Origin of the sequence: Klebsiella sp. JN_Kp122 (assembly GCF_040062085.1) — a bacterium.
Lineage (GTDB): Bacteria > Pseudomonadota > Gammaproteobacteria > Enterobacterales > Enterobacteriaceae > Klebsiella > Klebsiella aerogenes.
The window spans coordinates 1-56,462 of sequence record NZ_JBEAHW010000040.1; the positions used below are offsets into that span (position 1 = coordinate 1).

55 protein-coding genes, 2 tRNA genes and 1 pseudogene (1 of these 58 running past the window's edge) are annotated in these 56,462 nt (G+C 55.2%); 34 read left to right on the forward strand and 24 right to left on the reverse strand.

Annotated elements, in window-relative coordinates:
- Positions 1-94: 94 nt before the first annotated feature.
- Together ABLU78_RS16020 and ABLU78_RS16025 are read left to right on the forward strand one after the other, a co-directional pair.
- Positions 95-170, forward strand: a tRNA-Ala gene (locus ABLU78_RS16020).
- Between the two features lie 210 nt (positions 171-380).
- Positions 381-2,564, forward strand: a complete 2,184-nt coding sequence (locus ABLU78_RS16025; protein ID WP_015365516.1) for an EAL domain-containing protein — start codon at positions 381-383, stop codon at positions 2,562-2,564.
- A 55-nt stretch (positions 2,565-2,619) separates the two neighbouring features.
- Here the strand turns inward: ABLU78_RS16025 and nupC are convergent, their stop codons facing one another.
- The gene (gene nupC / locus ABLU78_RS16030) at positions 2,620-3,822 is read right to left on the reverse strand and encodes a nucleoside permease NupC (RefSeq protein WP_013878156.1); all 1,203 of its coding nucleotides are present in this window, start codon (positions 3,820-3,822) and stop codon (positions 2,620-2,622) included.
- Between the two features lie 345 nt (positions 3,823-4,167).
- On the opposite strand from nupC, the gene ABLU78_RS16035 reads away from it, so the two are divergent.
- Positions 4,168-5,403 (forward strand): Nramp family divalent metal transporter, encoded by a 1,236-nt coding sequence (locus tag ABLU78_RS16035; RefSeq protein WP_348820607.1) that lies wholly within the window; start codon positions 4,168-4,170, stop codon positions 5,401-5,403.
- A 39-nt stretch (positions 5,404-5,442) separates the two neighbouring features.
- On the opposite strand, the gene ABLU78_RS16040 is transcribed toward ABLU78_RS16035, so the two are convergent.
- Positions 5,443-5,799: a DUF2502 domain-containing protein gene (locus tag ABLU78_RS16040; RefSeq protein WP_013878154.1), complete on the reverse strand. Its 357-nt coding sequence runs from the start codon at positions 5,797-5,799 to the stop codon at positions 5,443-5,445.
- Positions 5,800-5,926: 127 nt separating this feature from the next.
- On the reverse strand, positions 5,927-6,919 hold the full coding sequence (gene mgrA, locus ABLU78_RS16045) for an L-glyceraldehyde 3-phosphate reductase (RefSeq protein ID WP_045386230.1): 993 nt from the start codon (positions 6,917-6,919) through the stop codon (positions 5,927-5,929).
- 176 nt (positions 6,920-7,095) lie between these two features.
- Between mgrA and ABLU78_RS16050 the strand changes: the two genes are divergently transcribed.
- Positions 7,096-8,757 (forward strand): thiamine pyrophosphate-binding protein, encoded by a 1,662-nt coding sequence (locus ABLU78_RS16050; RefSeq protein ID WP_032708844.1) that lies wholly within the window; start codon positions 7,096-7,098, stop codon positions 8,755-8,757.
- Here the strand turns inward: ABLU78_RS16050 and ABLU78_RS16055 are convergent.
- Complete coding sequence (locus tag ABLU78_RS16055; protein WP_013878151.1) at positions 8,754-9,989, reverse strand: ion channel protein; 1,236 nt, start codon at positions 9,987-9,989, stop codon at positions 8,754-8,756. The two genes, ABLU78_RS16050 and ABLU78_RS16055, sit on opposite strands and share 4 nt — an antisense overlap.
- A gap of 264 nt (positions 9,990-10,253) precedes the next feature.
- Here ABLU78_RS16055 and glk point away from each other — a divergent pair, with 264 nt between their 5' ends.
- Positions 10,254-11,219, forward strand: coding sequence for a glucokinase (gene glk / locus ABLU78_RS16060; RefSeq protein WP_020078214.1), 966 nt, complete (start codon positions 10,254-10,256; stop codon positions 11,217-11,219).
- A 43-nt stretch (positions 11,220-11,262) separates the two neighbouring features.
- Here the strand turns inward: glk and ABLU78_RS16065 are convergent, their stop codons facing one another.
- Together ABLU78_RS16065 and ABLU78_RS16070 are read right to left on the reverse strand one after the other, a co-directional pair.
- A complete protein-coding gene (locus ABLU78_RS16065; RefSeq protein ID WP_048229167.1) occupies positions 11,263-12,000 on the reverse strand; it encodes a LytTR family DNA-binding domain-containing protein in 738 nt (245 codons plus the stop codon).
- Between the two features lie 11 nt (positions 12,001-12,011).
- Entirely contained in the window at positions 12,012-13,709 is a 1,698-nt protein-coding gene (locus ABLU78_RS16070) for a sensor histidine kinase (RefSeq protein ID WP_348820608.1), read from the reverse strand.
- 381 nt (positions 13,710-14,090) lie between these two features.
- Here ABLU78_RS16070 and alaC point away from each other — a divergent pair, with 381 nt between their 5' ends.
- Positions 14,091-15,329: an alanine transaminase gene (gene alaC / locus ABLU78_RS16075; RefSeq protein ID WP_013878147.1), complete on the forward strand. Its 1,239-nt coding sequence runs from the start codon at positions 14,091-14,093 to the stop codon at positions 15,327-15,329.
- Between the two features lie 44 nt (positions 15,330-15,373).
- Here the strand turns inward: alaC and ypdK are convergent, their stop codons facing one another.
- The 8 genes and pseudogenes from ypdK to ABLU78_RS16115 all read right to left on the reverse strand — a co-directional run bounded on the left by ypdK (position 15,374) and on the right by ABLU78_RS16115 (position 21,580).
- Complete coding sequence (gene ypdK / locus ABLU78_RS16080) at positions 15,374-15,445, reverse strand: membrane protein YpdK (RefSeq protein ID WP_077777854.1); 72 nt, start codon at positions 15,443-15,445, stop codon at positions 15,374-15,376.
- 366 nt (positions 15,446-15,811) lie between these two features.
- On the reverse strand, positions 15,812-17,008 hold the full coding sequence (locus tag ABLU78_RS16085; protein ID WP_048229165.1) for a cyanate transporter: 1,197 nt from the start codon (positions 17,006-17,008) through the stop codon (positions 15,812-15,814).
- Positions 17,008-17,463: a nucleoside deaminase gene (locus ABLU78_RS16090; protein WP_020078219.1), complete on the reverse strand. Its 456-nt coding sequence runs from the start codon at positions 17,461-17,463 to the stop codon at positions 17,008-17,010. Before ABLU78_RS16090 ends, ABLU78_RS16085 begins: the two co-directional genes overlap by 1 nt.
- Before the next feature lie 158 nt (positions 17,464-17,621).
- The gene (locus ABLU78_RS16095) at positions 17,622-18,425 is read right to left on the reverse strand and encodes a MipA/OmpV family protein (RefSeq protein ID WP_226925565.1); all 804 of its coding nucleotides are present in this window, start codon (positions 18,423-18,425) and stop codon (positions 17,622-17,624) included.
- Between the two features lie 222 nt (positions 18,426-18,647).
- A complete protein-coding gene (locus ABLU78_RS16100) occupies positions 18,648-19,511 on the reverse strand; it encodes a hypothetical protein (protein WP_045386217.1) in 864 nt (287 codons plus the stop codon).
- Positions 19,512-19,860: 349 nt separating this feature from the next.
- A pseudogene (locus ABLU78_RS16105) lies at positions 19,861-20,352 on the reverse strand (WbuC family cupin fold metalloprotein).
- Between the two features lie 167 nt (positions 20,353-20,519).
- A tRNA-Arg gene (locus ABLU78_RS16110) sits at positions 20,520-20,594 on the reverse strand.
- 74 nt (positions 20,595-20,668) lie between these two features.
- Positions 20,669-21,580 (reverse strand): formate/nitrite transporter family protein, encoded by a 912-nt coding sequence (locus ABLU78_RS16115; protein WP_045359556.1) that lies wholly within the window; start codon positions 21,578-21,580, stop codon positions 20,669-20,671.
- 247 nt (positions 21,581-21,827) lie between these two features.
- Here ABLU78_RS16115 and mlaA point away from each other — a divergent pair, with 247 nt between their 5' ends.
- A complete protein-coding gene (gene mlaA / locus ABLU78_RS16120) occupies positions 21,828-22,589 on the forward strand; it encodes a phospholipid-binding lipoprotein MlaA (protein ID WP_015365533.1) in 762 nt (253 codons plus the stop codon).
- Between the two features lie 66 nt (positions 22,590-22,655).
- On the opposite strand, the gene fadL is transcribed toward mlaA, so the two are convergent.
- A complete protein-coding gene (fadL, locus tag ABLU78_RS16125) occupies positions 22,656-23,978 on the reverse strand; it encodes a long-chain fatty acid transporter FadL (protein WP_047057592.1) in 1,323 nt (440 codons plus the stop codon).
- A gap of 371 nt (positions 23,979-24,349) precedes the next feature.
- Between fadL and ABLU78_RS16130 the strand changes: the two genes are divergently transcribed.
- From ABLU78_RS16130 to sixA, 4 genes are all read left to right on the forward strand, one after another.
- Positions 24,350-24,634 (forward strand): YfcZ/YiiS family protein, encoded by a 285-nt coding sequence (locus ABLU78_RS16130; RefSeq protein WP_015706185.1) that lies wholly within the window; start codon positions 24,350-24,352, stop codon positions 24,632-24,634.
- Between the two features lie 159 nt (positions 24,635-24,793).
- Positions 24,794-26,104, forward strand: coding sequence for an acetyl-CoA C-acyltransferase FadI (fadI, locus tag ABLU78_RS16135; protein WP_015706184.1), 1,311 nt, complete (start codon positions 24,794-24,796; stop codon positions 26,102-26,104).
- Complete coding sequence (gene fadJ, locus ABLU78_RS16140) at positions 26,104-28,248, forward strand: fatty acid oxidation complex subunit alpha FadJ (protein ID WP_047057594.1); 2,145 nt, start codon at positions 26,104-26,106, stop codon at positions 28,246-28,248. The genes fadI and fadJ overlap by 1 nt, the downstream gene beginning before the upstream one ends.
- A 210-nt stretch (positions 28,249-28,458) precedes the next feature.
- Positions 28,459-28,944, forward strand: a complete 486-nt coding sequence (sixA, locus tag ABLU78_RS16145) for a phosphohistidine phosphatase SixA (protein ID WP_015365538.1) — start codon at positions 28,459-28,461, stop codon at positions 28,942-28,944.
- Positions 28,945-28,969: 25 nt separating this feature from the next.
- On the opposite strand, the gene smrB is transcribed toward sixA, so the two are convergent.
- Entirely contained in the window at positions 28,970-29,521 is a 552-nt protein-coding gene (gene smrB, locus ABLU78_RS16150) for an endonuclease SmrB (protein ID WP_015365539.1), read from the reverse strand.
- 166 nt (positions 29,522-29,687) lie between these two features.
- Between smrB and prmB the strand changes: the two genes are divergently transcribed.
- From prmB to ABLU78_RS16180, 6 genes are read left to right on the forward strand one after another with little or no spacing between them, the layout of a single operon-like run.
- Positions 29,688-30,620, forward strand: a complete 933-nt coding sequence (gene prmB, locus ABLU78_RS16155) for a 50S ribosomal protein L3 N(5)-glutamine methyltransferase (protein WP_026612250.1) — start codon at positions 29,688-29,690, stop codon at positions 30,618-30,620.
- A gap of 41 nt (positions 30,621-30,661) precedes the next feature.
- Positions 30,662-31,747, forward strand: a complete 1,086-nt coding sequence (aroC, locus tag ABLU78_RS16160; protein ID WP_015365541.1) for a chorismate synthase — start codon at positions 30,662-30,664, stop codon at positions 31,745-31,747.
- 3 nt (positions 31,748-31,750) lie between these two features.
- Positions 31,751-32,575, forward strand: coding sequence for a penicillin-insensitive murein endopeptidase (gene mepA / locus ABLU78_RS16165; protein WP_015706180.1), 825 nt, complete (start codon positions 31,751-31,753; stop codon positions 32,573-32,575).
- On the forward strand, positions 32,575-33,384 hold the full coding sequence (locus ABLU78_RS16170) for a sulfite exporter TauE/SafE family protein (RefSeq protein ID WP_015365543.1): 810 nt from the start codon (positions 32,575-32,577) through the stop codon (positions 33,382-33,384). Before mepA ends, ABLU78_RS16170 begins: the two co-directional genes overlap by 1 nt.
- Positions 33,384-33,932, forward strand: coding sequence for an elongation factor P hydroxylase (locus tag ABLU78_RS16175; RefSeq protein ID WP_032708825.1), 549 nt, complete (start codon positions 33,384-33,386; stop codon positions 33,930-33,932). Before ABLU78_RS16170 ends, ABLU78_RS16175 begins: the two co-directional genes overlap by 1 nt.
- 32 nt (positions 33,933-33,964) lie before the next feature.
- The gene (locus ABLU78_RS16180; protein WP_015365545.1) at positions 33,965-34,246 is read left to right on the forward strand and encodes a YfcL family protein; all 282 of its coding nucleotides are present in this window, start codon (positions 33,965-33,967) and stop codon (positions 34,244-34,246) included.
- Between the two features lie 110 nt (positions 34,247-34,356).
- On the opposite strand, the gene mnmC is transcribed toward ABLU78_RS16180, so the two are convergent.
- A complete protein-coding gene (mnmC, locus tag ABLU78_RS16185) occupies positions 34,357-36,345 on the reverse strand; it encodes a bifunctional tRNA (5-methylaminomethyl-2-thiouridine)(34)-methyltransferase MnmD/FAD-dependent 5-carboxymethylaminomethyl-2-thiouridine(34) oxidoreductase MnmC (protein WP_048229329.1) in 1,989 nt (662 codons plus the stop codon).
- A gap of 158 nt (positions 36,346-36,503) precedes the next feature.
- Between mnmC and fabB the strand changes: the two genes are divergently transcribed.
- Positions 36,504-37,724, forward strand: a complete 1,221-nt coding sequence (gene fabB / locus ABLU78_RS16190) for a beta-ketoacyl-ACP synthase I (RefSeq protein ID WP_015706178.1) — start codon at positions 36,504-36,506, stop codon at positions 37,722-37,724.
- A 138-nt stretch (positions 37,725-37,862) separates the two neighbouring features.
- Positions 37,863-39,038, forward strand: coding sequence for an MFS transporter (locus ABLU78_RS16195; protein ID WP_015365548.1), 1,176 nt, complete (start codon positions 37,863-37,865; stop codon positions 39,036-39,038).
- A gap of 42 nt (positions 39,039-39,080) precedes the next feature.
- On the opposite strand, the gene flk is transcribed toward ABLU78_RS16195, so the two are convergent.
- A complete protein-coding gene (flk, locus tag ABLU78_RS16200) occupies positions 39,081-40,064 on the reverse strand; it encodes a flagella biosynthesis regulator Flk (protein ID WP_063422043.1) in 984 nt (327 codons plus the stop codon).
- Positions 40,065-40,173: 109 nt separating this feature from the next.
- Here flk and pdxB point away from each other — a divergent pair, with 109 nt between their 5' ends.
- From pdxB to ABLU78_RS16250, 10 genes are all read left to right on the forward strand, one after another.
- Positions 40,174-41,310: a 4-phosphoerythronate dehydrogenase PdxB gene (gene pdxB, locus ABLU78_RS16205; RefSeq protein WP_020078230.1), complete on the forward strand. Its 1,137-nt coding sequence runs from the start codon at positions 40,174-40,176 to the stop codon at positions 41,308-41,310.
- Positions 41,311-41,372: 62 nt separating this feature from the next.
- The gene (locus ABLU78_RS16210) at positions 41,373-42,386 is read left to right on the forward strand and encodes an aspartate-semialdehyde dehydrogenase (RefSeq protein WP_015365551.1); all 1,014 of its coding nucleotides are present in this window, start codon (positions 41,373-41,375) and stop codon (positions 42,384-42,386) included.
- On the forward strand, positions 42,386-43,198 hold the full coding sequence (gene truA / locus ABLU78_RS16215) for a tRNA pseudouridine(38-40) synthase TruA (RefSeq protein WP_032708800.1): 813 nt from the start codon (positions 42,386-42,388) through the stop codon (positions 43,196-43,198). Before ABLU78_RS16210 ends, truA begins: the two co-directional genes overlap by 1 nt.
- Before the next feature lie 51 nt (positions 43,199-43,249).
- Positions 43,250-43,909 (forward strand): DedA family protein, encoded by a 660-nt coding sequence (locus ABLU78_RS16220; protein WP_015365553.1) that lies wholly within the window; start codon positions 43,250-43,252, stop codon positions 43,907-43,909.
- A gap of 199 nt (positions 43,910-44,108) precedes the next feature.
- On the forward strand, positions 44,109-45,023 hold the full coding sequence (gene accD, locus ABLU78_RS16225) for an acetyl-CoA carboxylase, carboxyltransferase subunit beta (protein ID WP_015365554.1): 915 nt from the start codon (positions 44,109-44,111) through the stop codon (positions 45,021-45,023).
- 63 nt (positions 45,024-45,086) lie between these two features.
- Positions 45,087-46,355 carry a bifunctional tetrahydrofolate synthase/dihydrofolate synthase gene (gene folC / locus ABLU78_RS16230; RefSeq protein WP_048229162.1) on the forward strand — a complete coding sequence of 423 codons (1,269 nt, stop codon included), beginning with the start codon at positions 45,087-45,089 and terminating at the stop codon, positions 46,353-46,355.
- Complete coding sequence (dedD, locus tag ABLU78_RS16235) at positions 46,345-47,037, forward strand: cell division protein DedD (protein ID WP_015365556.1); 693 nt, start codon at positions 46,345-46,347, stop codon at positions 47,035-47,037. Before folC ends, dedD begins: the two co-directional genes overlap by 11 nt.
- 218 nt (positions 47,038-47,255) lie before the next feature.
- On the forward strand, positions 47,256-47,744 hold the full coding sequence (cvpA, locus tag ABLU78_RS16240; protein ID WP_015706172.1) for a colicin V production protein: 489 nt from the start codon (positions 47,256-47,258) through the stop codon (positions 47,742-47,744).
- 33 nt (positions 47,745-47,777) lie between these two features.
- Positions 47,778-49,295, forward strand: coding sequence for an amidophosphoribosyltransferase (purF, locus tag ABLU78_RS16245; protein WP_015365559.1), 1,518 nt, complete (start codon positions 47,778-47,780; stop codon positions 49,293-49,295).
- 126 nt (positions 49,296-49,421) lie between these two features.
- Positions 49,422-49,994 carry a UbiX family flavin prenyltransferase gene (locus ABLU78_RS16250; protein ID WP_015706171.1) on the forward strand — a complete coding sequence of 191 codons (573 nt, stop codon included), beginning with the start codon at positions 49,422-49,424 and terminating at the stop codon, positions 49,992-49,994.
- 110 nt (positions 49,995-50,104) lie between these two features.
- Here the strand turns inward: ABLU78_RS16250 and ABLU78_RS16255 are convergent, their stop codons facing one another.
- The gene (locus ABLU78_RS16255; protein ID WP_161798742.1) at positions 50,105-50,233 is read right to left on the reverse strand and encodes a hypothetical protein; all 129 of its coding nucleotides are present in this window, start codon (positions 50,231-50,233) and stop codon (positions 50,105-50,107) included.
- A gap of 49 nt (positions 50,234-50,282) precedes the next feature.
- On the opposite strand from ABLU78_RS16255, the gene argT reads away from it, so the two are divergent.
- The gene (gene argT, locus ABLU78_RS16260; RefSeq protein ID WP_015365561.1) at positions 50,283-51,065 is read left to right on the forward strand and encodes a lysine/arginine/ornithine ABC transporter substrate-binding protein ArgT; all 783 of its coding nucleotides are present in this window, start codon (positions 50,283-50,285) and stop codon (positions 51,063-51,065) included.
- 45 nt (positions 51,066-51,110) lie between these two features.
- Here argT and ABLU78_RS16265 read toward each other — a convergent pair whose 3' ends face one another.
- Positions 51,111-51,239, reverse strand: coding sequence for a hypothetical protein (locus tag ABLU78_RS16265; RefSeq protein ID WP_264300027.1), 129 nt, complete (start codon positions 51,237-51,239; stop codon positions 51,111-51,113).
- Between the two features lie 93 nt (positions 51,240-51,332).
- Here ABLU78_RS16265 and hisJ point away from each other — a divergent pair, with 93 nt between their 5' ends.
- From hisJ to hisP, 4 genes are all read left to right on the forward strand, one after another.
- A complete protein-coding gene (hisJ, locus tag ABLU78_RS16270; RefSeq protein ID WP_015365563.1) occupies positions 51,333-52,115 on the forward strand; it encodes a histidine ABC transporter substrate-binding protein HisJ in 783 nt (260 codons plus the stop codon).
- A 66-nt stretch (positions 52,116-52,181) separates the two neighbouring features.
- Positions 52,182-52,868 (forward strand): histidine ABC transporter permease HisQ, encoded by a 687-nt coding sequence (locus ABLU78_RS16275; RefSeq protein ID WP_015365564.1) that lies wholly within the window; start codon positions 52,182-52,184, stop codon positions 52,866-52,868.
- The gene (locus ABLU78_RS16280) at positions 52,865-53,581 is read left to right on the forward strand and encodes an ABC transporter permease (protein WP_015365565.1); all 717 of its coding nucleotides are present in this window, start codon (positions 52,865-52,867) and stop codon (positions 53,579-53,581) included. The genes ABLU78_RS16275 and ABLU78_RS16280 overlap by 4 nt, the downstream gene beginning before the upstream one ends.
- A gap of 7 nt (positions 53,582-53,588) precedes the next feature.
- Positions 53,589-54,362 (forward strand): histidine ABC transporter ATP-binding protein HisP, encoded by a 774-nt coding sequence (gene hisP / locus ABLU78_RS16285; protein WP_032708793.1) that lies wholly within the window; start codon positions 53,589-53,591, stop codon positions 54,360-54,362.
- A 37-nt stretch (positions 54,363-54,399) separates the two neighbouring features.
- Here the strand turns inward: hisP and ABLU78_RS16290 are convergent, their stop codons facing one another.
- The 4 genes from ABLU78_RS16290 to ABLU78_RS16305 all read right to left on the reverse strand — a co-directional run.
- A complete protein-coding gene (locus ABLU78_RS16290; protein ID WP_032715040.1) occupies positions 54,400-54,897 on the reverse strand; it encodes a GNAT family N-acetyltransferase in 498 nt (165 codons plus the stop codon).
- Positions 54,898-54,972: 75 nt separating this feature from the next.
- Positions 54,973-55,527, reverse strand: coding sequence for a hypothetical protein (locus ABLU78_RS16295; RefSeq protein WP_045359668.1), 555 nt, complete (start codon positions 55,525-55,527; stop codon positions 54,973-54,975).
- A 3-nt stretch (positions 55,528-55,530) separates the two neighbouring features.
- Positions 55,531-55,785, reverse strand: coding sequence for a hypothetical protein (locus tag ABLU78_RS16300; protein ID WP_048229158.1), 255 nt, complete (start codon positions 55,783-55,785; stop codon positions 55,531-55,533).
- 213 nt (positions 55,786-55,998) lie between these two features.
- Positions 55,999-56,462 carry the 3' portion of a TIGR01777 family oxidoreductase gene (locus ABLU78_RS16305; protein WP_048229157.1) on the reverse strand. The gene runs 430 nt beyond the window's last position, so the window shows 464 of its 894 coding nt (coding positions 431-894); its start codon lies beyond the right edge, outside the window; the stop codon is at positions 55,999-56,001.

Below are 56,462 nucleotides of genomic sequence, written 5' to 3' on the forward strand. Positions count from 1 at the left end.
GCGCTTGCATGGCATGCAAGAGGTCAGCGGTTCGATCCCGCTTAGCTCCACCAAATTCTGCACCCAGCGGATTTGGTTCGTAAAGAGGTCCTGTGGGGCTATAGCTCAGCTGGGAGAGCGCTTGCATGGCATGCAAGAGGTCAGCGGTTCGATCCCGCTTAGCTCCACCAAAATTCGAACCCCCGCTACGGCGGGGGTTTTTGCTTTTTGCGCCGTTAATGTAAATGACGTTAAGCTTACGTCAGCGTGTATCGAGCAAATAAAAACCAACGTAATTTAGGAATTTTTCTCGATTTATTTTCTTGCCTGCCATTATTAACCAACATACTATTTTCTGATTGCTTATAATTTTTTAGCCGCAGAGGTGTTGATTAACAATAATGACTGACATATTTAACATCAAAGTTAAAAAAACTCTGCTGGCGTTAATTGTTTGTTTGATTTTTATTCCGCTATCTCGATTAATTTCTCCGCAAACCCTTATCGACGGAAAACAAATTTATCTGGCATGGCTGCCATTAAGCGTAATGTACGCAACCATTTGTATTTTTGGCCGTTACGCCGTTGCCCCCTTGATTGTTGCGTTTGCAATTACTAATACATTTGTAATAGATCTAACTTATACACAGGCCGCTATCCTGTTATTTTGTCAGTTATTTTCCGTCTTTTTCACCTTCGCTATCATGCGCTCGTTGTCGGGGAAAAAATGGCGTAGCGGAAGGCCTGCCAAGCGCCATATCGGTCGCCGTATCTTCTGGGGCGGCTTCTTTGCCCCCATTCTGCTTAAGCTGACGATGTATCTGGCGGGGCGCTTCTTCGCCTTCCCGCTTGCCGTCTCCAGCTACTTCAGTACCGCGTCGATCATCTATTCCGTTATTGATATCCAGGCGTTGATCTGCGCCGCCTTAATCTTTACTACCGCTTTCTATTACCCGATGAGAATGATGGTTTGCCCACGTTACCGGCGGGTGTTTTGGTTGCGTCATTGTCAACCGTGGCTGGTGAAAAAAAGAAGAGCCTTTACCATATATTGGTTTATGGCATTAATCACAATCATGCTGGTGCTTTGCGCGCCTTTTGATTCAGATTTAATTGCTGGATATCTGGTGCCGATTATTTTTATTCTCTACTTCATCGGTATCGGCCGGCTGGGGCATGAATTAATTCGCATTACCTGGGCTATTTCGGCATTCTTTTTAGTGGCCTATAACAAAAATTTTCTCCAGGGCGTTCAATCGGGGTACTCCTTGTCATTTGTCCTGTCGGTGTTAATTTCATTCACGATTTGTTTGTTTTACATGACGGATATTTATTCGCGTAGCGAGAGAATTAAACAGCGCTGGCGCGATCGGGCTGAAGAAGATCCGTTAACCGGGTTACCCAATCTGCGGGCGCTGGAAGGGCATTTGCGCCAATCGCCTCGGGTTGTTATTAGCAGCCTGCGTATCGAAAACCTGGACTTCCTTAGCCGTCACTACGGCATGATGATGCGTGTAGAGTGCAAACGGCAAATAGCCCGCCGTCTGCAGCCGCTCCTGGATCACCACGATAAAATTTATCAGCTCCCGGGTAGCGAGTTATTGCTGGTGATAGAGGGGCCGGAACCGGCGGCACGGTTAAACCACATCGTCTCGATGCTTAACCACGCTAAATTTAACTGGCATAACCAGGATCTGGATTTAGAGTTTGGCGCGGCGTGGGGTAGTTACAGCGGCATTGAGACCGAATTACACCCCATGCTTGGCCAGCTTAGCTGGTTATCGGAGCAGGCTGGCGCCGTGCAGCGGGTGCTGGCGTTAGATATCGCGCAGGAAGAGGTTTCCGATCAAACGACCGAACAGGTACGGATGCTGACGAAAATAAAACAAGCGCTGAACGAGCGTAGCCTCCTGCTGTATGCGCAGCCGATTCAGAACGCAGAAGGGGAGGGCTATTACGAAATCCTCACCCGTATGCGTTGCGGCGAGACGATTATCACGCCGGATCGTTTTATTCCGCTTATTGCGCAGTTCAACCTCAGCCAGCGTTTCGATATGCTGGTTCTGGAAACGCTGTTCAGCCAGATCGATCACCATCCTGGCCGACGCTTCTCCGTCAATTTGCTGCCGTATACGCTGATGCAAAAGGATAGCGCCGCTCAGATTATCGCACTGTTTAAGCGTTATCGTGTATCGCCTGCGTATATTACGATTGAGATAACCGAGGAGCAGGCGTTCTCGAATGCGGATACCAGTATGCATAATATTCAGCTGCTGAGTGAGTTCGGTTGCGCTATCGCCATTGATGACTTCGGTACCGGTTACGCGAACTATGAGCGTCTGAAGAGCCTGCAGGCGGATATCGTAAAAATTGACGGCTGCTTCGTGCACGAAATCGAGAGCGACCAGCTTGATGCGATTATCGTCAAATCCATAATCGAAATCGCGCGGGCGAAACAGCTTACGGTAGTCGCAGAGTACGTCGAGACAGAGGCGCAAAAGGCGATGCTGTTGGCGCTGGGCGTTGATTATTTACAGGGTTACCTGATTGGCAAACCGCAGCCGTTAAGCGAATTAAAGGCGTAAAAAAGCCGGGCGATAACGCTGCCCGGCTTATTATGCTATTAACGTCAGTTTGGGATTACAGCACCAGCGCAGCGATGGAAGCTGACAACACGCTGACCAGCGTGGAACCGTAAACCAGTTTCAGGCCAAAGCGGGAAACCACGTTACCCTGCTCTTCATTCAGGCCTTTAATTGCCCCGGCGATGATACCGATAGAAGAGAAGTTGGCGAAGGAGACCAGGAAGATAGAGATGATACCTTCAGCACGCGGGGAGAGCGTCGCTGCCACTTTCTGCAGATCCATCATCGCCACGAATTCGTTAGACACCAGTTTGGTCGCCATAATACTGCCCACCTGCAGCGCTTCGCTCGCCGGCACGCCCATCACCCACGCAACCGGATAGAAGATGTAGCCGAGGATCCCCTGGAAGGAGATGCTGTAGCCAAACCAGCCGGTGACGGTCGCGAACAGGGCGTTGAGTGCGGAAATCAGCGCGATAAAGCCGATCAGCATCGCCGCGACGATAATCGCTACTTTAAAGCCTGCCAGAATGTATTCGCCCAGCATTTCGAAGAAGCTTTGACCTTCGTGCAGATTGGACATCTGCAGGTTTTCTTCGCTCTGCTCAACGCGGTACGGGTTAATCAGCGACAGGACGATAAAGGTGCTGAACATATTAAGCACCAGCGCGGCAACCACATACTTCGGCTGCAGCATAGTCATATACGCGCCGACGATAGACATCGAAACGGTAGACATCGCGGTTGCCGCCATGGTGTACATACGGTTGCGCGACATTTTGCCGAGAATATCTTTATAGGCGATGAAGTTTTCCGACTGACCGAGGATCAGCGAGCTGACGGCGTTGAAAGATTCCAGTTTACCCATGCCGTTAACTTTCGACAGCACGGTACCGATAGCGCGGATGACAATCGGCAGAATGCGAATATGCTGTAAAATACCAATCAGCGCGGAAATAAAGACGATTGGGCACAAAACCTTCAGGAAGAAGAAGGCCAGACCTTTATCGTTCATGTTACCGAATACGAAGTTGGTGCCCTCGTTGGCGAAACCGAGAAGTTTCTCGAACATCTCGGAAAAGCCTTTCACAAAACCCAGACCGACATCGGAGTTCAGGAAGAACCAGGCCAGCAAAACTTCAATAACAAGTAATTGAATAACATAACGAATGCGGATCTGCTTACGGTTGTGACTGACCAACAAGGCCAGTATAGCCACCACAACGATCGCGAGGACAAAATGCAAGACGCGGTCCATATTTGCTCCAAATATGAGGCAGGTTAAATTTCCGTGCACATTCTATGCAACAAGCCTAAATAAAACGAGATCGAATCCACACTATTGCAAGGATATGTGACCAATAACAAAAATAGTGATCAATCGTACATTTTTGTTATGTTATGCAAAGGTATTAAAAGTTGCATTAATGTACTAATCTGATGAAAGGCGCGTTGTCCACAGCTTCACGCCCGTTTCGTTATTTGGCCTACTATCGTTCCCTCCTATCAAAGCAATCATTATCACCTTTCTAAATGAACTTGATAATCATTCGCATTTTGATAGCATTAAACATAGCAAAGGCTATATTTCCAGGGGCAGAAAATGACTAGCAGTCGCGTTGAGAATAGCAGCGGTCGCGCAGCGCGCAAGATGAGGCTCGCACTGATGGGGCCCGCGTTCATTGCTGCCATCGGCTACATCGATCCGGGTAACTTCGCCACGAATATCCAGGCAGGCGCCAGCTTTGGCTATCAATTATTATGGGTAGTGGTCTGGGCGAACCTGATGGCGATGCTGATTCAGGTGTTATCGGCCAAGCTCGGTATCGCCACCGGTAAAAACCTCGCGGAACAGATCCGCGATCACTACCCGCGCCCGGTGGTATGGTTTTATTGGGTACAGGCGGAAATTATCGCCATGGCGACCGATCTGGCTGAATTTATCGGTGCGGCCATCGGCTTTAAGCTGCTGCTCGGCATTTCCTTATTGCAGGGGGCAGTGCTGACCGGTGTCGCGACTTTCCTGATCCTGATGTTGCAGCGTCGCGGGCAGAAACCGTTGGAAAAAGTCATTGGCGGGCTACTGCTGTTTGTGGCAACGGCCTATGTGGTTGAGCTTATCTTCTCGCAGCCGGCGTTAGCGCCGCTGACCAAAGGCATGATCATTCCGAGTCTGCCTAATGGTGAGGCGGTATTCCTTGCCGCCGGGGTACTCGGCGCGACGATTATGCCGCATGTTATTTATCTGCACTCGTCGCTGACGCAGAACCTGCACGATGGGTCGCGCAAAGAACGCTATAACGCCACGCGTTGGGATGTGGCGATTGCGATGACCATCGCTGGTTTCGTTAACCTGGCGATGATGGCGACCGCCGCCGCTGCGTTTCACTTCAACGGCCACACCGGCGTGGCCGATCTCGACCAGGCTTATTTAACTCTCGAACCGCTGCTCAGCCATGCCGCCGCGACGGTTTTTGGTCTCAGTCTGGTTGCCGCCGGTCTCTCGTCGACGGTAGTCGGAACGCTTGCCGGGCAGGTCGTGATGCAGGGGTTTATCCGCTTCCATATTCCGCTGTGGTTTCGCCGGACAATCACCATGCTGCCGTCATTTATCGTGATTATGATGGGGCTGGACCCGACGCGTATCCTGGTGATGAGTCAGGTGTTGCTGAGCTTCGGGATTGCGCTGGCACTGGTGCCGCTGCTAATTTTTACCAGCGATGCGCGGTTAATGGGCGATCTGGTTAATAGTCGGTGGGTAAAACGCATCGGTTGGCTGATTGTGGCGATTGTGGTGGCGCTGAACGGCTGGCTGATTATTGGTTCAGCATTAGATTAATACGGCAACAAAAAAGGGAGCTTGCGCTCCCTTTATCAATTAGTGGTGCCCGTGGCCGTGACCACGTCCGCCGCCCGGGCCTCGGCCCCAGCCGCCACGACGATCGTTCCAGCCTTCGCGATAGCCGCGCTCGTAAGCGCGACCGCGATCCCAGCCGCGTTTATCCCAACCGCGATGCCAGCCGTTATCATGGCGATGCCAGCGGTGATCGCGCCATTCATAATGACGACGCCAGTAATCACGGTCGCGCCAGCCGCCACCGTCCCAGTAGTTACCGTAACCGTCACGATCGCCAATTTGTAATTTTACCGATGGCAGCAGGGTGATTTCACCAGCATTAGCGATAACCGGCGCGCATGCCAGCAGTACCGCAGCCAGAATCAGTGACCTGAACATACTCTTCTCCTCACGATCGGGTCTTAAATGACCTGTTAACCAAATATTACGAGCCGGTAAAGAGACGTAGCATCAGGGAACTCTTAAATCGCAAGAAATAGCACTTTTTGCCAAAGTAAAAATGAGTTTACACCGCAAGGATCGCATCAATGGCGGCGCACTCTTCAGCGCTGAACTGACGATTGCTTAACATACCCACGGCATCGTCCAGTTGCGCCGTTTTACTGGCGCCGATCAGCACTGACGTCACTTTATTTTCACGCAGCACCCAGGCCAGGGCCATCTGTGATAGCTTCTGTCCGCGGCGCCCGGCAATTGCGTCAAGCTGGCGGACTTTTTCCAACCGCTCGGCGGTGAGCTGTTCCGGCTGTAAAAAACGGCTATTGCTGGCTGCGCGCGAGTCTGCCGGAATACCGTTTAGATAGCGGTTGGTCAATTGCCCGCCGGCAAGCGGTGAAAACGCTATACTTCCCACGCCTTCGGCCTGCAGCATCGCTAATAATCCTTCTTCCACCCAACGTTCAAACATCGAATATTTGGGTTGGTGAATCAGGCAAGGTGTGCCGAGATCGTTGAGGATAGCGATAGCCTGACGCGCCTGCTCAAGCGGGTAGTTTGATAAACCAACGTAGAGCGCTTTCCCCTGGCGAACCAGATGATCCAGCGCCCGCATGGTCTCCTCCAGCGGCGTCTCCGGATCCGGGCGGTGGTGATAAAAGATATCGACGTACTCAAGGCCCATCCGCTTCAGGCTCTGGTTGAGGCTGGCGACCAGATACTTGCGCGATCCCCAGTCGCCATAAGGGCCGTCCCACATGGTATAGCCCGCTTTACTGGAGATGATGAGTTCGTCGCGGTAGGGCAGAAAATCTTCTTTGAGGATCCGCCCGAAGTTGCTCTCCGCCGATCCCGGCGGTGGGCCGTAATTGTTCGCCAGGTCGAAGTGGGTAATACCAAGGTCGAAGGCATGATGCAGCAACTGGCGGCTGTTCTCTACCTGTGTTTCATCGCCAAAGTTATGCCACAGGCCGAGAGATATCGCCGGTAGCTTCAGGCCGCTGCGCCCGCATCGGCGGTACTCCATGGCCTGATAACGCGTGTTACTTGCCTGGTAAACCATACTTCCTCCGCATCAAAACAGGGTGTGTATACGTTTACACTAATCAATGTTGTATGCGGAGTATATGGGGAAAACGCGTAAATTTTGCTTTCCACCCTCTTTGTTGCTCACAATCTGGACAGTTAAAACGCATATCTAATACTCAGATTACCTGCACAACAACAAGGATTATGGATATGCAACCGACTTACACCATTGGCGATTATCTGCTGGATCGTCTCGTAGATTGTGGTATCGATCGCCTGTTCGGCGTACCTGGTGATTACAACTTACAGTTTCTCGATCACGTGATAGCCCATCAAGATTTGGGATGGGTCGGCTGTGCTAACGAACTGAACGCGGCCTACGCCGCAGACGGCTATGCGCGTATAAAAGGCGCTGGCGCGCTGCTAACCACCTATGGCGTAGGAGAGTTAAGCGCGTTGAATGGGGTGGCCGGTAGTTATGCGGAACATATTCCGGTGCTGCATATTGTGGGCGCGCCTTCTACCGGCGCGCAGCAGCGCGGCGAACTGCTGCACCATACGCTCGGCGACGGCGATTTCACCCATTTCTCGCGGATGAGCGAACAAATCACCTGTACTCAGGCGACGCTAACGGCGGGCAACGCCTGTCATGAAATTGACCGGGTATTAAGCGACATGCTGACCCACCACCGCCCAGGGTATCTGATGCTGCCTGCCGACGTGGCGAAAGCCCGTGCGGTGCCGCCGGCCCGCGCGCTGGTGATTAAGGGCCCGGCGGCCGATGAAAACCAGCTTGCCGGCTTTCGCGAGCACGCGGCCAAATTGTTGCGCAGCAGTCGCCGCGTATCGCTGCTGGCGGATTTTCTCGCTCAGCGTTACGGTCTGCAAAACACACTACAGCAGTGGGTTAAGTCCGCGCCGATAACCCACGCCACCATGCTGATGGGGAAAGGGCTATTTGACGAACAAGGCTCAGGTTTTGCCGGGACCTATAGCGGGATCGCCAGCGCGCCGCAGACTCGCGAGGCGATGGAAAACGCCGATGCCATCATCTGCGTGGGTACGCGCTTTACCGATACGATTACCGCCGGCTTTACCCATCATTTGCCAACGGAGAAAACCATCGAAATCCAGCCGTTCGCCGCGCGGGTTGGCGATCACTGGTTCAGCCGGATCCCGATGGATCAGGCGCTGGCGGCACTCATTGACGTTTCTGGCAAGCTGTCCGCCGAATGGAGCGCGCCAGATATCATCGCGCCCGACGCTTCCGGCGCGCCGCAGGGTAATCTGACGCAGAAAAACTTCTGGAGTACGGTCGAGAAACAGCTGCGGCCGGGCGATATTATTCTTGCCGATCAGGGGACCTCGGCATTCGGCATCGCCTCATTAAAACTTCCCTCCCAGGCGACGCTGCTGGTGCAGCCGCTATGGGGCTCAATCGGCTTTACGCTACCTGCCGCCTACGGCGCACAGACAGCCGCCGCGGACAGAAGGGTGGTATTAATCATTGGCGATGGCGCCGCCCAGCTCACTATCCAGGAGATGAGCTCAATGCTGCGCGATAAGCAAAAGCTGTTGATTTTGCTGTTGAATAATGAGGGCTACACCGTCGAGCGCGCGATTCACGGGCCGGAACAGCGCTACAACGATATCGCATTGTGGGACTGGAGCCGCTTCCCCGATGCTTTTGCGCCGGATACGCCTTCCCGCTGTTGGCGGGTAACGCAAACCGGCGAATTGGCGGAGGCGATGGCCGATAGCGTTAATTCCGATAAGTTAACGATGGTCGAAGTCATGCTGCCGAAAATGGATATTCCTGATTTCTTACGCGCGGTCACCCAGGCGCTGGAAAATCGCAACAACCGCGGCTAATCGCCGCGGCGTTTGGCAATCATCAACGGCTTCCCGGCCAGCAGTAGCCAGGCCGGGAGCATCACGATACAAAGCAGCGGCAACAGGGTGGTGTCAGGCACCACTACTGACGCCATAAACAGACTCAGCCAGCCGTCGCGGGTAACGACCAGCACCAGGCCGAGGATCGCGCAGGAGATGGTAATGGCGGCCGGTACCGCTTCAACGTGAGCATGCAGCATTAGCCCCAACGAGACGCCGACAAACACCGCCGGGAAAATACGCCCGCCGCGGAAACCGCATGCGGACGCCAGCACCAGCGCCGCCAATTTCACCACGGCAATGAGCAGAAAATCGCCGGCGCCAAGCGTCTGGCTGGAGGCCAGTTGCTGCATTTCGTCCAGACCTTTAAATAGCGTAATATGTCCGCCGATAACGCCCAGGATCCCCAGTAAAAAACCACCGATTCCCAGCATTAACACCGGGTTTTTCAGCCGGTGGATGAGCGCGTGCAGACGCGGCAGACACCACACGGCGACCATGCCGACGGCGATGGCGATAAGCGTGACAATCGCGCCGCTGATGATATCGACGATGCGCAGGTGCGGATAGTGCGGGATTGGCAGGGTGAAATTGGGATGGAAAAAAATACCGGTCGTCAATGCGCCTGCCGCCGCCGCCAGCAGCGGGGCGAACAGCCGGTCCCATAACGGAACGTCGCTGCTGCTATTGAGCGTTTGCGAAAAAATAAGCGCCGCGGCAACCGGCGTGCCGAACAGCGCGCCGATGGTTCCCGACGCGGCGAGAATTGTCCAGTCCAGCGAACTTACCCGTGGAAACAGGCGCGAACCGAGGGCGACGGCAAGCGCGATATTGACGACCATGATCGGATGTTCCGGCCCGAGACTGACACCGCCCGCGAGGCCGAGAATCAATGCCGCCAGTAACCCCGGTAGCGCGTTGGTGGCGATGGGCGCGCCGATCAAGGATTCGGTTGCCGGATCCGGCCCCCCATGACCGGGGCTGAAACGGACTACCAGCCCCACGGCAATCCCGGTGAGAGTGAGGATGGCAATTATCCACAGCGGGCTATCGGCGGCAATGCCGACATGCGCCGGCAGGTCGCTCCACAAGATGCTCTGCAGAATCGCGGCGATCTTCATCGCCACAATCAATACCAGGCTGGAAGCGATACCAATAAGAATGGCGGGTATCGATAACAACAGCATCGTTCTGGCGCGCGGGTGCAACATGAAGGGTTCCTTTTAAATGTCCTGAAGCGCTACTTTGCCTGTCTCTGTAAAGAGCTTCGGCGCAAATGGTGCTGAAACGATAAACTTAAGGCCAAACCTGACGTTGCGTGTAGGTCATAAGATGCCGTGTTACATAGATTACAGGCTAAATGTGACCAATGTCGCTAAACTACCGGCGGCTGTACGTTGGGCGTTGTTGTTATGTCGCCATGAATTTACAGTGTGCGAAAAGAATTATTTTGACTTTAGCGGAGCCGTAACGGAATGACAAAATTTGCTTTAGTAGGAGACGTCGGCGGAACTAACGCCCGTCTGGCGTTATGTGATATCGCAAGCGGGGAGATTTCCCGCGCTAAAACTTATTCCGGGCTCGATTATCCAAGCCTTGAGGCCGTTGTACGCGTCTATCTCGACGAACAAGCCGTGAAGGTCGATGATGGCTGCATCGCCATTGCGTGCCCCATCACCGGCGACTGGGTAGCGATGACCAACCATACCTGGGCTTTTTCTATTGCCGAGATGAAAAAGAACCTCGGATTCGCGCATCTGGAAATCATTAATGATTTTACCGCGGTGTCGATGGCGATCCCAATGCTCAAAGACGAGCATCTGATCCAGTTCGGCGGCGCGCAACCGGCGGAAGGTAAACCGATCGCAGTCTACGGCGCAGGTACCGGTCTTGGCGTAGCGCACCTGGTACACGTTGATAAACGCTGGGTGAGCCTGCCTGGCGAGGGCGGCCACGTTGATTTCGCGCCTAACAGCGAAGAAGAGGGCATTATTCTCGAGGAGCTACGCAACGAGTTAGGCCACGTGTCCGCCGAACGCGTTCTGTCCGGCCCGGGATTAGTTAATCTGTATCGGGCGATTGTTAAATCCGATGGCCGTTTGCCTGAAAACCTGCAGCCGAAGGACGTTACTGAACGCGCGCTGGCGGATACCTGCATTGATTGTCGCCGCGCGCTGTCGCTATTCTGCGTCATTATGGGGCGCTTTGGCGGTAACCTGGCGCTGACCCTCGGCACATTCGGCGGCGTGTACATCGCGGGCGGTATTGTCCCGCGTTTCCTTGAGTTCTTTAAGGCGTCGGGTTTCCGCGGCGGGTTTGAAGATAAAGGGCGCTTTAAAGCCTACGTGCAGGATATTCCGGTTTATCTCATTGTCCATGATAACCCAGGCCTACTGGGCTCCGGCGCGCATTTGCGCCAGACGCTGGGGCATATCCTATAAACCACTCTCAGCCGGGCGGCGGTGTCTGCCGTCGCCCATCTCATTACAGATTCATCAACTGGCGAAACTCTTTCACCTTACTGCGGCTGACCGGCACCTGAAACTCAAGGTCGCGTAGCCGTAGGACGTAGGTGTTGTTGAACCATGGCTCTATTTCGCGAATTTTATTCAGATTGACGCAGTACGAGCGGTGGCAGCGAAAGAAGTGCGCAGCCGGCAGTTTGCTGCAGAATTCAGTGATGTTCATCGGCATGACGAATGATTCACGGCGCGTATAAACGAAGGTCATTTTTTCATGCGCTTCCGCGTAATAAATATCGTGAATGCTGGTGACGATGATCCGCTCGTCTTTAATCAGATTAATGGTGTCGTTTTCGCGGGGTGGGTTGTGCGCGGGCGCGCCGCTCACCGCCACCTGCTGCTGCCAGGCGCTGGACAGCTTCTGTAGCATGTTAATAATCCGCGATTCCTGATAAGGCTTAAGGATGTAGTCAAACGCTTCCAGTTCAAAGGCTTCCACCGCATGTTCTTTCCACGCGGTGATAAAAACGATAAATGGCTTATGCGCGAACTGGCTAATATTTTGCGCCAGCAGTACGCCGTCCAGAGAGGGAATATTGATGTCGAGAAAGATGGCATCGACTTTATTGTGCTGCAGGAATTTCAGCACATCGAGACCGTCGTCAAAGGTGCCGACGATCTCCATCTGGCTGTGAGTATTAATCAACCAGGTGAGTTCCTGCTGCGCCGGGAACTCATCTTCCACAATAATAACTTTCATGTTTTCTCCGCTCATGGCAACAGCGACACCGGTTCACTCGCCGGGGCGTGCTGGTTGGGGACGTAGAACGCAATCTCCGTTCCCGGCGTCAAGCGGCGGATATGCAGCCCTTCGCCGTAGAGCAGTTTCACCCGATGATGAACATTCAACAGACCAATTTTATTGCCCGGCATCTCGTCGGCTTCGACGCGGGCTACCACCGCCGGGTCAATACCGTTACCGGTATCCCGTACGCTAATGCGCACCCGGTTTCCGCATTCGTTGATGGCGATGGTCACCACGCCCTTACCCCGACAGGGTTGAATACCGTGGACGATGGCGTTTTCAACCAGCGGCTGAATGAGCAGGCTGGGGATGGCGCAGCTGACGTCCTCGTCAATATCATAAATCACCGTCAGCTTGTCGCCGAATCGCGCCTGCTCGATCGCAATATAATCCTTAATTTGGTACAGCTCGCGCTTGATGTCGATCTGCTCGTCATCTTTTAACTCAATGTTATAGCGTAAATAGCGCGACAAATTGAAAATCAACTGTCGTGCGGTATCCGGATTCATGCGGATGGAAGAGGAGATGGCGTTAAGCGCATTAAACAGAAAATGGGGATTAATTTTACTCTGCAGGGCGCGTAGTTCCGCTTTATTGGCCATTTCTCGTAGTTGTTCGGCCCGCGAGACTTCAAGCTGAGTGGAGATAATTTGCGACAGGCCGATCGCCATCTCCTGCAGCGAGGAGGTAATACGATGCGCATGGCAGTAGTAAATTTTCAACGTGCCGGTCACCACACCTTTCTCACGTAGCGGAATGACCAGCATGGAGTGGATCTCCGGCGTTCTGTAGGCTTCATCGTTGTTTTTAATGATGATGGTGTCGCTTTCAATGGCTTGACGAGTGGTTGGGCTGATATCGTTGTTGCGATCGTTATAGTTATTTTCCCCGTAACCAACATAGGCCAGCACCCGGTCAGTGGTGGTAATCGCGACCGCATCGGCATTGATGTCCCGGCGAATAATATCGCAAACCTGACGCAGCGATTCGCTGTTAACGTGGCGGAACAGCGGCAGCGTTTTGTTGGCGATATCCAACGCCAGTTTTGCCTGGCGCGCCGCGCTGGCTTCTTTCTCGCCTTCCACGCTTTGGACCAGCAGCACAATAAAACCGATGCAGATGCTGCCAAGGATCATCGGAATACCGATTTTGGAGACAATATCGATCCCCAGCGCCAGCGTCGGCGCCCACAGCACCACGAGGATCATGGTTAGCGTTTCGCACAGCATCCCGGCCAGAATCCCCACCTTCCAGCGCTGGGCTTTCGGAATTTTGCGATTAATAAGCCCGGAAAGTAGCCCGGCGACAATGCTGGTGATAAAGCAGGGGATGGCCGTTACGCCATCAATATCAATGAGATAGCGGTGTACCCCGGCAATCACGCCGACAATCGCGCCGACCCACGGCCCAAACAGGATCCCGCCGGACATCACCGCGATAATCCGTACGTTGACCAGCGAACCCTCTACCGGAACGCCGGACCAGGTGCTGAACAGCGCAAACATGGAGAAAATGGCGGTGACCGCCAGCAGCTCGCGAGGCGTATGCGCCGATTTATGCAGCAGTTCGCGGAACAGGCGTAAGCGGATAAGAAAAAAGAGGCAAATGAGCATTAATGCCGCGCGGTCAAAAACCGCCAGCAGCATATTAAATATATCGTGCATGGATGCGCCCAGGATTCGCGGGAAAGCAATATGATAGAAAACCTCACGCCAGAAGGCTAGCAGCAGAGATAAATGGGGAACAGGCTTAAAAATTAAAGGGGATAAGTCGCTCACTCCAGCTATCAGGCCGTTTATGAGTAACGATGATACATTTGAGTATTATAAATGATATCAATATGTTGATTGTTTATTTACGTTACATTCGTTTTGGGAACACGTTCTGCCGCATACTGAGGCGTGATGACCCGTTTTACGCGTGGGCGATTATTTTTTATCAACCCTCTCGACAGCGTGTTTTTTTTCAGGTTATTTTCTAAACGTGCCACATCGGTGGCCGCGTCGCTCGGACGGTCCGGGCGCTAACGTTAATCTGAGGAATCTATGGCTGAATTCAGTCCTGAACGCCGTTTTACGCGTATCGATCGTCTCCCTCCGTATGTTTTTAACATCACTGCCGAACTGAAAATGGCTGCGCGTCGGCGCGGCGAAGATATTATCGATTTCAGTATGGGCAACCCGGATGGCGCCACGCCGCCGCATATTGTTGAAAAACTGTGTACCGTTGCCCAGCGTCCGGATACCCACGGTTACTCTACTTCTCGCGGTATTCCTCGTCTGCGCCGCGCGATTTCACGTTGGTATCAGGAACGTTATGACGTCGATATCGACCCGGAATCAGAAGCCATCGTGACGATTGGTTCGAAAGAGGGGCTGGCGCATCTGATGCTGGCGACGCTCGATCATGGCGATACGGTGCTGGTGCCAAACCCCAGCTATCCGATTCATATTTACGGCGCGGTTATCGCCGGGGCGCAGGTTCGTTCCGTCCCGCTGGTGGAAGGCGTAGATTTCTTCAATGAACTGGAACGCGCGATCCGCGAGAGTTATCCGAAGCCAAAAATGATGATTCTGGGCTTCCCCTCGAACCCTACCGCGCAGTGCGTCGAGCTCGATTTCTTTGAGAAGGTGGTGGCGCTGGCGAAACGCTATGACGTGCTGGTGGTGCACGATCTGGCCTACGCTGATATCGTCTATGATGGCTGGAAAGCGCCGTCGATTATGCAGGTGCCCGGCGCGCGCGATGTGGCGGTCGAATTCTTCACCCTGTCAAAAAGCTACAACATGGCCGGCTGGCGTATCGGCTTTATGGTGGGGAATAAAACGCTGGTTAACGCGTTGGCCCGCATCAAAAGTTATCATGACTACGGGACCTTTACACCGCTGCAGGTGGCGGCGATTGCCGCGCTGGAAGGCGATCAGCAATGCGTGCGCGATATTGCGGAACAATATAAACGTCGTCGTGATGTGCTGGTGAAAGGGCTGCATGAGGCAGGCTGGATGGTTGAGTGCCCGAAAGCGTCGATGTACGTGTGGGCCAAAATTCCGCAGCCATATGCGGCAATGGGATCGCTGGAATTCGCCAAAAAGCTGCTGCAGGAGGCCAAAGTGTGCGTCTCGCCGGGAATCGGTTTTGGCGACTATGGCGATACTCATGTGCGTTTCGCGTTGATCGAAAACCGCGATCGTATCCGTCAGGCTATTCGCGGCATCAAATCCATGTTCCGTGCCGATGGACTGCTACCGGCGGCCAGTAAAACGGTGACTGAACACCACGAATAAAAAATGGGAGCCGCCTGGCTCCCATTTCTTTGCTGCATAGCAGGTTAAATCATCAGGGCGAAAGTACCGGCCCAAACGATGACCATAAAAGAAATTCCCATCAAAAAGTATTTCACGACATGTCACTCCGCATTTCGGCGAAACGCCTAAATGAATTTAACTTTAACCGTTGTGGGACTGTCGCAGATAAAACCAGACTATTCTGGCGGCTGCGGCAGTCCGAAATTCTGTGCGCTATTTGCTCCAGATGGCGCTAATGTACGCTTAAAAAAAGGTGGAAACAAGATTCATTTTTTTATTAATTTTTAGTTACTTACGACTGTCGTGAATAGGCGACACATTAATTTCATTCGGTAATAAATTCAATTACGGCGACGGTGATTTTAAGCAATACCCGGACATTTCGTAGTTATTTGATTTTGGGATTTTTTCTATTGGCGGGGAGGTGCAGAAATCATCTTCTGCACCCTGGAGCGATGAGGTTAGCGGGCGGTTGTCGTCGGCGCGCGCCACTGATGCGGATAACGTGCGGGCACAAAGCGTAAGGTAAGCGCCATTAAGATGAACACGCAGATGGCGTGGAATTCCCAGTCCAGCTGGTAGTTTCCGCTCAGGCTGCGCAGCAGCCCCGAAAGCCATGGCGATAACCCGGCGATAATAAAACCGATGCCCTGCATAAACGCCACCAGCCGAGCGGCGACGGCTGGCTGCGGCGAATGGTCCAGCGCCAGCACCAGACAAAGCGGAAATGCGCCGCCTAGTCCTACGCCGCAACTCACTGCCCACAGCAGAGGCCACTGTTGTGGCCACCAGATGAAACCGGAGAACCCGAACAACTGCAGCGCCAATGCCAGCATCAGCAGCTTACGACGATCTTCGTGGCGAGCGAGCATCGGCAGCGCCAGCGCGCCAGCGGTTTGGCCGACGGTCATCAATGCCAGAAGCGTGCCGCTAAACTGGGCGCTGTGGCCAAGCTGCATATAATAGGGTGGTAACCAGGCAATCAGGCTGGCGTAGCCGCCATTGATCAGACCGAAATAAAGGCCAAGCGTCCAGGCGCGGTGGTGGCGAAAGACCGCCGGCGCGACTTGCGCCGATGCGGCAACCGGCGCGGCGGGTAACATTTTGCAGAGCGGCAACCAGCCAATGAGCGCAGCCAGGGCCGGTAGCGTCCACCACGCCAGGGCGTGGTGCCAGAGCGCGCTATGCTGCGCAAGCCAGGGGGTGATCGCGGCGCCAAGGCCGCCCCCGCCCATCAGCGCCGCCGACCATAACCCCATCACCTGCGGCGTGCGGTGATGAAAGAGACGCTTAATGACGCTGGGTATAATTGCCTGAATCACGCCGATGCCAATCCCACCGAGCAGCGCGCTGCTAAGCAGCAGGCCGCTTTGCGGCGCCAGCTCACGCAGGAGCGCGCCAATGCCTATTGCCAGCAGACTTAACGCGATACTGCGGTTTTCGCTAACGTGGCGGTTAATCCAGCCTCCGGCTAGCGCTAGCACCCCCATCGCGATGACCGGAAGGGCGGTCAGTAGTGAAACCAGAGTAAAGCTCATGCCGGTTGCGTGTTGCAGTTGCGGCAGTAATGGACCTATCGAGGTCAGTAGTGGGCGCATATTAATGCCGATCAGTACCAGCACAAATAGCGTCAGCGTTTTGCGTTGTGTCTGGCTCATTACGCTTTATCCGCCCAGCGCTGATACAAGGCCAGCCCTTCGGGTTGTGGGCAATGGTGAATGGGGAGTGATTGGTTTTCCAATGGCTGCTGCAATTGCTGGTAGATAGCGGCGGTAGAGAGATTGAAGCGCTCGCCATCCTGATTGCTGTTGGCGAAATAGACTTCGCGCACGCCGGTTAAATACATCGCGCTCAGACACATCGGGCAGGGTTGCCCGCTGGCGTAAACCACGCATTCGCGCAATACCTGATTGCCCAGACGTAGAGAAACGTCGCGGATGGCGTTGAGTTCAGCGTGCGCGGTAGGATCGCCGCTCTGGTGCAAGGTATTCACCGCTTCGGCAATGACTTCGCCGTGGCGTACGATGACGGCGCCGAACGGGCGGCCGCCGTTTTCAACATTAGCGGCGGCAAGCGTAATGGCGCGCTGAAGATGGTTATCATGAGTAGGCATGAGCGGCTCCTGTAAAAGTCGGGTAGAAGAACTTAATCGGCGGCAGGCTGGAGATTGAATCCTGCGACAGGGTAGCGAGCTTACGCCATAAGCTAAAAGACTTATTTATAATTGAGTTAATCAGATTAACTTATGGATTGAGGAAATGCCCTGATGTTCTACCAGGTATATCCGACGCCGAGGATGCCATACAGTTCGCCGCTGTGCTGGACAATGGGACTATTGGCAATATCATCATCATAGCGTTCGTAGTTTGCCGCTATCATTCCGACCCAGTGGGGGCTGAAGCGGTAGCTGGTAATGATGGCGACCATTGGTGATACCGTCGTGCCGGTATCCCATTGGGGACGCTCGGGCGTCGCCTCGCTTGCTGATATGCCGCCAAAATAGTAGTTCGCCATATTATGACTACGTACCATCAGGCCCATCCCCGGCATCACCAGCAGATTATCTTTGATGATTGGAAAATCAGCCCATAGCAGCAGCTCCTGGCCGTTGCTGCGGCCGCTGATATCTGAACTGATGCGCGCGCTTATCAGCGCGTATGGTGTGATCCATGTGGCGCCAATTCCGCCTTCCAGTTCGCCTTTACGTTCGTTCATCCCCCTAAAAGCCGTATCGTCGTCGGGATCTAAATTACCGAAACGCCAGCGTCCGTAGCCGTATAGCGCGATATTGTCATCAAGATGAAAATAGTAGCGGGCGCGGTCGCCCAGATACATTAACTGGTCGCCAAAATATAATCCGCCGGGAATAAAGTGGGTTTCGTTGTCCTGCTTTTGGTAGCGCGCGGTACCGCTAATCGCGGCGCCGCCGAGAACCCAACCTTTCGGCACCGGGCTATTCGGGTTATCAGCAGAAAAAATGTCGATTGAGCCGAGGTCGACCTCAGCGCGAGTGGAACCACAATACAAAGCAAGGGTACCGAGAACGACTACAGGGCATCGGGATAGTTTCAGCATGAGCTCATAGTTGGCGTGAAATGATGAAGTGAATGTGAATCGTCTGTGATAAACACCAGAAGATATATAGACGATAGAGCACGTGTTGGGGAATTTTTTTTGTTTTTTATCGTACTTTTTTTGCTTTGCTTTTGATCGAGAAAGTAAAGTGTGGCGGTATCGGTACTATCACTATGGATAATGGCGGATTATTCGTGTGAATAATCCGCACAAAAGTGAGTATTATGAACTGAGAATCAGTTCAGAGAGTGAAGCCATCGAATGATTTTCGTTGGTGACGATGCCTTCTTTTTTTAACTTTTCCATAATGGATTTAAAGGCGAGCTGTTTACTGCTTTCTGTCGCATTCAGTAAATCGCGATTAAAAGCCGGGTTGGATTGAATAATATAATTAATGAATTCGAGTAATAGCTTATTTTGTGGCGGTGTTGATGGCTCATTAATGGTTTTTTCATTATATGAATTCATCGCGGCTTCAGAATACTCTAGCGGACGACTGCTGATGGTGTGCTCGTAAATTTTCTCAATTTCTTTGCTGGTAATATACAGCTTGCTGAGCTCAATCGTCGGCTTATCATCATTATCAGGAATGAAATTGCAGTAGATGACGTTTTTAGCCGGGGAGATAATGCTCAGCGTATCTTCTTGCTGAATGTTATCCGGATTCTCCAGCACATCCATTAAATTTCTTGAATGAGTGTGCCATAAACCCGAAACAGAAACGTTGAGTTTAATTTTGGCGATGGCGCTGTCGTGATCGGCATCAATGACCGACACATTTTCATTCAGGGTGATGATGTTGTTTATTTTAGAGTGCTGAGACCAGGGCTTGTTGGCTTTGGTAATGTCATCAAAACCGCCGTAGCCGTATGATGAGTCGCCAACCCCCTGATTCCGGGTCAGGGCGCTATTGAGCGTGCCGCGATTCTTTTTCAGTTTCAGGCACAGGCTGATAGCGCCGATATCGTGCCAGTGAAGTAAATCTTCCAGTTCGCACTGCAGGAGTTTTTGCGCACGAGCGATAGAGCAATACTCCAGTGGTGGGAGATTGTTCAACTTCCAAATGTTTCTTTCTATCTTATTCATGGCGATAATTATATGTAAATGTTTTTAATAATCTGCGTTCCTGATGAACAGAGCGCCAGCGTTGTTGTTCGACTACACTATCCTTTCCATAAAAAATTATTCAGCAGTGAAATATAAATCCACAATGAAGAATTTTTATGTGACAGATGGCGGCAGTTAAAACACCTACCATAATCGATTATAATATCTTTTTCTTAATAAGGTATAGAATATTGCTTAATTAACGATAAAAATGGGGTAAACCATGGTGCTTTATTCTGGTGATGGATATACTCTATATTAATTATAGATGATATAAATAAAAAAGACGCCGCAGCGCCTTTTTTGCAGTAATCATCGCAGGCTCAAATTAGCGAGCACTCTTCTGAAGAGTAAAACCGCCATCCCCCACCTGGGCCGTGGCATACCACGCCATTAATTCCTCGGTGCCTGGCGCGCCTTCGGCTGGCGCCCATGGCGCGGAATCCTGTTCGGCTACCGGCTGATAGCCTCCGTGCTTGACTTCAAAGATGATACCGCCGCAATCGAGCGACAGTACCGCATGTCAGGTGCCCGCCGCCATTTCCAGCGCCGCGCACTCTTCGCCTAGTACTACACGCTGGGTCACGGTCCCTTGCTCATCGAAGTTCAGCACCACAAAACGGCCGCTTAACGGCAGCAGCAGCTCAAAAGTATGAGGATGACGGTGAGGGCGAATGTAGGTTCCCGGCTCCATGGCAATGGCCAGACGCTGTACCGGATCGCTTAATTCCGGATGAAAATTACGATGTGCCCGTAGACGGGGAGCGGCCGCCGCGGCTGCGCTCTGCTGCTGCATATCACTGATGGTGATTTGTTTCATCTAAACCGCCTGCTTGAAAAACTGATAAACGAAGGCTTTCGCCGCTATCTACGACTAACGATCGGGCCTTTTACTGGATTACTTACAGATAAAGCTTAGCTAAAGTAGATGGTTTATTGCTGATTATAAAGGGGTTATTGAATCCGGTAGACGTCAGGAGAGGCGCATGGTGTCCCCTGCAGGAATCGAACCTGCAACTAGCCCTTAGGAGGGGCTCGTTATATCCATTTAACTAAGGGGACAAGGCGGCGGGATTATAGCGTTTTTTCCGCCGCCCGTTAAGCGCATTGCGATTAATTGCTTAATTTGCAGCCGTTTAGCCCTTTTTATCTGCTTCGGCCTTCGCTTTGGCTTTCTGTTCCTGGGTCATGTCGTTGCGAATCTGGGCGTGGCTTAGCAGGGCGAAGATAAAGGTGCCGCCGCAGATGTTGCCGGCGAGGGTCGGCAGCGCGAAGGGCCAGATGAACTCCTGCCAGGGCAGGGCGCCGCTGAAAATCAGATAGAAAATCTCCACACTGCCGACGACGATATGCGTGGTGTCAGCCAGCGCAATCAGCCAGGTCATCAGGATGATGACGATGACTTTCGCCGAGCCGGCGGCCGGGAACATCCAGACCATTGTCGCCACCAGCCAGCCGGAAATAATCGCGTTGGCGAACATCTCGCCAGGCGTATTCTCCATGACTTTCTGGCTGATGCTTTGAAACGCCTCACGCGTGGCGTCATCGAAAATCGGCATGATATTAAACGCCCAGGCGGCGATAGCCCCACCCAATAAATTACCTAATAACACCACGCCCCACAGGCGCAGCAATAAAGCAATATTACCGGCGCTGGGTTTATGCATAATCGGCAGCACGGCGGTGACGGTATTTTCCGTAAACAGCTGCTGGCGGGCGAGAATGACAATAATAAAGCCGAAGGTGTATCCCAAATTCTCCAGCAGATAACCGCCTGGCAGGGCGCCAAGGTGAACATGAAAAATCCCCTTGGCTACCAGCGAGGCGCTAATCGACAAACCGGCGGCAATTGCTGACCATAGTAGCGCCATGGCGTCGCGCTCGAGCTCCTTTTCACCCTCCTGGCGAATCACCTCATGGGTAGCCATTGCCTGCGAAGGTAGACGCTCTTCATCCACTTCTATTTTCTCGCCATGCTGTTTCTCTTCGCTTTCAACTTCTCGTTCATCGCTATCATGCATACTGGTGGGGGTATTTTGTCGGGTCATGGCTGCTCTCCCTTTGTATTTGTTACTAAGCGTAGAGAGAAATCAGCGCGGCGGCACAGGATATGCTCCTAAATTCAGCGCAATGGCAAGAATAGCAATACGAATATTGCAAAATATGTATAGAATCGGGGAGCAACAATTATGCCAAAGAAGGCTATGCTGAAAGCAGCTACCCAACGATAAAATGCTAATGGGGGCGCCGTCCCGGATGCCTCCAGCGATAGTCAGAATTAACAGGGAGACACCTATGAATTATCGCCTGTCGGCGCTTGCGCTTGGCGCCACATTGCTGGTGGGATGTGCCAGTTCCAGCACTGACGATCGGCCGCAGGGGCGTTCAGATCCGCTTGAAGGGTTTAACCGTACCATGTTCAACTTCAACTTTAATGTGGTTGATCCTTATGTACTGCGTCCCGTCGCCGTCGCCTGGCGTGATTATGTGCCGCAACCGGCGCGTAATGGTTTAAGCAACTTCACCAGCAACCTTGAAGAACCGGCGGTAATGGTCAACTCCTTCCTGCAGGGCGATCCCTATAAAGGCATGGTGCATTTCACACGCTTCTTCCTTAACACTATTCTCGGGATGGGCGGCTTAATCGACGTCGCAGGTATGGCGAACCCGCAGCTGCAGCGCGTTGAACCGCATCGCTTTGGTAGCACGCTGGGCCACTACGGCGTGGGCTACGGCCCGTACGTACAGCTGCCGTTCTATGGTAGTTTCACCCTGCGTGATGAGGGCGGCGACATGGCCGATGGCTTGTATCCGGTACTCTCCTGGCTGACCTGGCCGATGTCCATCGGTAAATGGGCGGTCGAAGGGATTGAAACGCGCGCTCAGCTGCTGGATTCCGACGGCCTGCTGCGCCAGTCTTCCGATCCATACATCCTGATGCGTGAAGCCTACTTCCAGCGGCACGACTTTATCGCCAACGGCGGTAAGCTGACGCCGGCCGATAATCCGAACGCGCAGGCGATTCAGGATGAGCTGAAAGATATCGATTCGCAGTAATCCACGCGGGTCAGAAAAGAAAAAGGGTGAACATGATGTTCACCCTTTTTTTATACCGTTGGTTTATCAGAAGCGGTAGTTGAAGTTCGCGCCGTACAGCCAGGCGGTACCTTCAGAACGGAAGGTGTAAGGGCCTTCTTTAATTTCCACGTGCTGACCGTGCATGTAAGAGACACCAACATCCACTGAAGCATCTTTATTGAACGCGTAGGTGGTACCGGCGCTCAGCCACAGGCGATCCTGATCCGGGATAGAGATGGAGCGGGTGCCAGCCGGAATCGGGCTATCATCGAAGGCGATACCGGTACGGAAGGTCCAGTTATCGTCATAGTAATAGGTGGTACCCAGCGCGATGCGGTAAGCATCTTTAAAGCCTTCATCTTTATAGAACAGCGTCTGGCCATTGCTGCCAGTGGCCTTCAGCTCCTGGAACTGGCTCCAACTGGTGTAGGTCAGGCTATAGTGAACTGCCCACTGCGGCGCGACGCGGTTATAACCCGACAGTTCCCACATCTCTGGCAAGTTGAGGGTCAGCGAGCCGTTAGTGGTACGGCCATCGGTACCGGCCGGTAAACCGAAGTTGCCGAGGATCTGGTTATACGCGGACGGCAGATCGCTCTTATAATTGCCATCAAAGTCGATTTTAACTTCCGAGCGGTAGGTGAAACCATAGCGGTTGTTCTTATCCAGCTCATACAGGATACCGGCGTTCCAGCCGAAACCCCATTCGTTGCCGTTCAAATGCGCAATCTGAGTGTCGGCAGGGATCTGGCTGACCCTGCCCGCCAGCGCTGGCGGCAGTTTACCGGAACCGGCAACGATTTGTCCTAAATCACCTGCGTAGCGTTCGATTTTCGCTTTCGCGTACACCGCGTCAAAACCTAAACCAAAGCTCCAATTGCTGTTCAGGCGATAGGCGCCGCTTAAATTGAAGTTAACGGTGGTGAGATCGGTTGTGCCGCCCATACTGCCGGCCGCATAGTCATCAGCGAATTCCGTCGCGAGACCATAGTTAGAGGTGATAGATGCGCCCCAACCAAACTGATCGTTAATTGGCGAAACAAAGTGGAAGTTTGGTACCCATGCCGTTGGGGCAATATTGTCTGCATTCAGACTTTTACCGGTCGGCGAAGTACCAGAAACATTAACGTCCGGGTCGACGAAGACGGCGCCTGCCGACATCATCGGCCGGTCAAACATCATGATTAACGCGGGGTTACGGCTGGCGTTGCCCGCATCGTCAGCGATTGCCCCTTCACCGGAATAGGCACGACCAAGGCCGGAAGCGGAGAATTCATTTAACTGGAATCCTGCGGACCAGGCTTGGGTTGAAACAAGTGCTACAGCCACTGCAAGGGCAGATTGGGTAAAGCGGGTTTTCTGGCTCATGCCCATAACCTCATTGAGTTATTTTTATTTAAACTATGTTACATGCCGTAACAGAAGCGCGAAGTGTAGGGTCTGCTTTACAACAGAGAAATCAGACCAGTGGCCTGAGTATAGGTCTGACCAGATGAGTTGTTGCAAGTTTGTTTATAAGATTTTTCAAGTGTGATAACAGAAACGCGATCCAGCTGGCAAAATTGCCCTGCTTAGTCATACCCAATTTGGGGCATTTTTGTTTTGGATCATTTTTAAGTGTGATTTCTGTCACTTAAGCGTTTTCCTGCCATTAACAACTGGAGGGGGGACGAGGGCGGGCGTAAAATAGGCGCATTATTTGTCTGGCACCGAAGGTGCATATACAGAGGAAATCTACGATGAGTAAATGTAGCGCTGATGAAACCCCGGTTTGCTGCTGTATGGATGTTGGCACCATTGTGGACAACACCGACTGCACCGCCTCCTACAGCCGCGTGTTTGCAAACCGCGCTGAAGCGGAAGCAACCCTCGCCGCGCTGAGCGAAAAAGCCCGCAATGTGGAATCTGAACCGTGCAAAATTAACTCGACGTTCACCGACGTTGATGGCGGCGTGCAGTTGAATATCGATTTTGTTTTTAGCTGCGAAGCGGAATCGCTGATCTTCCAGCTGGGGTTACGTTAATCCTCTCTCTTAACGCCTCTTTCTTGAGGCGTTATCTTTTCTATTCAATGTGTTTTGGCTCCCACTTTTTCTCTTCCCCGATTGGCTTAATGTAAAAAATTAGTTAAGACTAGTTATCAGGTCAGACCACTTGGTTTTATCGGTTAACAGGGGAGAGTTATGAGTCAGGCATTACCGCTTATCACCCGTCAGGGCGATCGCATTGCCATTGTCAGCGGTTTACGTACCCCATTTGCCCGTCAGGCGACGGCGTATCACGGCGTTCCGGCCGTAGATCTGGGTAAAATGGTCGTCGGCGAAATGCTGGCGCGCAGTGAAGTTCCCCCGGAAGTGATTGAACAACTGGTCTTCGGCCAGGTTGTACAGATGCCGGAAGCGCCGAATATTGCTCGTGAAATCGTGCTCGGTACCGGCATGAATGTGCATACCGACGCCTATAGCGTCAGCCGCGCCTGCGCCACAAGTTTCCAGGCGGTAGCCAATATTGCCGAAAGCCTGATGGCCGGCACGATCCGCGCGGGCATCGCCGGCGGCGCTGATTCCTCCTCCGTTCTCCCCATCGGCGTGAGTAAAAAACTGGCCCGCACCCTGGTGGATGCCAATAAAGCGCGCACCCTTGGCCAACGGCTAAAACTCTTTTCCCGCCTGCGCCTGCGCGATCTTTTACCGGTGCCGCCTGCTGTCGCGGAATATTCAACCGGCCTGCGGATGGGCGACACCGCCGAGCAGATGGCGAAAACCTGGGGCATTAGCCGTGAAGATCAGGACGCGCTGGCGCTGCGTTCACACCAGCTTGCCGCCCGCGCCTGGGAAGAGGGCAAACTGGCCAGTGAAGTGATGACGGCCTATGTACCGCCTTATCGCGAGCCGCTGGAGCAGGACAACAATATTCGTAAAAATTCAACCCTGGCGGATTACCAAAAGTTACGTCCGGCGTTCGATCGTAAACACGGTAGCGTCACGGCGGCAAACAGTACGCCGCTCACCGACGGCGCCGCCGCGGTGATCATGATGACCGAATCCCGGGCCAAAGAGTTGGGGTTAACGCCGCTGGGCTACCTGCGTAGCTATGCTTTCACCGCTATTGATGTCTGGCAGGATATGTTGCTGGGGCCGGCGTGGGCGACGCCGCTGGCGTTGGATAGGGCGGGAATTACCCTTGCAGACCTCACGTTGATTGATATGCATGAAGCTTTCGCCGCGCAGACGCTGGCGAATCTACAATGTTTAGCCAGTAATCGTTTCGCCCGGGAAGTGCTGGGCCGTTCACAGGCAACCGGGGAAGTCGATGCCAGCAAGTTCAACGTGCTGGGCGGCTCTATCGCCTACGGACACCCTTTTGCGGCGACCGGCGCGCGCATGATTACCCAGACGTTGCATGAACTCCGGCGCCGCGGCGGCGGATTTGGTCTGGTTACCGCCTGCGCGGCGGGGGGTTTAGGTTCCGCTATGGTTCTGGAGGTCGAATAATGGAAGCGGCAACAGCTTTTACGCTTGAAATTCGCCCGGATAACATCGCCGTTATTACCATCGACGCGCCCGGCGAAAAGATGAATACCCTGAAAGCCGAGTTCGGCGGCGAGGTGCGGACGATTATCCGCCAGCTCCGCGAAAATAAGGCGCTGCGCGGCGCCGTATTTATCTCCGCTAAACCCGACAACTTTATCGCCGGCGCGGATATCAACATGATTGCTCGTTGTACCAGCGCCGCAGAAGCCGAAGCGCTGGCGCGCCAGGGCCAGCAGATCATGTCCGAGATCCACGCGCTTTCTATCCCGGTGATTGCCGCCATTCACGGCGCCTGCCTTGGCGGCGGCCTGGAGCTGGCGCTGGCCTGTCATGGGCGAGTCTGTAGCGACGATGATAAAACGCGGTTGGGATTGCCGGAAGTGCAACTGGGGTTGCTACCGGGCTCCGGCGGCACTCAACGCCTGCCGCGGCTGATTGGCGTCAGTACGGCGCTTGAAATGATCCTCACCGGTAAACAATTGCGTCCGCGTCAGGCGTTGAAAGCCGGGCTGGTGGACGATGTTGTCCCGCAATCGATATTGCTGCGGACCGCGGTTGAGCTGGCGCTACAGGGCCGGCCGGCGAGCCGAACTGTGCCGGTGCGCGAACGGGTACTTGCCGGGCCTCTGGGGCGTCAGCTGCTGTTCCGCATGGTGGCGAAAAAGACCCGGCAAAAAACGCAGGGTAATTACCCGGCGGCAGAACGTATTTTACAGGTGATAGAAAACGGACTGGCGCACGGCTGCAGCAGCGGTTACGCCGAAGAGGCGCGAGCGTTTGGCGAACTGGCGATGACGCCGCAATCGCAAGCGTTACGTTCTATTTTCTTTGCCAGCACCGATCTGAAAAAAGATCGTGGCGCCGAAGCTGACCCCGCTCCGCTGAATAGCATTGCTGTACTCGGCGGCGGCTTAATGGGAGGCGGAATTGCTTACGTCACCGCCTGTAAAGGCGGCCTGCCGGTACGCATAAAAGACATTCAGGCGAAAGGCATCAATCATGCGCTCAGGTACAGTTGGGATCTGCTGGATAAGCAGGTGCGTCGCCGCTATCTGCGCGCCAGTGAGCGCGATCGTCAGCTGGCGCTGATTTCCGGCGCTACGGATTATCATGGCTTTGCCCACCGCGATGTGGTCATCGAAGCGGTGTTTGAGGATCTGGCGCTCAAGCAGCGGATGGTTGGCGAGATCGAACAATGCTGCGGGCCGCAGACGATCTTTGCCTCCAATACCTCATCGCTACCGATCGGCGAGATCGCCGCTCAGGCCGCGCGGCCAGAGAAGGTAATTGGTCTGCACTTTTTCAGCCCGGTCGAAAAAATGCCGTTGGTTGAGGTTATCCCGCATGCAACGACCGATGAGCAAACCATCGCCACGGTGGTGAAGCTGGCGAAGCTGCAGGGCAAAACGCCGATTGTGGTTGCCGACCGCGCCGGTTTTTATGTTAACCGTATTCTGGCGCCCTATATCAATGAAGCCATGCGCCTGCTGCTGGAGGGCGAGCCGGTTGAACATATTGATAATGCGTTGGTTAAATTTGGTTTCCCGGTTGGACCTATTCAGTTACTGGATGAAGTCGGCATTGATACCGGCACTAAGATTATCCCGGTACTGGAGACCGCTTTTGGTGAACGTTTTAGCCCGCCTGCAAACATCATTGACGCGATTTTGAAGGACGATCGCAAAGGCAGAAAAAATAATCGCGGTTTCTATCTTTATGAGACAAAAAGGCGTAAAAGCAAAAAACGGGCTGACCCGGCTATTTACCCATTATTGGCAGTAGCAAGTCCGCAGGCGCGTTTGTCTGCTCAGCAGGTCGCTGAACGCTGCGTGATGATGATGCTCAACGAGGCGGCGCGCTGTTTTGATGAACAGATCGTACGTAGCGCGCGTGATGGCGATATTGGCGCCGTCTTTGGTATAGGTTTTCCGCCGTTTCTCGGCGGCCCGTTCCGCTATATGGATAGCCTCGGCGCGGGTGAAGTCGCCGCAATCTTGCAGCGTCTGGCCGCACAGTACGGCCCTCGTTTTTCTCCGTGCGACACCTTATTGCGCATGGCCGAGCAGGGGGCGACCTTTTGGCCCACTGGTGAACGGACGACCTAAGTTATGGTCAAAAGAAGGTAAATCCAACGTGGACTGGCGCTGTTGATTGGCGGTTTTGTAAACAAATATTGACTATACTTACGCCATTGAGGTAAAAAACAGCGTTTCATTCGTTGGATGGATCAGGCACAATGCCCGGCCACCGGGTCGCCTGCGTATTGTTTACGCAGAGCGAGTTGCGGTGATTCTGGTTAACAAAAGCGGTGCAATATGCAAGTTTTTATCATGCGTCACGGCGACGCTGCCCTCGATGCAGCCAGTGACTCCGTTCGTCCCTTAACCGTTTGCGGTTGTGACGAATCTCGTCAGATGGCAACCTGGCTGAAAGGTCAAAAAGTGGATATTGAGCGGGTGCTTGTCAGCCCTTACCTGCGTGCAGAGCAAACTCTCGACGTAGTAGGGGAGTGCATGAACCTGCCGAAAGATGTCGACGTGATGCCGGAACTCACGCCGTGCGGCGATGTAGGGATGGTTAGCGCTTATCTTCAGGCGCTGGCGAATGAGGGCGTGAAAACGGCGCTGGTCGTTTCACACCTGCCGTTGGTGGGGTACCTCGTCTCAGAGCTGTGCCCGGGGGAAACGCCCCCGATGTTTACTACCTCAGCGATTGCCTGCGTCACCCTCGACGCCGACGGCAAGGGCGAATTCAACTGGCAGATGAGCCCCTGCAATTTGAGAATGGCGAAAGCCATCTAAGGCTTTCCACCCTCGGAGCTTCCGCTTACGGAAGCTCCGGCGGCAACCACTCTTCAACTTCAATCAGTACCAATAGCGCGGCATCGCCGCCGTATTCTTTTGGTGCCTGATGGAACGCCATAATATGCGGATGTTGCGCCAGCCACAGCGGCGTTTGCTGCTTGAGGATGTGTTTGCCGTGTCCGTGCATCACGCAGGCGCAAAAGATATGTTCGCGGCGGCAGGCGGCAATCAGCGCGCCCAATTCTTGTTTTGCCTGCATCTGGGTCAGGCCATGCAGATCGAGAAACAGCTCCGGCGAATAGTCGCCGCGGCGCAGCTTTTTCAGCTCAAAATGGCTGACATCCGCGCGCACGTACTTCATCGCGCCTTCCGTATTGAGCAACGGCTGAAATTCGTCGGAAAAATAGTGGCTGTTATCCACTTGTTCCTGCAGCAATCGCTTAGGCGGAACCTCGCTGAGTTTCTTGCGCTGCGGGCGGTGTACGATAGTGTCCTGTTTAATTTGCCGGGTGCCGGTCATTAGCTGGCGGAACAGCGCCTGATCCTCCGCGCTTAGTGGTGTTTTCTTTTTCATTGCCCAATCTCACTATTTCTTTTCGTTAGTTTACCCGACTCGCCCGCGCTTCAGGCAAGGAAAACCTATTTTTCCCCACTCCGGCTGCGCAAGAATGCTGATTTATCGCCGCCATCGTGGCAAACTAGCCGCCGAATTTATAGCAGAGCGTGCCCTGGAGGATTGCGTGGATAAAATTTTTGTTGATGAAGCGGTCAATGAGCTGCAGACCATTCAGGACATGCTGCGTTGGGCGGTAAGTCGTTTTAGCGCCGCCAACATCTGGTACGGTCATGGCACCGATAACCCGTGGGATGAGGCCGTACAGCTGGTATTACCCTCGCTGTACCTGCCGTTAGATATACCGGAAGATATGCGCACCGCGCGCCTGACCTCCAGCGAAAAACATCGTATCGTCGAGCGCGTGATTCGCCGCGTCAACGAACGCATTCCCGTCGCTTACCTGACCAACAAAGCATGGTTCTGCGGCCATGAATTCTATGTTGATGAGCGCGTGCTGGTACCGCGCTCGCCGATTGGCGAACTGATCAATAACCAGTTCGCCGGGCTGATAAACCACAAACCGCAGCATATTCTCGATATGTGTACCGGTAGCGCCTGTATTGCCATCGCCTGCGCCTATGCCTTCCCGGAAGCCGAAGTCGACGCTGTCGATATCTCCCCGGACGCACTGGCCGTTGCCGAACATAACGTTGAAGAACATGGCCTGATTAACCAGGTTACCCCGATCCGTTCCGATCTGTTCCGCGATCTGCCGAAGCTGCAGTACGATCTGATCGTGACCAATCCGCCGTACGTTGATGAAGAAGATATGGCCGATCTGCCTGATGAATATGAGCATGAGCCGGTTCTGGGTCTGGCTTCCGGTAGCGATGGCCTGAAGCTGACGCGCCGCATTCTTGGCTGCGCCCCGGATTACCTCAACGACGACGGTATTCTGATTTGTGAAGTCGGTAACAGCATGGTACATCTGATGGAGCAGTACCCGGACGTGCCGTTCACCTGGCTTGAGTTTGATAACGGCGGTGATGGCGTCTTTATGCTGACTAAACAGCAGCTCATTGACGCGCGTGCGCATTTCGGCATTTATAAAGACTAAAAAAAACAACACGCAAACATAACGAAAAGAATGGAGCCGTGATGGCAGGAAATACAATTGGACAACTCTTTCGCGTCACCACCTTCGGCGAATCGCACGGCCTGGCGCTGGGTTGCATCGTCGACGGGGTGCCGCCAGGCATTCCGCTGACCGAAGCTGACCTGCAGCACGATCTGGATCGCCGTCGCCCTGGGACATCGCGTTACACCACCCAGCGCCGCGAACCGGACCAGGTGAAAATCCTTTCCGGCGTCTTCGAAGGCGTGACCACCGGCACCAGTATTGGCCTGTTGATTGAAAACACCGATCAGCGTTCCCAGGACTACGGCGCGATTAAAGATCTGTTCCGCCCGGGTCATGCGGATTACACCTACGAGCAGAAATACGGCCTGCGCGACTATCGCGGCGGCGGCCGTTCGTCTGCGCGTGAAACCGCGATGCGCGTGGCGGCCGGGGCGATTGCCAAAAAATTCCTCGCGGCTAAATTTGGTATTGTGATCCGCGGCTGCCTGACGCAGATGGGCGATATTCCGTTGGCCATCAAAGACTGGGATCAGGTTGAGCAGAACCCGTTCTTCTGCCCGGATCCGGATAAAATCGACGCGCTGGATGAACTGATGCGCGGCCTGAAAAAAGAGGGCGACTCTATTGGCGCGAAAGTGACCGTCGTGGCTGACGGCGTTCCTCCGGGCCTCGGCGAGCCGGTGTTCGATCGCCTGGATGCCGATATCGCCCACGCGCTGATGAGCATCAACGCGGTGAAAGGGGTAGAAATCGGTGATGGTTTTGAGGTGGTCAAACTTCGCGGCAGCGAAAACCGCGACGAAATCACCAAAGCCGGTTTCCAGAGTAACCACGCCGGCGGCATTCTTGGCGGTATCAGCAGCGGCCAGCAAATTGTTGCTAACATCGCGCTGAAGCCAACCTCCAGTATTACCGTTCCCGGTCATACGATTAACCGCTTCGGCGAAGAAGTCGAAATGATCACCAAAGGGCGTCACGATCCGTGCGTCGGCATTCGCGCGGTTCCGATCGCCGAGGCCATGCTGGCTATCGTGTTAATGGATCACTTTATGCGTCAACGCGCGCAGAATGGCGACGTGACAACATCAATTCCACGCTGGTAACCGATGAAAAATACCGTTATCGCACTGCTGGCGCTTTTGGCCAGCACCGCCAGCCTGGCGGCGACGCCGTGGCAGAAAATATCCCAGCCGATTAGCGGCAGCGCCCAGTCTATTGGCGCGTTTGCCAATGGCTGCATCGTCGGCGCCCAGCCGCTACCGTTGAACTCCCCTGATTACCAGGTGATGCGTACCGATCAGCGTCGCTACTTCGGCCATCCGGATCTCGTGCAGTTTATTCAGCGGCTGAGTTTGCAGGCGCACAATAAAGGTATGGGGACGGTGCTGATTGGCGATATGGGCATGCCTGCCGGCGGGCGCTTTAATGGCGGCCACGCTAGCCATCAGTCGGGTCTGGATGTTGATATTTTCCTGCAATTGCCGCAGACCCGCTGGACCTCCGCGCAACTGCTGAAACCACAGGCGCTGGATTTAGTCGCCCGTGATGGCAAGCGGGTGGTGCCGTCACTGTGGAGCCCGCAAATCAGCAACCTGATTAAAATGGCGGCGGAAGATAACGATGTAACGCGTATTTTCGTCAACCCGGCTATCAAACAGCAATTGTGCCTCGATGCTGGTAACGATCGCCAATGGCTACGCAAAGTTCGCCCGTGGTTCCAGCATCGCGCCCACATGCACGTGCGCCTGCGCTGCCCGGCGGGCAGCCTTGAGTGCGAAGATCAAGCGCCGCCGCCGGCTGGCGATGGCTGCGGAGCCGAGCTGCAAAGCTGGTTTGAACCGCCTAAACCTGGGTCAACCCCACCTGTGAAGAAGACGCCGCCTCCGCTGCCGCCTTCCTGCCAGGCGCTACTGGATGAGCATCTTCTCTAATGGATAGTTTTGTCGAACTGTTTATGGTGTCGCCAATGGTTTTGGTGGCGCTCTTTTTCGTCGCGATTCTGGCCGGATTTATTGATTCCTTAGCTGGCGGCGGCGGGTTGTTAACCGTCCCGGCGTTGATGGCGGCAGGTATGCCGCCCGCTCAGGCATTGGCGACCAATAAGCTACAGGCCTGCGGCGGTTCCATTTCCGCGACGCTCTACTTTATCCGTCGCAAGGTGGTAAATCTTGCCGATCAGAAACTCAATATTCTGATGACGTTTATCGGCTCGACGGCGGGGGCGCTGCTGGTGCAGCACGTGCAGTCCGATATTTTGAAGCAAATCCTGCCGCTGCTGGTGATCGGCATTGGGCTGTACTTTTTGCTGATGCCTAAGCTTGGCGAATCCGATCGTCAGCGTCGCCTGTATGGTTTGCCGTTCGCGCTGGTCGCTGGCGGCAGCGTGGGTTTCTACGACGGTTTTTTTGGCCCCGGCGCCGGTTCTTTTTATGCGCTGGCCTTTGTGACGCTCGCCGGGTTTAATCTCGCGAAATCCACCGCTCACGCCAAACTGCTAAACGCTACCTCCAATATTGGCGGCCTGCTGCTGTTTATCATTGGCGGCAAAGTGATTTGGGCTACCGGTTTTGTGATGATGGCCGGACAGTTTATCGGCGCTCGCGCCGGTTCGCGGCTGGTGCTGAGTAAAGGGCAGTCGTTGATTCGGCCGATGATCGTCATCGTCTCCGCGGTGATGAGCGCTAAACTTCTTTACGACAGCCACGGGGCTGAGATTTTGCAGTGGTTGGGAATTCACTAATGCAACAGCAACACCATTATCAGCAGTTGGTCGAGATCTTCGACGGCTGCTTTGCCGATGATTTTAATACCCGTCTGATTAAAGGCGACGACGAACCGATCTATCTTCCTGCAGATAGCGAAGTGCCATACAACCGGATCGTGTTTGCTCACGGCTTTTACGCCAGCGCGCTGCACGAAATTTCCCACTGGTGTATCGCCGGCAAGGCGCGGCGCGAGCAGGTAGATTTTGGTTACTGGTACTGCCCGGACGGCCGCGATGCGATGACGCAAAGCAAGTTCGAAGACGTCGAGGTCAAGCCACAGGCTTTTGACTGGTTGTTCTGCACGGCGGCGGGATTTCCGTTTAACGTCAGCTGTGACAACCTCGAAGGCGACTTTGAGCCTGACCGCATCGCCTTTCAACGGCGCGTACATGCCCAGGTGATGACCTATCTGGAGCAAGGGATCCCTGAGCGACCGGCACGCTTTATTCGCGCGCTGCAACAGTATTATCAAACGCCGCCGCTGACGGCAGAACAATTTCCGTGGCCGGAAGACCTGCACTAAAGCCACGTTCTACAAATGAAAGAGGAAAGACGATGATCGCGGAGTTTGAATCACGCATTCTGGCGTTAATTGACGATATGGTAGACCACGCCAGTGATGACGAACTGTTTGCTGGCGGTTATCTGCGCGGCCACCTGACGCTGGCGGTGGCTGAGCTGGAAGGGGAAGGGGAACATACGGCGCAGGCGATTAATGATAAAGTCGCCAGCAGCCTGGAAAAGGCCATCAGCGCGGGCGAACTATCGCCGCCGGATCAGATTCTGGTGCAAGGGATGTGGAATAACCTGTACCAGCAGGCGAAAAATCAGGCCTGATAAATGGTGTCATCCGGATGAGGCGTTAGCCCACATCCGGAAACTCTCCCCGGTCGCGCTGCGCCTACCGGGGCGACTACACCCAGGTCGGGATAAGGCGCAAGCCGGCGTTATTTTACCGCTTTTCCCTTCAGCAGTTTTCTTACCCACAGTCGATTCGGATTCAGCGCCGCGAGAGTTTCGCTATCCAGCGGTAGCGGTTCTTCACTCATCTGCGCGGCCAGCAGTTCGGCGCTCAATGGCGCGGTGCACAACCCACGAGATCCCAATGCCGCGAGCATAAACAGATTGTGATAGACCGGCGCGCTGCCGACATTTTCCTGCTGTTGGTGAAGCGTGGCGTACTGCGTCAACGTTTTCTCATAATCCGGAACGTTGCCCACCATCGGCAGGTGATCGCGGGTAGCGCAGCGTACGCCGCAGCGGGCTTCGTTGCCGCTAACATCCACCTCTTTTGCCCATGCCGCCTGCGGGAAACAATCAATCAGGCGCTGGCGATTTTGCCACTGATCTTCGGCGCTGAAATCGGTATCCGTCTTGCCGCGATGATAGCTGGCGCCGATACAGTGTTGCTGATTCTCGGGGTTTTGCGGCGTCAGATAGCCGTCATAGCATAACACCTGGCGCAGGGCGGAAAGCCCCGGTGTGGTGGGTATATGGCTGACCTGGCCGCCGACCGGATAAGCCGGTAACTGCCTGGTCTGGGCAAAATCAGTCAGGCGATGTCCGTTCGCCAGTACTACCGCCTGATGACGATGCTGCTGATTGAGCAACCAGCCGTCGCCATCCGTGCTGAGCGTTTCGACGGGATAACCGTAGTGGCTGCGTAGTCCCTGCGTCGCCGCCAGCGCCAGTAATTCTGCCGTCAACTGCTGCGGGCACAGCCAGCCGCCGGCCGGATAGGTGATACCGCCGCAGCCGGTATCAACGCCGGTCAGTTCAGCAACCTGCTCCGCCGTCACCGCGCAGGCGATCTCCGCCGGTAAATCTGAAGCCAGCATTTGGGCGATTTTCTGCGTGCTTTTTTCATCCCAGGCGAGTTGGGTTACGCCGCACCATTGATGATCAAATTCCACTGGCAGGGCGTCGTAGAGGCGGCGCGCGAAAGTAAACGCCGCCGGGAAAAAGCGCGCCAGCGAAGGGTCGTGCTGGCTTAATAGCGGATACAGCGCGCCCTGACGATTGCCGGATGCGCCGCTGGCGGGCGCATCGTCAGCGCAGTACAACGTCACCTGCCAGCCGCGACGCAGCAGCGCCAGCGAGAGCAGGGCGCTGGCGATACCGCCGCCGATCACCGCCGCTTCGCGCGATTGACTACCGCTGCGGGCAAACCATGGCGTCCGCGCGAATGTCGGAACGTCGGCGGTCAATTCACCGATTAGCATTTCGCGCTTGCGACCAAAGCCTTTGCGTTTTTGCATGCTAAAGCCGGCCTCCTGCAGCCCGCGGCGAACGAAGCCAGCGGAGGTGAAGGTCGCCAGCGTGCCGCCGGGGCGGGCCAGACGCGCCATGGCTGAAAACAGCCCCGGCGTCCACATATCCGGGTTTTTCGCCGGCGCGAAGCCGTCGAGGAACCAGGCGTCGACCTGGCGGTTGAGTGAATCGTCAAGCTGGTCGGTGAGCGTGTTGATATCGCCAAACCATAAATCCAGCGTGACGCGGCCATCGTCGAGCAGCAGGCGGTGGCAGCCCGCGATTGGCAATGGCCACTGCGCCTGTAGCTGTTCAGCCCATGGAGCCAGTTCCGGCCAGTGCTGGTGCGCCAGGCGCAGGTCGTCGGCCTTCAGGGGAAATTTTTCAAAACTGATGAAATGTAATCTTTGCAGCGTAGCCTGCGGATTATCGCGACGAAAAACAGCAAACGCCTGCCACAGCGTCAGGAAATTGAGCCCGGTGCCGAAGCCGCTCTCCGCGACGATAAACAGCGGGCGCGGGTGGGTTGGAAAACGGCTATCAAGCTGGTTGCCGTTGAGAAAAACGTAGCGCGTCTCTTCCAGACCGTTGTCATTAGAAAAATAAACGTCGTCAAAATCTCGGGAAACAGGTGTACCCTCAGCGTTGAATTCCAGGTTGGCGGGTTGTATGGCGTTTTGTTTCACGTAAGTTACTCGAATCACAAGGCGTAGCGCGATCTTAACGATGTGTGCCAGAAGGCGCAAATTTATACACAAAATGGCTGATCGGACTTGTTCGGCGTACAAGTGTACGCTATTGTGCGACTCGAAACTTAAAATAGTGCGACTTACAGAGGTATTGAATGAAACGTGCAGTGATTACTGGCTTGGGCATCGTTTCCAGCATCGGTAATAACCAGCAGGAAGTCCTGGCATCTCTGCGTGAAGGACGTTCAGGGATCACTTTCTCTCAGGAGCTGAAGGATTCAGGAATGCGTAGCCACGTATGGGGCAACGTCAAACTGGATACCACGGGCCTCATTGACCGCAAAGTAGTTCGCTTTATGAGCGATGCATCCATCTATGCTTATCTGTCCATGGAGCAGGCGGTAGCCGACGCCGGTCTGGCGCCGGAAGCATACCAGAACAACCCGCGTGTCGGCCTGATTGCAGGTTCCGGCGGCGGCTCCCCGAAATTCCAGGTCTTCGGCGCCGATGCCATGCGTAGCCCGCGTGGTCTGAAAGCCGTGGGCCCATACGTTGTGACTAAAGCGATGGCTTCCGGCGTATCTGCCTGCCTCGCCACGCCGTTTAAAATCCACGGCGTCAACTACTCTATCAGCTCCGCTTGCGCCACTTCCGCACACTGCATCGGTAACGCGGTAGAACAGATTCAGCTGGGCAAACAGGACATCGTCTTTGCCGGCGGCGGCGAAGAGCTGTGCTGGGAAATGGCTTGTGAATTCGACGCCATGGGCGCGCTGTCCACTAAATACAACGATTCTCCGGACAAAGCGTCCCGTACCTATGATGCGAACCGCGACGGTTTCGTTATCGCGGGCGGCGGCGGCATGGTCGTGGTGGAAGAGCTGGAACACGCGCTGGCGCGCGGCGCGCATATCTATGCGGAAATCGTCGGTTACGGCGCGACTTCCGATGGCGCGGACATGGTTGCTCCATCTGGCGAAGGCGCAGTGCGCTGCATGCAGATGGCGATGCACGGCGTTGATACCCCGATCGACTACCTGAACTCCCACGGCACTTCTACTCCGGTAGGCGACGTGAAAGAGTTGGGCGCTATCCGCGAAGTCTTCGGTGACAACAGCCCGGCTATCTCCGCCACCAAAGCGATGACCGGCCACTCTCTGGGCGCCGCAGGCGTACAGGAAGCCATCTACTCTCTGCTGATGCTGGAGCACGGTTTTATCGCGCCAAGCATCAACATCGAAGAGATGGACGAGCAGGCTGCCGGCCTTAACATCGTCACCAAACCGACCGATGCTCAGTTGACCACCGTGATGTCCAACAGCTTCGGCTTCGGCGGCACCAACGCGACCCTGGTTATGCGTAAATACAACGCCTAATTGGTTAGAGTCAGTACCAGGGGAGCCCGAGGCTCCCCTTTTTTTGACGTCTTGACAGCGCCTGGCGAGAGCAGGCAAATTGCTCGCCATCATTCCCATTCCATCTTCTCGCCTTGCTCTGCAAAACTGGGGTAACGCATGTCCGCAGCGACAAAAACGATAAACAACGCTTCAGAGAATCTCTCGCTATTTCGCATTACCTTTGCGGTTTTTCTGACCTATATGACCGTGGGGTTGCCGCTACCGGTTATCCCGCTATTTGTGCACCACGATCTCGGCTTTGGCAACACACTCGTCGGCGTGGCCGTCGGCATCCAGTTTCTCGCCACGGTCTTAACCCGCGGCTATGCCGGGAGACTTGCCGATCAGTACGGCGCGAAACGTTCGGTGCTGCAAGGAATGTTGGCCTGTGCTCTGGCCGGCTGCGCCTGGCTGGCGGCGGCGCTGCTGCCGGTGCCGGTAATGGCCAAATTTGGCCTGCTGGTGCTGGGACGTTTGATTCTCGGCTTTGGTGAAAGCCAGCTGCTGACCGGTAACTTAAGCTGGGGATTAGGGCTGGTTGGCCCGCGACGTTCCGGTAAAGTGATGTCGTGGAACGGCATGGCGATGTACGGGGCGCTGGCGGTGGGCGCGCCGCTGGGGCTGCTGATTTACAGCCGCTTCGGCGTGGCGGCGTTGGCCTGCGTCACGATGGCGCTGCCGCTGCTGGCATGGGCGATTAACGGCACGGTCCGTAAAGTTCCCGCCCACGGCGGCGAGCGTCCTTCGCTATGGAGCGTCATCGGCATGATCTGGCGGCCGGGAATTGGTCTCGGCCTGCAGGGCGTCGGCTTTGCGGTGATCGGTACCTTTGTTTCACTCTATTTCGCCAGCCACGGCTGGGCGATGGCCGGCTTCACGTTGACCGCGTTTGGCGGCGCTTTTGTCCTGATGCGTATTCTGTTCGGCTGGATGCCGGATCGCTTTGGCGGCATTAAGGTGGCGATGGTATCACTGCTGATTGAAGCGATTGGTCTGACGCTGCTATGGCAAGCGCCGGGCGCCTGGGTGGCGCTGGCGGGCGCCGCTTTGACCGGCTGCGGTTGCTCGCTCATCTTCCCGGCGCTGGGCGTTGAGGTAGTCAAACGGGTTCCGGCCCAGGTTCGCGGCACCGCGCTTGGCGGCTATGCCGCGTTTCAGGATATCTCTTACGGCGTCACTGGCCCGCTGGCTGGCCTGCTTGCCACCTCGCTTGGCTATGCTTCCGTGTTCCTTGCCGGGGCGATTTGCGCGGTATTGGGCATTGGTGTCACTTTACTGACGCTGCGTAAGTAATGGCATCATGGCGGCGTTCTGGCCGCCATGATTGTTTTTAGCTTACAGCACAAGCCACAGCAGAATAATCACCACCAGCAGGGCAATCGCCACCGTCCACGCTTTTTTGCTATACACCGGGTGGGGGGCGGGCAGCGGCTCGACCGGAGTAATTGCCATTGTCGCCTGGGCGCGGGCCACGCGTAGCGCAAAGACCTTATTTAATAGCGTTAGCACCTGCGGGCTGGTTAAGGTCGTCGTGGGCGTCACCTGCCAGCTGCTTTGCGCGAAATCGGCGATTTTCTGCCACTCCTGCGGTTCCAGCGGTTGCTTGAGCGCTGCCTGCAGCGAATTCATCGTCGGCGCGGTTTGCGCGCTCAGCGTTTGTCGCGCCTGCAGCCAGTACGAGAGCGGGGTGAAGTGGGTGGCGGGGATCAGTTCGCCGGATTTCACGCCGCACAGCTCAAGCATTGATTGCCAGATAAGCTTGCTCGATTCGCCGGTTGCGGCGGCCAGTTTGGTCACTAGCTGATTCAGGGTGTTATGTTCCGCCGGCAGCAAAGGGCGCAGCGTCGGCGTACGCTGCTGCGGCTGCGGGATCGCCAACTGGCCGTTTTGCAGCAGATGCAGCACGTTCTCCAGCTGTGCCTGGGTCAGCGCATGCAGCACGGTTTGACCGTAATTCTGGCGGATATAATCGCTCACCGCCTGACGGTTATTTCCCTGAGTCAGCAGTTCGCTGAGCTGGGCGAGAATTTGCCGATGGTGGTGGTTTTGCTGAGCGATACTTAAGCGCTGATTCAGGTTGCTCTCAGCCGCGCTGAAATGGCTCGCCAGCAGCGGCGTGTCGCCTTTCAGACCCAGATCGTGCTTCACGCAGGCCCACACTTCGGCGTTTTGCTGCGATGTCAGCGTCACCAGACGCGTTATCAGCCGCTCCAGAACGGTGCGTTGCTGCATGGTGAGCGCGTTTGGGCCCACGGCGGATGCGCCGGATGGGCCAGTCCCCGGAGGGCGATCGGACATACCTGAAACGGGTGGTGTCATGATGAATCCTTACCGTAGTGCTGTACTTAAGCCGGGTGATGATGTTCCTGGCGGCCAGATTATGGCACACTTCCCCGGTTTACTCTCGTTCTCAGACAGGTACTGAACCGTGAAAATCCTCGTTGATGAAAATATGCCCTATGCGCGTGAGCTTTTTAGCCGTTTGGGAGACGTGCAGGCCGTTCCCGGTCGTCCCATTCCGCAGGAAGCGTTAACCGACGCCGACGCGCTGATGGTGCGTTCCGTCACTAAGGTGAATGAAGCGCTGCTCTCCGGTAAGGCAATTAAGTTTGTCGGCACCGCCACCGCAGGCACCGATCATGTCGATCAAGCGTGGTTACAGCAGGCGGGGATTGGCTTTTCCGCCGCGCCGGGCTGTAATGCGATCGCAGTGGTGGAGTATGTTTTCTCGGCGCTGCTGATGCTCGCCGAGCGCGACGGATTCGCGCTGGCTGATCGTACCGTCGGTATCGTCGGCGTCGGCAACGTTGGCGGGCGTTTGCAAAAACGTCTGGAAGCGCTGGGAATTAAAACATTACTCTGCGATCCGCCGCGCGCCGATCGTGGCGATGAAGGCGACTTCCGCAGCCTGGACGAGCTGGTGCAAAAGGCGGATGTCCTGACTTTCCACACGCCGTTGTTTAAAGACGGGCCGTATAAAACGCTGCATCTGGCCGATGAAGCACTGATTAGCCGCCTGCAGCCGGGGGCGATCCTGATTAACGCCTGCCGCGGGCCGGTGGTGGATAACGCGGCGCTGCTCAAGCGCTTGCAGGCCGGGCAGCAGCTGAGCGTGGTGCTCGACGTCTGGGAACCCGAACCGGATCTGAATACCGAGTTGCTGGCGCGTGTCGATATCGGTACCTCGCATATCGCCGGTTATACCCTTGAAGGCAAAGCGCGCGGCACCACCCAGGTTTTTGAAGCCTATAGCGCGTTTATTGGCCATTCGCAGCAGGTGGCGCTGGATACGCTACTGCCGGCGCCGGAATTTGGCCGCATCACTCTGCACGGCCCACTCGATCAGGCGACGCTGAAAAGGCTGGTCCATTTGGTGTATGATGTGCGCCGCGATGATGCGCCGCTGCGTAAAGTGGCAGGCATTGCCGGCGAATTCGACAAGCTGCGCAAAAATTATCAGGAACGCCGCGAATGGTCTTCCCTGTACGTACAGTGCAGCGATGAAAAAGCAGCGACGCTGCTGCGTCAGCTCGGTTTTAATGCCGTACATCATCCTGTTCGTTAATATCTTCTTAATGCCCCTGTCGGATAATCCGGCAGGGTCGCTATTTTCTGGAGTACACCACCATGTCTGAAGGCTGGAATATTGCCGTACTGGGCGCAACCGGCGCCGTAGGCGAAGCCCTGCTTGAAACCCTTGCTGAACGCCAGTTTCCGGTAGGCGAAATTTATGCGCTGGCGCGCAATGAAAGCGCGGGCGAACATCTGCGTTATGGTGGCAAATCGGTCATCGTGCAGGACGCCGCCGACTTTGACTGGACCCAGGCCCAGTTGGCTTTCTTCGCCGCGGGCGTCGAAGCCAGCGCGGCGTATGTCGAAGAAGCCACCAACGCCGGTTGTCTGGTTATCGATCTTAGCGGCCTGTTTGCGCTGGAGCCGGACGTGCCGCTGGTGGTGCCGGACGTCAACCCGTTCGTGCTCGGCGACTACCGCAACCGTAACGTGATTGCGGTACCAAACAGCCTGACCAGCCAGCTGCTGACGGCGCTGAAGCCGCTGATCGATGATGGCGGCCTGTCGCGTATTACCGTTACCAACCTGTTGTCTGCCTCGGCGCAGGGGAAAAAAGCGGTCGATGCGCTGGCGGGGCAGAGCGCGAAGCTGCTGAACGGTATTCCGATTGATGAAGACGATTTCTTTGGGCGCCAGCTGGCTTTCAACATGCTGCCGATTCTCCCGGATCGCGAAGGTAGCGTGCGCGAAGAACGTCGTATCGTCGATGAAGCGCGCAAAATTCTGCAGGATGACGGCCTGATGATTTCCGCAAGCGTCGTGCAATCGCCGGTCTTCTATGGTCATGCGCAGATGGTGAATTTTGAAGCGCTGCGTCCGCTGGCGGCGGAGGAGGCGCGCGACGCCTTTACCCGTGGCGAGGATATCGAGCTTTCTGAAGAGGGCGAGTTCCCGACGCAGGTCGGCGATGCTTCCGGTAACGCGCGTCTGTCCATCGGTTGCGTGCATAACGATTACGGCATGCCCGAGCAGATTCAGTTCTGGTCGGTGGCCGATAACGTGCGCTTTGGCGGCGCGCTGATGGCGGTGAAAATCGCCGAGAAGCTGGTTCAGGAGTATTTGTACTGATGTCTGAAGCACAGCAGCAGCCGGTGTATAAAATCGCGCTGGGCATCGAGTACGACGGCAGCAAATACTACGGCTGGCAGCGGCAAAACGAAGTGCGCAGCGTGCAGGAAAAGCTGGAAAAGGCGCTGTCGCAGGTGGCGGCCGAACCGGTACACGTATTCTGCGCCGGGCGTACCGACGCCGGCGTTCACGGTACCGGCCAGGTGGTGCACTTTGAAACCCGCGCTCAGCGTAAAGACGCCGCCTGGACGCTGGGCGTAAATGCGAATTTACCTGGTGACATCGCCGTGCGTTGGGTGAAGCATGTTGCGGACGATTTTCACGCCCGCTTCAGCGCGACGGCCCGTCGTTACCGTTACGTCATCTATAATCACCGCCTGCGTCCGGCGGTGTTAAGCCAGGGGGTGACGCATTATTACCACCCTCTGGATGCCGGGCGGATGCATCGCGCCGCGCAGTGTTTAATTGGCGAGAATGACTTCACCTCGTTTCGCGCGGTGCAATGTCAGTCGCGCACGCCGTGGCGCAACGTGATGCATATCAACGTGACCCGTCACGGGGCTTATGTGGTGGTGGATATCAAAGCGAACGCTTTTGTTCATCATATGGTTAGGAATATCGTCGGCAGCCTGATGGAAGTAGGCGCCGGAAACCAGCCAGAGAGCTGGATTGCAGAACTGCTGGCGGCGAAGGACCGGACTCTGGCTGCCGCGACGGCGAAAGCGGAAGGATTGTATCTGGTGTCGGTGGATTATCCGGCCCATTTCGACCTGCCGGTGATGCCGATGGGCCCGCTGTTTTTGGCGGACTAATATCAGCGCCCCCGTAACAGGGGGCGGTTGTCACTAAAGGCTAAGACAAATATGGACCTGATTCATTTTTTGATTGATTTCATCCTGCATATTGATGTGCACCTTGCGGAGCTGGTCGCACAGTATGGCGTCTGGGTTTACGCCATCCTGTTCTTGATTCTGTTCTGCGAAACCGGCCTGGTGGTGACGCCGTTCCTGCCCGGAGATTCTCTGCTGTTCGTCGCCGGCGCGCTCTCCGCGCTGCCAACTAACGATCTCAACGTACACCTGATGGTTGCGCTGATGGTCATTGCCGCCGTTGTTGGCGATGCCCTGAACTACACCATCGGTAGATTGTTCGGCGAAAAGCTGTTCAGCAATCCGAACTCGAAGATTTTCCGTCGTAGCTATCTCGACAAAACCCATACCTTCTATGAACGCCACGGCGGCAAAACCATCATCCTCGCGCGTTTTGTGCCGATCGTCAGAACCTTTGCGCCGTTTGTGGCGGGAATGGGTCACATGTCCTATCGTCATTTTGCGGCGTACAACGTGGTTGGCGCGCTGCTGTGGGTACTGCTGTTCACCTACGCCGGGTACCTGTTCGGTGATTTACCGATCGTACAGGAAAACCTGAAGCTGCTGATCGTGGCGATTATCGTCCTGTCGGTACTGCCTGGCGTTATCGAAGTGATTCGCCATCGCCGGGCGGCGGCAAAGCAGGCTAAATAAGCCCTTAGCGGCATTCTCGCCGGGCGTTGCTATGACGTCCGGCGCGCAAAGTGTGAGCGGTTCGACCACTTTTTTATCCCATGTTACGGGATGTTATGATTTAATGTGCAACATTCATGGTCTGTGAGGGGCAAAAGTGGCATTATGCGCCCCTTGCGACAAAACTGGCATCGACCAGGTTCAGGTAGAAAGGTTATCAATGAGCTGGATTGAACGAATTAAAAGCAATATAACCCCCACCCGTAAGGCAAGTATTCCTGAAGGTGTATGGACCAAGTGCGACAGCTGCGGTCAGGTACTGTACCGCGCAGAGCTGGAGCGCAACCTGGAGGTTTGCCCTAAGTGCGATCACCACATGCGTATGTCGGCGCGCAACCGCCTGCATAGCCTGCTGGACGAAGGTTCTCTCGTGGAACTGGGTAGCGAGCTCGAGCCAAAGGATGTGCTGAAGTTCCGCGATTCGAAAAAGTATAAAGACCGTCTGGCCTCTGCACAGAAAGAGACCGGCGAGAAAGACGCGCTGGTGGTGATGAAAGGCACCCTGCACGGCATGCCTGTCGTGGCGGCGGCATTTGAATTCGCCTTTATGGGCGGTTCGATGGGTTCCGTTGTTGGCGCGCGTTTCGTCCGTGCGGTTGAGCAGGCGCTGGAAGACAACTGCCCGCTGATCTGCTTCTCCGCCTCCGGCGGCGCCCGTATGCAGGAAGCGCTAATGTCGCTGATGCAGATGGCGAAGACCTCCGCGGCGCTGGCGAAAATGCAGGAGCGCGGTTTACCGTACATCTCCGTGCTGACCGACCCGACTATGGGCGGCGTCTCCGCGAGCTTCGCAATGCTGGGCGATCTGAATATCGCCGAGCCAAAAGCGCTGATCGGCTTCGCCGGTCCTCGCGTTATCGAGCAGACCGTGCGTGAGAAGCTGCCGCCGGGATTCCAGCGCAGTGAGTTCCTGATTGAAAAAGGGGCGATCGACATGATTATCCGTCGTCCTGAAATGCGTCTGAAATTAGCCAGCATCCTGGCGAAACTGATGAACCTTCCTTCGCCGCAGGCCGATGCGCCTCACGAGGGCGAGGTGGTACCACCGGTACCGGATCAGGAACCAGAGGCCTGATAATGCAGAGGGCAGGGCCGACAGGCGCTGCCCTTTTTTTTACCGTTAACTCTCGCGGACATCATGGAAAAAGATCCTATTCCTCAGGCCACGTCGCCCCTGGCTACGTGGCTTTCTTATCTGGAGCATCTGCACAGTAAAGCCATCGATCTGGGACTGGCGCGGGTGAGCGAAGTCGCCGGACGGATGGCGATACTAAAACCGGCGCCGTTTGTCTTTACAGTAGCGGGTACCAACGGCAAAGGTACCACCTGCCGAACGCTGGAATCGGTGCTGATGGCGGCGGGCTATAAAGTTGGCGTGTATAGTTCGCCGCATCTGGTGCGCTATACCGAACGCGTGCGTATCCAGGGCGCCGAGCTGCCGGAAGCGGCGCATACCGCTTCATTTGCCGAAATTGAAGCGGCGCGCGGCGATATCTCGCTGAGCTATTTTGAATTTGGCACGCTGTCCGCGCTATGGCTGTTTAAGCAGGCGCAGCTGGATGTGGTTATCCTGGAGGTGGGTCTGGGTGGACGCCTGGACGCCACGAATATCGTCGATGCCGACGTCGCGGTGGTCACCAGCATCGCGCTGGATCATACCGACTGGCTGGGGCCGGATCGTGAAAGCATTGGCCGTGAAAAAGCGGGTATCTTCCGCGCCGGTAAACCGGCGGTGGTGGGCGAGCCCGATATGCCGCAGACGATTGCCGACGTGGCGAATGAAAAGGGCGCGACGCTGCTGCGCCGCGACCATGACTGGCGTTATAGCGTGACGGACCAGTCATGGAACTTTACCGATGGTCAGGGCGAGTTGGCAGGGCTACCGTTGCCGCAGGTTCCATTGCCCAACGGCGCGACGGCGCTGGCGGCGCTGCGCGCCAGCGGGCTTAACGTCGCTGAACAGGCGCTGCGCGACGGCATTCATCACGCCATGCTCCCGGGCCGCTTTCAGATTATCAGCGACGCGCCGCGGGTGATCCTCGATGTCGCGCATAACCCGCATGCGGCGGCTTATCTCGCCGGGCGTCTCAAAAGCTTAGCGAAAACGGGGCGCGTACTGGCGGTTATTGGTATGCTGCATGATAAAGATATCGCCGGAACCCTGGCGAATCTGGCGCCTGAAGTAGACGCGTGGTACTGCGCGCCGCTGGAAGGGCCGCGCGGCGCCACGGCGGACCAGCTGATTGCGCATCTGCGCGCGGGCCAACGTTATGACAGCGTAGCGCAGGCGTGGCATGCCGCTATGGCGGATGCCAAAGCCGAAGATACGGTGCTGGTGTGTGGTTCCTTCCACACGGTGGCGCATGTAATGGAAGAGATAGACGCGGGGAGAATCGGTGGCGAGTAAGTTTCAGAACCGTTTAGTCGGGACGATTGTACTGGTAGCGCTGGGGGTAATTATTCTCCCGGGTCTGCTCGACGGCCAGAAAAAACATTATCAGGATGAGTTTGCGGCGATCCCGTTGGTGCCGAAGCCGGGCGATCGCGATGAGCCGGATATGCTGCCGGCGGCTACTCAGGCGCTGCCTTCGCAGCCGCCGGAAGGCGCCGCGGAAGAGGTGAGAGCGGGAGACGCCGCGGCGCCATCGCTGGATCCTTCGCGCGTCCCGGTAAACAACAATAGCTTCGATGAAGTCCAGGAGCCGGTGGTGGCCGCCAAGCCGCAGCCGAAACCACAGCCGAAGCCGGTTGAGAAACCGCAGCCTCAGCAGGTTGCGCAGACGCCGCCTCCGGCCAAAACGCAACCGCAGCCGCAACAGCAGCAGGCCGCGATTCCGGCGCCGACCGGGAAAGCCTATGTAGTGCAGTTGGGGGCGTTGAAGAATGCCGATAAGGTTAACGAAATCGTCGGTAAGCTGCGTTCCTCGGGCTTTAAAGCCTGGACATCGCCATCCACGCCGGTTCAGGGTAAAATTACCCGTATTCTGGTGGGGCCGGATGCGTCGAAAGACAAGCTGAAGGGGCAACTCGGCGAGCTGCAGCAGATTTCTGGTCTGAGCGGCGTGGTTATGGGATATAGCCCGAATTAAAATCCCACCCGCTCTGATTGGGCGAGCTGGCAGGCGGGTTAACCTGCTGAAACCCTTGCCGGATACGCCCTGAAGAGGCGTCAGGCAGTATGGCGTTGAATGTTTTTTCAGCGCCATTTTTATTTCTGTAGGGCACGGAAATCCCTACGCAAACGTTTTCTTTTTCTGTTAGAATGCGCCCCGAACCGGACGACAGGGCGTAAAATCGTGGGATGTATATGGTCTGGATTGATTACGCCATTATTGCGGTAATTGGTTTTTCCTGTTTGGTTAGCCTAATCCGCGGCTTTGTTCGTGAAGCGTTATCGCTGGTGACATGGGGATGTGCCTTCTTTGTCGCCAGTCATTACTACACTTACCTGGCTGTCTGGTTCACGGGCTTTGAAGACGAACTGGTCCGAAATGGGATTGCTATCGCGATATTGTTTATCGCAACGCTTATCGTCGGCGCTATCGTTAACTATGTGATAGGCGCTCTGGTAGAGAAAACCGGTCTGTCAGGAACAGACAGGGTGTTGGGGATCTGTTTTGGCGCCCTGCGCGGCGTGCTGATCGTCTCCGCTATTCTGTTCTTTCTCGATAGCTTCACCGGTATGGCAAAAAGTGAAGACTGGCAAAAGTCTGAGCTTATCCCGCAGTTCAGTTTCGTTATCAGATGGTTCTTTGACTATCTGCAGAGCTCGTCAAGTTTCTTGCCCAAAGCATAAGCGTTGGGATGTAGCTTAACGAGGAAAAGACGTATGTGCGGTATTGTCGGTATCGCCGGTGTTATGCCGGTAAACCAGTCGATTTATGACGCGTTAACGGTGCTTCAGCATCGTGGGCAGGATGCCGCGGGCATCATCACCATTGATGCAAATAACTGCTTCCGTTTGCGTAAAGCTAACGGGCTGGTGAGCGATGTGTTCGAAGCGCGCCACATGCAGCGTATGCAGGGAAATATGGGGATTGGCCACGTCCGTTACCCAACGGCAGGCAGTTCCAGCGCTTCTGAAGCGCAGCCTTTTTACGTTAACTCGCCCTACGGCATTACGTTGGCCCATAATGGCAACCTGACCAATGCCCACGAGCTGCGTCAAAAGCTGTTTGAAGAAAAACGCCGCCACATCAACACCACCTCCGATTCCGAAATTCTGCTCAATATCTTTGCCAGTGAGCTGGATAATTTCCGTCATTACCCGCTGGAAGCCGATAACATTTTCGCCGCGATTGCCGCGACGAACCGCCAGATCCGCGGCGCATACGCCTGCGTGGCGATGATTATCGGACACGGCATGGTCGCCTTCCGCGACCCGAACGGTATTCGTCCGCTGGTGCTCGGCAAGCGCGATATCGGCGATGGCCGCACCGAGTATATGGTCGCCTCCGAAAGCGTGGCGCTGGATACATTGGGCTTTGAGTTTCTGCGCGACGTCGCGCCGGGCGAAGCGGTCTACATCACCGAGAAAGGCCAGCTGTTTACCCGTCAATGTGCGGAAAACCCGGTCAGTAACCCGTGCCTGTTCGAATACGTCTATTTCGCGCGTCCGGACTCCTTTATCGACAAGATTTCCGTCTATAGCGCCCGTGTGAACATGGGCACGAAGCTTGGCGAGAAAATTGCCCGCGAGTGGGAAGATCTGGATATCGATGTCGTTATTCCGATCCCGGAAACCTCCTGCGATATCGCCCTGGAGATTGCCCGTATCCTCGATAAACCCTATCGTCAGGGTTTCGTCAAAAACCGCTATGTCGGCCGTACCTTTATCATGCCGGGCCAGCAGCTGCGCCGTAAGTCCGTGCGCCGTAAGCTGAACGCCAACCGCGCCGAATTCCGTGATAAGAACGTGCTGCTGGTGGACGACTCTATCGTTCGCGGCACCACCTCTGAACAGATTATCGAAATGGCGCGCGAAGCCGGTGCGAAGAAAGTGTATCTGGCCTCCGCGGCGCCGGAAATTCGCTTCCCTAACGTTTACGGTATCGATATGCCGACCGCCAACGAGCTTATCGCCCACGGTCGCGAAGTTGACGAGATCCGTCAGATCATCGGCGCCGATGGCCTGATTTTCCAGGATCTGAACGATCTGATCGAAGCGGTGCGCGCAGAAAACCCGGATATTCAGCAGTTCGAGTGTTCGGTCTTTAACGGCGTGTACGTCACCAAAGACGTAGACCAACAGTATCTCGATTATCTTGATTCCCTGCGCAACGACGATGCGAAAGCGGTCCAACTGCAAACCGAAGTTGAAAACTTAGAGATGCATAACGAAGGCTAATTCGTCACTTGTCGCTGGCCCGCCGTCTTTCGAGGACCGCGGGCCTTTTTATTTTTACCCGCCAGGTTGCGTCGGGGACTATAATCCGGCAAAGTCTGCGGCACTATGCGCAAGGGGTATAACATCGTGAAACGACTCATTATCGGCATTTCCGGCGCCAGCGGCGCGATTTACGGCGTACGCCTGCTACAGGTATTGCGTGACGTCGCGGAGGTCGAGACCCATCTGATAATGAGCCAGGCGGCGCGTCAGACGCTGTCGCTGGAAACCGACTACTCGCTGCGGGAAGTGCAGGCGCTGGCCAATGTGGTACATGACGCGCGCGATATCGCCGCCAGCATCTCCTCCGGCTCGTTTAAAACCAGCGGGATGGTCATTCTACCGTGCTCGATGAAAACGCTCTCCGGCATCGTCAATAGCTATACCGATGGTCTACTGACCCGCGCGGCGGACGTGGTGTTAAAAGAGCGTCGCCCGCTGGTGCTTTGCGTACGCGAGACGCCGTTCCATCTGGGGCATCTGCGTTTAATGGTGCAGGCGGCGGAAATGGGCGCGGTGATCATGCCGCCGGTACCGGCATTCTATCATCGTCCCCAGTCGCTGGATGATGTGATTAATCAGACGGTTAACCGGGTGATCGATCAGTTTGATATTGACCTGCCGCAGGACCTGTTTACCCGCTGGCAAGGCGGAGTATGATGCACCTGTTTGGTGCATTTTATTTACCTTTACCTTCCGCTGGTGCATTTTTGTTGTCCTGATCAAATCCTCGACATTTAATTTGTTTTTTTGCGTTTTGCCGCTGCGGTTTATCCGCCAATGCTGGTATCTTCCCTCTTAAGACAATCTTGCAACTTTATATTAACAAATTTAACGCTGTTACCGGCACGCACCGGGAAAATGGCATAAAACCTGCAAGAACCGTCGGCAACATACATAACCAGACAGCGCACAACATAACAACATCACGACACTTAAGGGCTTTCTATGAAGAAGACGATCCTGGCTCTCTCGTTAATCATGGGAATCAGCAGCGCCGCCAGCGTATCTGCGGCGCTGCCGCAAAGTATCCGCATCGGCACCGATACCACCTATGCGCCTTTCTCGTCGAAGGATTCGAAGGGCAACTTTATTGGCTTTGACATCGATCTGGGCAATGAACTGTGCTCGCGTATCAAGGTGAAGTGCACCTGGGTGGGCAGCGATTTTGACGCGCTGATCCCCTCGCTGAAAGCGAAGAAAATCGACGCAATTATCTCGTCATTATCGATTACCGAAAAACGACAGCAGGAGATTGCGTTCTCTGACAAGCTGTATGCGGCAGACTCTCGACTGATTGCCGCAAAAGGCTCGCCGATTCAGCCGACGCTGGAGTCGCTGAAAGGCAAGCATGTTGGCGTACTGCAGGGCTCCACCCAGGAGGCCTATGCCAACGAACGCTGGCGCAGCCAGGGCGTGGATGTTGTCGCCTATGCTAACCAGGATCTCATCTATTCCGACCTCGCCGCAGGGCGCCTTGATGCGGCGCTGCAGGATGAAGTCGCGGCCAGTGAAGGTTTCCTCAAACAACCTGCCGGTAAAGACTACGCGTTTGCCGGTCCTTCCGTTAAAGACAAAAAATACTTCGGCGATGGTACCGGCATCGGCCTGCGCAAAGAAGATGGCGAGCTGAAAGCCGCTTTTGACAAAGCGCTGGGTGAAATGCGTAAAGACGGCACCTACGACAAAATGGCGAAGAAATACTTCAACTTTAACGTCTACGGCGATTAAGACTGTAGCGGTCTGGTTATGCCAGGCCGCTCCATTGCGACGCGGTTATTGTTGCCCTTGATAGGTGCAAGCGGTTAATGGCTTGCCCCAGAATGGGGCGACAGCAGTTTTTCTTTGTTCATAAAATGCATAGTTAAGCGTTTCTGATGCAAAAAAATCTGCTTTCATGCGCATTTTGCTTTGCCTTGGCAGGGCGAATAATGGCACGATAACTGGCGTAAGTGCTTCTAATAAACCCGTTAGAATGACAGTCTGTTGAGGATAATTATGAAAAAACTGGCGTTGTCTCTTTCTTTGGCGCTGGCCCTTTCCAGCGTTTCCACGGTATTCGCAGCTATTCCACAGAAAATCCGTATCGGTACCGATCCTACTTATGCGCCGTTCGAATCGAAGAATGCGCAGGGGCAATTGATCGGTTTTGACATCGATCTGGCGAAAGAGCTGTGTAAGCGTATTAATACCCAATGTACCTTCGTTGAAAACCCGCTGGATGCGCTGATCCCCTCGTTAAAAGCGAAGAAAATCGATGCGATTATGTCCTCGCTGTCGATTACCGAAAAGCGCCAGCAGGAAATTGCCTTCACCGACAAACTTTATGCCGCTGACTCCCGTCTGGTGGTGAAAAAGGGCAGCGATATTACGCCAGACCTCAGCAAGCTGAAAGGCAAGCGCATTGGCGTTCTGCAGGGCACCACTCAGGAAACCTACGGCAACGAGCACTGGGCGCCGAAAGGCATTGAAATTGTCTCCTATCAGGGCCAGGACAATATCTATTCCGACCTGACCGCGGGCCGTATTGACGCCGCGTTCCAGGATGAGGTCGCCGCCAGCGAAGGTTTCCTCAAACAGCCGATTGGCAAAGATTATCAGTTTGGCGGCCCGTCCATTAAGGATGAGAAGTTGTTTGGCGTCGGTACCGGCATGGGCCTGCGTAAAGACGACACCGAGCTGCGTGAAGCGCTAAATAAAGCTTTCGCCGAGATGCGTAAAGACGGCACTTACGACAAGCTGGCGAAGAAATATTTCGACTTTAACGTGTACGGCGACTAATCATCGTTAGTACCTCGCCGCACGCGTTTTCACGTGCGGCGATCGATGACAGACAGGGCAGACAGCATGCTGTACGGGTTCTCACAGGTTATTTTTCAGGGCGCGCTGGTCACCCTTGAGCTGGCGCTTAGCTCGGTAGTGCTCGCGGTCCTTATTGGGCTGGTGGGCGCGGGGGCGAAATTATCCGCTAACCGGCCTATGGCGCTGGTGTTTGAAGGCTATACCACGCTGATCCGCGGGGTGCCGGATCTGGTGCTAATGCTGCTGATTTTCTATGGGCTACAGATCGCCCTTAACAGCATCACCGATGCATTAGGCATGGCGCAATTTGATATTGATCCGATGATCGCCGGTATTATCACCCTCGGATTTATCTATGGCGCGTACTTCACTGAAACCTTCCGCGGCGCGTTTCTGGCGGTGCCGAAAGGCCATATTGAAGCGGCGACGGCATTTGGCTTCAGCGGCTGGCAGACGTTCCGCCGTATCCTGTTTCCGGCGATGATGCGCTATGCGCTGCCCGGTATCGGCAACAACTGGCAGGTGATTCTCAAAGCCACCGCGCTGGTGTCGCTGCTCGGTCTGGAAGACGTGGTGAAGGCAACGCAGCTGGCGGGCAAAAGCACCTGGCAGCCGTTCTATTTCGCTATCGTCTGCGGGGCGATCTATCTGGTGTTTACCACGATTTCCAATGGTGTGCTGCTGCTGCTTGAACGCCGCTACTCCGTGGGTGTGAAGAGGGCTGACCTGTGATTGAAATTATTCAGGAGTACTGGAAATCCCTGCTGTGGACCGACGGTTACCGTTTTACCGGCGTGGCGATCACCCTGTGGCTGTTGATTGCTTCAGTGGTGATGGGCGGTATCCTTGCGGTGTTTCTCGCCATCGGGCGGGTATCGAGCAATAAATACATTCAGTTTCCGATCTGGCTGTTTACCTATATTTTCCGCGGGACGCCGCTGTACGTGCAGCTGCTGGTGTTTTACTCCGGGATGTATACGCTGGAAATCGTCAAAGGCAGCGATCTGTTGAATGCGTTTTTCCGCAGCGGCCTGAACTGTACGGTGTTGGCATTGACCTTAAATACCTGCGCCTACACCACCGAGATTTTTGCGGGGGCGATTCGTTCGGTGGCGCCGGGCGAGATTGAGGCTGCGCGGGCTTACGGCTTTTCGTCAGTTAAGCTATACCGCTGCATTATTTTGCCGTCGGCACTGCGTATTGCGCTACCGGCGTACAGCAACGAAGTCATTCTGATGCTGCACTCGACGGCGCTGGCGTTTACCGCCACGGTGCCGGATTTGCTGAAAATTGCGCGTGATATTAACTCGGCGACCTATCAGCCGTTTACCGCTTTCGGCATCGCCGCGGTACTATACTTAATTATTTCGTATGTGCTGATTAGCTTGTTCCGCAAGGCGGAAAAGCGCTGGCTGCAGCATATCAAACCCTCTTCGACGCACTGAGAAAGCCATGACCGACAATAAATTAAGCGTTATCGATCTGCATAAACGTTACGGTGAGCACGAGGTGCTGAAAGGCGTCTCGCTGAAAGCGAAGGCCGGAGACGTGATTAGTATTATCGGCTCATCGGGTTCCGGTAAAAGTACCTTTCTGCGCTGCATCAACTTTCTGGAGAAGCCAAGCGAAGGAACGATTATCGTCAACGGACAGAATATTGGCCTGGTGCGCGATAAAGACGGCCAGTTGAAGGTAGCGGATAAAAACCAGCTGCGTCTGCTGCGCACGCGCCTGACGATGGTGTTCCAGCACTTCAACCTGTGGAGCCACATGACGGTACTGGAAAACGTTATGGAGGCGCCGATTCAGGTGCTCGGCCTCAACAAACAGGAAGCGCGCGATCGGGCGGTGAAGTATCTGGCGAAAGTCGGTATCGATGAACGCCAGCAGATCAAATATCCGGTACATCTTTCCGGCGGTCAGCAGCAGCGCGTGTCCATCGCGCGGGCGCTGGCGATGGAGCCGGACGTACTGTTGTTTGATGAGCCGACATCGGCACTGGATCCGGAGCTGGTGGGCGAAGTGTTGCGTATTATGCAAAAACTGGCGGAAGAGGGGAAAACCATGGTGGTCGTCACCCACGAAATGGGCTTTGCCCGCCACGTCTCTTCACACGTGATTTTCCTCCATCAGGGAAGAATCGAAGAAGAGGGACATCCCGACGAGCTATTCGGCAACCCGAAAAGCCAGCGCCTGCAGCAGTTCCTTAAAGGTTCACTGAAGTAATCGCCTCTTCCCGGCGGGTTTGCTCGCCGGGAATGACTTAACGCTCCAGCCGGTAGATCCAATCATCGTAATCCACGCCGTTGAGGTGGTAAGCATTTTCCAGCACCTGAATGCGTACAAAACCGTGCTTTTCCAGCAGCCGGGACGATCCCAAATTATTGCCCAGCACCCAGGCATTAATGGCGTGGATGCCAAGGGTGGTAAAGCCGTAATCACAAATCGCGCGCAGCGCTTCGCTGGCGTAGCCCTGACCCTGCGCTTGCGGCAGTAGCGCGTAGCCGACGTCGGCCTCGTGCGGGTTTTTCGCGCTGATGCGCAGACCAATATCCCCCAGCGGCGTGCCGGCAGAATCGCGCAATACAAAGACGCCGGGATCTTCGCAGCGGCATTCAAACACGCTGCGTAGCGCCGTTTCGCTTAACACCTCACCCATGTAACGCATGACGTCAGGGTCCTGACGCAGACGCAGAAAAAAGGGCCAATCGGCCGGAGTGAAGCGGGAAAGCAACAGGCGGGGCGTTGTTATCGTAGTCATAAAGCAATTAATCAGCTAAAACGAAAGCCTACTTTACCACCATGCTGTGCCGGGTAACATGCTCGCCCTCGCGAATCAGCCCGTGGGTGACGTGGCGCTCAGACTTTGCAGGTAGCGCTGCACGCGGTGATTTTCCGGTGAACGGCGAAGCTGTAGCGCCAGGTTGAGGCTATCCAGCAGTAGGGCGTTAGCCACCATCGGCGAATCGGCGGCGATGCGCTTTTCCGCGACTAACCATTCAACGACGGATTTCCAGCGCCAGAGAGGGGAATTGCCCTTCACGCGCTGTACGGGGCCGGGAAACCGCCCGCTGCCGCGAGCGCCCTCTTTTAATAGCGCGATCGCCTGGCGGGAGACGCCGATAAGTTCAGCGATATCGCTCAGCCCGACCAGTGTCGAATCGATGGACTCCACGCGGATATCTGGCAGCGCGGCGGTTTCTACATCGCGGATGGCGGATAGCGCCGCCTGCTCCAGCGATTGGCCCTCGCGATCGAACTCAAGGTAGACCGCCGTACCGTAAAAGCAGACCAGCGCGTCGCTACAGCCTGCGGCAAAGAGCGCATCTTCCAGTCCTGGCGTTTGACTGCTGACGCCGGACAGCGTCAGCGTAAAATTAAATATCGGCATCGTTTAGCGTTCCTTATGCGTGATGCGCGCGGTAGCCGGGATGGGACACCGTTCGACTATTCTGATTATTTGCCGGGCGTGGTTTTCAGGGACGGCGGGCGTCGACCAAATGCTCATCATATGTTCCCGGTGTTCAGTCACGCCGCAGACGAGGCGGCCAAAGCAATGAGCGCTTTTACCTGCAGGCAGCAATATCCACCCCCGCGCCAGCGCCGTGGCAATCGCCTTCCTGATATGTTTGTCCGGATGTTCCTTCATCGTCAAATCCTGCTCAGAATAAAAAGAGTGTTGACGGTTGTCAACGATTTTTGAGGGTATATTCCTCGTCAGGACGTTATGGCAGGAGAATAATTTTGCGGTTGGAATGCGCTTCACAAGAAGCGTAGCAAGGAGAGCGAGGAATTAACGATTTGCGAGGCGGCTTCCGCCCAAGGGAAGAGAACGGGGAGCCGTTGCTCCCCGTTTATCGACTTAGCTCAACACATCCTTCAGAGCCTCTTCCAGATCGTACCAGCGAAAGCTAAAGCCGGCGGCTTCCAGGCGTTTAGGCAGCGCGCGCTGGCCGCCGAGCACCAGTACTGAAGATTCTCCCATCAGCAGGCGAATGGCGGCGGCGGGAACGCGGAAAATCGCCGGGCGATTGAGCGCGTGGCCGAGCGCGTGGGCAAACTGTTCGTTACGTACGGGATAGGGTGAGACCATATTGAACGGGCCGCGCAGATCGTTATCCAGCAGCCACAAGATCCCGTTCACCATATCATCGATATGGATCCACGCCAGATACTGACGACCGTCGCCGATAGGGCCGCCCAGGCCGAGCTTAAACGCTGGCGTCATTTTGGCCAGGATCCCGCCGCGCGGCGCTAATACGACGCCGGTGCGCAACAGGCACACGCGCGTGCGATCGCTTTGCGCCTCACAGGCGATTTGCTCCC

Coding starts and splice junctions, on each gene's coding strand:
- nupC (WP_013878156.1), bottom strand. CDS start 3,822: ATGGACCGCGTCTTGCATTTTGTCCTCGCGATCGTTGTGGTGGCTATA.
- ABLU78_RS16065 (WP_048229167.1), bottom strand. CDS start 12,000: ATGAAAGTTATTATTGTGGAAGATGAGTTCCCGGCGCAGCAGGAACTC.
- ABLU78_RS16095 (WP_226925565.1), bottom strand. CDS start 18,425: ATGCTGAAACTATCCCGATGCCCTGTAGTCGTTCTCGGTACCCTTGCT.
- ABLU78_RS16255 (WP_161798742.1), bottom strand. CDS start 50,233: ATGTATGTTGCCGACGGTTCTTGCAGGTTTTATGCCATTTTCCCGGTG.
- ABLU78_RS16070 (WP_348820608.1), bottom strand. CDS start 13,709: ATGCACGATATATTTAATATGCTGCTGGCGGTTTTTGACCGCGCGGCA.
- fadI (WP_015706184.1), top strand. CDS start 24,794: ATGAGTCAGGCATTACCGCTTATCACCCGTCAGGGCGATCGCATTGCC.
- aroC (WP_015365541.1), top strand. CDS start 30,662: ATGGCAGGAAATACAATTGGACAACTCTTTCGCGTCACCACCTTCGGC.
- hisP (WP_032708793.1), top strand. CDS start 53,589: ATGACCGACAATAAATTAAGCGTTATCGATCTGCATAAACGTTACGGT.
- truA (WP_032708800.1), top strand. CDS start 42,386: ATGTCTGAAGCACAGCAGCAGCCGGTGTATAAAATCGCGCTGGGCATC.
- alaC (WP_013878147.1), top strand. CDS start 14,091: ATGGCTGAATTCAGTCCTGAACGCCGTTTTACGCGTATCGATCGTCTC.
- hisJ (WP_015365563.1), top strand. CDS start 51,333: ATGAAAAAACTGGCGTTGTCTCTTTCTTTGGCGCTGGCCCTTTCCAGC.
- fadL (WP_047057592.1), bottom strand. CDS start 23,978: ATGAGCCAGAAAACCCGCTTTACCCAATCTGCCCTTGCAGTGGCTGTA.
- ABLU78_RS16265 (WP_264300027.1), bottom strand. CDS start 51,239: ATGCGCATGAAAGCAGATTTTTTTGCATCAGAAACGCTTAACTATGCA.
- ABLU78_RS16175 (WP_032708825.1), top strand. CDS start 33,384: ATGCAACAGCAACACCATTATCAGCAGTTGGTCGAGATCTTCGACGGC.
- ABLU78_RS16130 (WP_015706185.1), top strand. CDS start 24,350: ATGAGTAAATGTAGCGCTGATGAAACCCCGGTTTGCTGCTGTATGGAT.
- folC (WP_048229162.1), top strand. CDS start 45,087: ATGGAAAAAGATCCTATTCCTCAGGCCACGTCGCCCCTGGCTACGTGG.
- mepA (WP_015706180.1), top strand. CDS start 31,751: ATGAAAAATACCGTTATCGCACTGCTGGCGCTTTTGGCCAGCACCGCC.
- ABLU78_RS16220 (WP_015365553.1), top strand. CDS start 43,250: ATGGACCTGATTCATTTTTTGATTGATTTCATCCTGCATATTGATGTG.
- accD (WP_015365554.1), top strand. CDS start 44,109: ATGAGCTGGATTGAACGAATTAAAAGCAATATAACCCCCACCCGTAAG.
- ABLU78_RS16210 (WP_015365551.1), top strand. CDS start 41,373: ATGTCTGAAGGCTGGAATATTGCCGTACTGGGCGCAACCGGCGCCGTA.
- mlaA (WP_015365533.1), top strand. CDS start 21,828: ATGAATTATCGCCTGTCGGCGCTTGCGCTTGGCGCCACATTGCTGGTG.
- argT (WP_015365561.1), top strand. CDS start 50,283: ATGAAGAAGACGATCCTGGCTCTCTCGTTAATCATGGGAATCAGCAGC.
- ABLU78_RS16085 (WP_048229165.1), bottom strand. CDS start 17,008: ATGAGCCAGACACAACGCAAAACGCTGACGCTATTTGTGCTGGTACTG.
- sixA (WP_015365538.1), top strand. CDS start 28,459: ATGCAAGTTTTTATCATGCGTCACGGCGACGCTGCCCTCGATGCAGCC.
- fabB (WP_015706178.1), top strand. CDS start 36,504: ATGAAACGTGCAGTGATTACTGGCTTGGGCATCGTTTCCAGCATCGGT.
- ABLU78_RS16050 (WP_032708844.1), top strand. CDS start 7,096: ATGCAACCGACTTACACCATTGGCGATTATCTGCTGGATCGTCTCGTA.
- ABLU78_RS16295 (WP_045359668.1), bottom strand. CDS start 55,527: ATGCCGATATTTAATTTTACGCTGACGCTGTCCGGCGTCAGCAGTCAA.
- ABLU78_RS16040 (WP_013878154.1), bottom strand. CDS start 5,799: ATGTTCAGGTCACTGATTCTGGCTGCGGTACTGCTGGCATGCGCGCCG.
- ABLU78_RS16290 (WP_032715040.1), bottom strand. CDS start 54,897: ATGACTACGATAACAACGCCCCGCCTGTTGCTTTCCCGCTTCACTCCG.
- ABLU78_RS16025 (WP_015365516.1), top strand. CDS start 381: ATGACTGACATATTTAACATCAAAGTTAAAAAAACTCTGCTGGCGTTA.
- ABLU78_RS16090 (WP_020078219.1), bottom strand. CDS start 17,463: ATGCCTACTCATGATAACCATCTTCAGCGCGCCATTACGCTTGCCGCC.
- flk (WP_063422043.1), bottom strand. CDS start 40,064: ATGACACCACCCGTTTCAGGTATGTCCGATCGCCCTCCGGGGACTGGC.
- smrB (WP_015365539.1), bottom strand. CDS start 29,521: ATGAAAAAGAAAACACCACTAAGCGCGGAGGATCAGGCGCTGTTCCGC.
- fadJ (WP_047057594.1), top strand. CDS start 26,104: ATGGAAGCGGCAACAGCTTTTACGCTTGAAATTCGCCCGGATAACATC.
- ABLU78_RS16170 (WP_015365543.1), top strand. CDS start 32,575: ATGGATAGTTTTGTCGAACTGTTTATGGTGTCGCCAATGGTTTTGGTG.
- purF (WP_015365559.1), top strand. CDS start 47,778: ATGTGCGGTATTGTCGGTATCGCCGGTGTTATGCCGGTAAACCAGTCG.
- ABLU78_RS16035 (WP_348820607.1), top strand. CDS start 4,168: ATGACTAGCAGTCGCGTTGAGAATAGCAGCGGTCGCGCAGCGCGCAAG.
- ABLU78_RS16115 (WP_045359556.1), bottom strand. CDS start 21,580: ATGACCCGACAAAATACCCCCACCAGTATGCATGATAGCGATGAACGA.
- ABLU78_RS16100 (WP_045386217.1), bottom strand. CDS start 19,511: ATGAATAAGATAGAAAGAAACATTTGGAAGTTGAACAATCTCCCACCA.
- ABLU78_RS16300 (WP_048229158.1), bottom strand. CDS start 55,785: ATGAAGGAACATCCGGACAAACATATCAGGAAGGCGATTGCCACGGCG.
- ABLU78_RS16195 (WP_015365548.1), top strand. CDS start 37,863: ATGTCCGCAGCGACAAAAACGATAAACAACGCTTCAGAGAATCTCTCG.
- ABLU78_RS16275 (WP_015365564.1), top strand. CDS start 52,182: ATGCTGTACGGGTTCTCACAGGTTATTTTTCAGGGCGCGCTGGTCACC.
- cvpA (WP_015706172.1), top strand. CDS start 47,256: ATGGTCTGGATTGATTACGCCATTATTGCGGTAATTGGTTTTTCCTGT.
- glk (WP_020078214.1), top strand. CDS start 10,254: ATGACAAAATTTGCTTTAGTAGGAGACGTCGGCGGAACTAACGCCCGT.
- ABLU78_RS16055 (WP_013878151.1), bottom strand. CDS start 9,989: ATGTTGCACCCGCGCGCCAGAACGATGCTGTTGTTATCGATACCCGCC.
- mgrA (WP_045386230.1), bottom strand. CDS start 6,919: ATGGTTTACCAGGCAAGTAACACGCGTTATCAGGCCATGGAGTACCGC.
- ABLU78_RS16180 (WP_015365545.1), top strand. CDS start 33,965: ATGATCGCGGAGTTTGAATCACGCATTCTGGCGTTAATTGACGATATG.